Annotated in this window: 45 protein-coding genes, 7 tRNA genes, 2 pseudogenes and 2 riboswitches; of the genes and pseudogenes, 45 read left to right on the top strand and 9 right to left on the bottom strand. The window is 27.6% G+C overall.

From position 1 onward, the window contains the following. Positions 1–547 precede the first annotated feature (547 nt). From CSGHG_RS07375 to mreB, 7 genes are all read left to right on the top strand, one after another. On the top strand, positions 548–877 hold the full coding sequence (locus CSGHG_RS07375; RefSeq protein ID WP_010293784.1) for a hypothetical protein: 330 nt from the start codon (positions 548–550) through the stop codon (positions 875–877). Next, positions 874–1236 (top strand): hypothetical protein, encoded by a 363-nt coding sequence (locus tag CSGHG_RS07370; protein WP_010293783.1) that lies wholly within the window; start codon positions 874–876, stop codon positions 1234–1236. Before CSGHG_RS07375 ends, CSGHG_RS07370 begins: the two co-directional genes overlap by 4 nt. 26 nt (positions 1237–1262) lie before the next feature. Next, complete coding sequence (gene murA / locus CSGHG_RS07365) at positions 1263–2531, top strand: UDP-N-acetylglucosamine 1-carboxyvinyltransferase (protein WP_010293782.1); 1269 nt, start codon at positions 1263–1265, stop codon at positions 2529–2531. A gap of 219 nt (positions 2532–2750) precedes the next feature. Next, positions 2751–3857 (top strand): stage II sporulation protein D, encoded by a 1107-nt coding sequence (gene spoIID / locus CSGHG_RS07360; RefSeq protein ID WP_010293781.1) that lies wholly within the window; start codon positions 2751–2753, stop codon positions 3855–3857. 259 nt (positions 3858–4116) lie between these two features. Then, positions 4117–4842 carry a M23 family metallopeptidase gene (locus CSGHG_RS07355; protein WP_010293780.1) on the top strand — a complete coding sequence of 242 codons (726 nt, stop codon included), beginning with the start codon at positions 4117–4119 and terminating at the stop codon, positions 4840–4842. A 113-nt stretch (positions 4843–4955) separates the two neighbouring features. Further along, on the top strand, positions 4956–5210 hold the full coding sequence (gene spoIIID / locus CSGHG_RS07350; protein WP_010293777.1) for a sporulation transcriptional regulator SpoIIID: 255 nt from the start codon (positions 4956–4958) through the stop codon (positions 5208–5210). Between the two features lie 93 nt (positions 5211–5303). Next, complete coding sequence (gene mreB, locus CSGHG_RS07345; RefSeq protein WP_010293776.1) at positions 5304–6332, top strand: rod shape-determining protein; 1029 nt, start codon at positions 5304–5306, stop codon at positions 6330–6332. Positions 6333–6398: 66 nt separating this feature from the next. Here the strand turns inward: mreB and yyaC are convergent, their stop codons facing one another. Beyond that, positions 6399–6938 (bottom strand): spore protease YyaC, encoded by a 540-nt coding sequence (gene yyaC, locus CSGHG_RS07340; protein WP_010293775.1) that lies wholly within the window; start codon positions 6936–6938, stop codon positions 6399–6401. 358 nt (positions 6939–7296) lie between these two features. On the opposite strand from yyaC, the gene CSGHG_RS07335 reads away from it, so the two are divergent. The 14 genes and pseudogenes from CSGHG_RS07335 (at position 7297) to prfB (ending at position 19409) form a co-directional block, all read left to right on the top strand. After that, entirely contained in the window at positions 7297–7470 is a 174-nt protein-coding gene (locus CSGHG_RS07335) for a hypothetical protein (RefSeq protein ID WP_155844742.1), read from the top strand. Positions 7471–7645: 175 nt separating this feature from the next. Further along, entirely contained in the window at positions 7646–7897 is a 252-nt protein-coding gene (locus tag CSGHG_RS07330) for a hypothetical protein (RefSeq protein ID WP_010293773.1), read from the top strand. A gap of 166 nt (positions 7898–8063) precedes the next feature. After that, a tRNA-Thr gene (locus tag CSGHG_RS07325) sits at positions 8064–8138 on the top strand. 5 nt (positions 8139–8143) lie between these two features. Then, positions 8144–8228, top strand: a tRNA-Tyr gene (locus CSGHG_RS07320). An 8-nt stretch (positions 8229–8236) separates the two neighbouring features. Then, positions 8237–8312: transfer RNA gene (locus tag CSGHG_RS07315), tRNA-Val, on the top strand. Positions 8313–8335: 23 nt separating this feature from the next. Continuing rightward, a tRNA-Thr gene (locus CSGHG_RS07310) sits at positions 8336–8410 on the top strand. Positions 8411–8415: 5 nt separating this feature from the next. Further along, positions 8416–8500 (top strand) — tRNA-Tyr (locus tag CSGHG_RS07305). Positions 8501–8638: 138 nt separating this feature from the next. Next, positions 8639–8740, top strand: a riboswitch (SAM riboswitch). A gap of 158 nt (positions 8741–8898) precedes the next feature. Then, positions 8899–10074: a methionine adenosyltransferase gene (gene metK / locus CSGHG_RS07300; RefSeq protein ID WP_010293772.1), complete on the top strand. Its 1176-nt coding sequence runs from the start codon at positions 8899–8901 to the stop codon at positions 10072–10074. A gap of 156 nt (positions 10075–10230) precedes the next feature. After that, positions 10231–12444 (top strand): SF1B family DNA helicase RecD2, encoded by a 2214-nt coding sequence (gene recD2, locus CSGHG_RS07295; protein ID WP_010293770.1) that lies wholly within the window; start codon positions 10231–10233, stop codon positions 12442–12444. Positions 12445–12464: 20 nt separating this feature from the next. After that, complete coding sequence (locus CSGHG_RS07290) at positions 12465–13466, top strand: hypothetical protein (protein ID WP_010293767.1); 1002 nt, start codon at positions 12465–12467, stop codon at positions 13464–13466. After that, positions 13430–14107 carry a ComF family protein gene (locus tag CSGHG_RS07285; protein ID WP_010293765.1) on the top strand — a complete coding sequence of 226 codons (678 nt, stop codon included), beginning with the start codon at positions 13430–13432 and terminating at the stop codon, positions 14105–14107. The genes CSGHG_RS07290 and CSGHG_RS07285 overlap by 37 nt, the downstream gene beginning before the upstream one ends. Positions 14108–14667: 560 nt before the next feature. Further along, entirely contained in the window at positions 14668–15192 is a 525-nt protein-coding gene (hpf, locus tag CSGHG_RS07280; RefSeq protein WP_010293764.1) for a ribosome hibernation-promoting factor, HPF/YfiA family, read from the top strand. A gap of 297 nt (positions 15193–15489) precedes the next feature. Then, positions 15490–17993, top strand: a pseudogene (secA, locus tag CSGHG_RS20175) (preprotein translocase subunit SecA). 314 nt (positions 17994–18307) lie between these two features. After that, positions 18308–19409, top strand: a protein-coding gene (gene prfB / locus CSGHG_RS07265; RefSeq protein ID WP_187117215.1) for a peptide chain release factor 2 whose coding sequence is annotated in 2 segments (ribosomal slippage) — positions 18308–18385 and positions 18387–19409 — 1101 coding nt in all. Because the reading frame shifts where the segments join, the coding sequence is not laid out codon by codon here. A gap of 18 nt (positions 19410–19427) precedes the next feature. On the opposite strand, the gene CSGHG_RS07260 is transcribed toward prfB, so the two are convergent. Next, a complete protein-coding gene (locus tag CSGHG_RS07260; protein WP_010293761.1) occupies positions 19428–20771 on the bottom strand; it encodes a M28 family metallopeptidase in 1344 nt (447 codons plus the stop codon). A gap of 224 nt (positions 20772–20995) precedes the next feature. Between CSGHG_RS07260 and CSGHG_RS07255 the strand changes: the two genes are divergently transcribed. From CSGHG_RS07255 to CSGHG_RS07240, 4 genes are all read left to right on the top strand, one after another. Beyond that, positions 20996–23158, top strand: a complete 2163-nt coding sequence (locus tag CSGHG_RS07255) for a Tex family protein (RefSeq protein ID WP_010293760.1) — start codon at positions 20996–20998, stop codon at positions 23156–23158. A 391-nt stretch (positions 23159–23549) separates the two neighbouring features. Next, positions 23550–23717: a hypothetical protein gene (locus CSGHG_RS23120; RefSeq protein WP_155844741.1), complete on the top strand. Its 168-nt coding sequence runs from the start codon at positions 23550–23552 to the stop codon at positions 23715–23717. Between the two features lie 53 nt (positions 23718–23770). After that, the gene (locus tag CSGHG_RS07245) at positions 23771–24079 is read left to right on the top strand and encodes a hypothetical protein (protein ID WP_010293758.1); all 309 of its coding nucleotides are present in this window, start codon (positions 23771–23773) and stop codon (positions 24077–24079) included. A gap of 63 nt (positions 24080–24142) precedes the next feature. Next, positions 24143–24257: riboswitch (FMN riboswitch) on the top strand. A 101-nt stretch (positions 24258–24358) separates the two neighbouring features. Beyond that, on the top strand, positions 24359–24937 hold the full coding sequence (locus tag CSGHG_RS07240; protein WP_010293757.1) for an ECF transporter S component: 579 nt from the start codon (positions 24359–24361) through the stop codon (positions 24935–24937). A gap of 62 nt (positions 24938–24999) precedes the next feature. On the opposite strand, the gene rimI is transcribed toward CSGHG_RS07240, so the two are convergent. The 3 genes from rimI to tsaE are packed head-to-tail and all read right to left on the bottom strand — an operon-like array spanning position 25000 to position 26604. Beyond that, positions 25000–25446: a ribosomal protein S18-alanine N-acetyltransferase gene (gene rimI, locus CSGHG_RS07235; RefSeq protein ID WP_010293756.1), complete on the bottom strand. Its 447-nt coding sequence runs from the start codon at positions 25444–25446 to the stop codon at positions 25000–25002. Further along, entirely contained in the window at positions 25439–26146 is a 708-nt protein-coding gene (tsaB, locus tag CSGHG_RS07230; protein WP_010293754.1) for a tRNA (adenosine(37)-N6)-threonylcarbamoyltransferase complex dimerization subunit type 1 TsaB, read from the bottom strand. Before tsaB ends, rimI begins: the two co-directional genes overlap by 8 nt. Then, on the bottom strand, positions 26143–26604 hold the full coding sequence (gene tsaE, locus CSGHG_RS07225; RefSeq protein WP_010293753.1) for a tRNA (adenosine(37)-N6)-threonylcarbamoyltransferase complex ATPase subunit type 1 TsaE: 462 nt from the start codon (positions 26602–26604) through the stop codon (positions 26143–26145). Before tsaE ends, tsaB begins: the two co-directional genes overlap by 4 nt. A gap of 738 nt (positions 26605–27342) precedes the next feature. Here tsaE and CSGHG_RS07220 point away from each other — a divergent pair. Together CSGHG_RS07220 and CSGHG_RS07215 are read left to right on the top strand one after the other, a co-directional pair. After that, on the top strand, positions 27343–27963 hold the full coding sequence (locus CSGHG_RS07220) for a CBS domain-containing protein (protein WP_010293752.1): 621 nt from the start codon (positions 27343–27345) through the stop codon (positions 27961–27963). Between the two features lie 94 nt (positions 27964–28057). Continuing rightward, positions 28058–28133: transfer RNA gene (locus CSGHG_RS07215), tRNA-Trp, on the top strand. Positions 28134–28241: 108 nt separating this feature from the next. Here the strand turns inward: CSGHG_RS07215 and CSGHG_RS07210 are convergent. Beyond that, positions 28242–29162 (bottom strand): alpha/beta hydrolase, encoded by a 921-nt coding sequence (locus tag CSGHG_RS07210; protein WP_010293751.1) that lies wholly within the window; start codon positions 29160–29162, stop codon positions 28242–28244. Between the two features lie 450 nt (positions 29163–29612). On the opposite strand from CSGHG_RS07210, the gene CSGHG_RS07205 reads away from it, so the two are divergent. Continuing rightward, a complete protein-coding gene (locus CSGHG_RS07205) occupies positions 29613–30221 on the top strand; it encodes a GNAT family N-acetyltransferase (protein WP_010293750.1) in 609 nt (202 codons plus the stop codon). A 250-nt stretch (positions 30222–30471) separates the two neighbouring features. On the opposite strand, the gene CSGHG_RS07200 is transcribed toward CSGHG_RS07205, so the two are convergent. Further along, on the bottom strand, positions 30472–31671 hold the full coding sequence (locus CSGHG_RS07200; RefSeq protein WP_010293749.1) for an AI-2E family transporter: 1200 nt from the start codon (positions 31669–31671) through the stop codon (positions 30472–30474). A gap of 312 nt (positions 31672–31983) precedes the next feature. Between CSGHG_RS07200 and CSGHG_RS07195 the strand changes: the two genes are divergently transcribed. The 8 genes and pseudogenes from CSGHG_RS07195 (at position 31984) to CSGHG_RS07155 (ending at position 41063) form a co-directional block, all read left to right on the top strand. Further along, positions 31984–32059, top strand: a tRNA-Trp gene (locus CSGHG_RS07195). A 139-nt stretch (positions 32060–32198) separates the two neighbouring features. Continuing rightward, entirely contained in the window at positions 32199–33005 is an 807-nt protein-coding gene (locus CSGHG_RS07190) for a DUF5700 domain-containing putative Zn-dependent protease (protein WP_010293747.1), read from the top strand. A 940-nt stretch (positions 33006–33945) separates the two neighbouring features. Next, positions 33946–35028, top strand: a complete 1083-nt coding sequence (locus CSGHG_RS07180) for an ABC transporter ATP-binding protein (protein WP_010293746.1) — start codon at positions 33946–33948, stop codon at positions 35026–35028. After that, positions 35028–35924 (top strand): ABC transporter permease, encoded by an 897-nt coding sequence (locus tag CSGHG_RS07175; protein ID WP_010293745.1) that lies wholly within the window; start codon positions 35028–35030, stop codon positions 35922–35924. The genes CSGHG_RS07180 and CSGHG_RS07175 overlap by 1 nt, the downstream gene beginning before the upstream one ends. Next, a complete protein-coding gene (locus tag CSGHG_RS07170; RefSeq protein ID WP_010293744.1) occupies positions 35925–37766 on the top strand; it encodes an extracellular solute-binding protein in 1842 nt (613 codons plus the stop codon). 389 nt (positions 37767–38155) lie between these two features. After that, positions 38156–39124 carry an NAD(P)/FAD-dependent oxidoreductase gene (locus CSGHG_RS20170; RefSeq protein ID WP_010293743.1) on the top strand — a complete coding sequence of 323 codons (969 nt, stop codon included), beginning with the start codon at positions 38156–38158 and terminating at the stop codon, positions 39122–39124. A gap of 237 nt (positions 39125–39361) precedes the next feature. Next, a pseudogene (gene queG, locus CSGHG_RS20165) lies at positions 39362–40359 on the top strand (tRNA epoxyqueuosine(34) reductase QueG). Beyond that, complete coding sequence (locus CSGHG_RS07155) at positions 40359–41063, top strand: lysophospholipid acyltransferase family protein (RefSeq protein ID WP_010293742.1); 705 nt, start codon at positions 40359–40361, stop codon at positions 41061–41063. Before queG ends, CSGHG_RS07155 begins: the two are co-directional and overlap by 1 nt. A gap of 372 nt (positions 41064–41435) precedes the next feature. Here CSGHG_RS07155 and CSGHG_RS07150 read toward each other — a convergent pair whose 3' ends face one another. Further along, positions 41436–42077, bottom strand: coding sequence for a 4Fe-4S binding protein (locus tag CSGHG_RS07150; protein WP_010293738.1), 642 nt, complete (start codon positions 42075–42077; stop codon positions 41436–41438). Positions 42078–42699: 622 nt separating this feature from the next. On the opposite strand from CSGHG_RS07150, the gene CSGHG_RS07145 reads away from it, so the two are divergent. The 3 genes from CSGHG_RS07145 to CSGHG_RS20160 all read left to right on the top strand — a co-directional run bounded on the left by CSGHG_RS07145 (position 42700) and on the right by CSGHG_RS20160 (position 45356). Further along, positions 42700–43890, top strand: a complete 1191-nt coding sequence (locus CSGHG_RS07145) for a glycine C-acetyltransferase (RefSeq protein WP_010293737.1) — start codon at positions 42700–42702, stop codon at positions 43888–43890. Positions 43891–43940: 50 nt separating this feature from the next. Continuing rightward, positions 43941–44891 carry an L-threonine 3-dehydrogenase gene (locus CSGHG_RS07140; protein WP_010293736.1) on the top strand — a complete coding sequence of 317 codons (951 nt, stop codon included), beginning with the start codon at positions 43941–43943 and terminating at the stop codon, positions 44889–44891. A 66-nt stretch (positions 44892–44957) separates the two neighbouring features. Further along, a complete protein-coding gene (locus CSGHG_RS20160; protein WP_010293734.1) occupies positions 44958–45356 on the top strand; it encodes a hypothetical protein in 399 nt (132 codons plus the stop codon). Between the two features lie 280 nt (positions 45357–45636). Here CSGHG_RS20160 and CSGHG_RS20155 read toward each other — a convergent pair whose 3' ends face one another. After that, complete coding sequence (locus CSGHG_RS20155) at positions 45637–45969, bottom strand: tetratricopeptide repeat protein (RefSeq protein ID WP_155844740.1); 333 nt, start codon at positions 45967–45969, stop codon at positions 45637–45639. A 415-nt stretch (positions 45970–46384) separates the two neighbouring features. Between CSGHG_RS20155 and kdpF the strand changes: the two genes are divergently transcribed. From kdpF to CSGHG_RS07100, 6 genes are all read left to right on the top strand, one after another. Then, positions 46385–46462: a K(+)-transporting ATPase subunit F gene (kdpF, locus tag CSGHG_RS25055; RefSeq protein ID WP_081496272.1), complete on the top strand. Its 78-nt coding sequence runs from the start codon at positions 46385–46387 to the stop codon at positions 46460–46462. 21 nt (positions 46463–46483) lie between these two features. Beyond that, positions 46484–48160 (top strand): potassium-transporting ATPase subunit KdpA, encoded by a 1677-nt coding sequence (kdpA, locus tag CSGHG_RS07120; protein ID WP_010293732.1) that lies wholly within the window; start codon positions 46484–46486, stop codon positions 48158–48160. Positions 48161–48299: 139 nt separating this feature from the next. After that, on the top strand, positions 48300–50360 hold the full coding sequence (gene kdpB / locus CSGHG_RS07115; RefSeq protein ID WP_010293731.1) for a potassium-transporting ATPase subunit KdpB: 2061 nt from the start codon (positions 48300–48302) through the stop codon (positions 50358–50360). A gap of 247 nt (positions 50361–50607) precedes the next feature. Continuing rightward, positions 50608–51207 carry a potassium-transporting ATPase subunit KdpC gene (kdpC, locus tag CSGHG_RS07110; RefSeq protein WP_010293730.1) on the top strand — a complete coding sequence of 200 codons (600 nt, stop codon included), beginning with the start codon at positions 50608–50610 and terminating at the stop codon, positions 51205–51207. Positions 51208–51396: 189 nt separating this feature from the next. Beyond that, positions 51397–54087 (top strand): sensor histidine kinase, encoded by a 2691-nt coding sequence (locus CSGHG_RS07105; RefSeq protein ID WP_010293729.1) that lies wholly within the window; start codon positions 51397–51399, stop codon positions 54085–54087. Between the two features lie 29 nt (positions 54088–54116). Next, positions 54117–54815 carry a response regulator gene (locus CSGHG_RS07100; RefSeq protein ID WP_010293727.1) on the top strand — a complete coding sequence of 233 codons (699 nt, stop codon included), beginning with the start codon at positions 54117–54119 and terminating at the stop codon, positions 54813–54815. Positions 54816–55385: the final 570 nt, after the last annotated feature.

Here is a 55385-nt window from a genome sequence, read left to right as displayed (position 1 = left end):
TACTTTAAAAGAAGTAGCTCCATTTTCATCTATGTTTACATAAAAATAATGCTATCTTGATTAAAGATAGCATTATTTTTAGATGTATATATTGTAAAAAAACACTAATATGCACAAAAAGAGGAAAAAATATATATTAATAATATATATTCAAAATTTCTATAAATTTATAAAAAAATTAAATTATAACTTTAGTTATAATCTATATATTTATTTAGTTTATTGTATAATGTTTTAAAATTACGTTTTAGCTTATGTATTGTAGATTTTGAACACCCTTAATAGTGAATGTATGCTTAAAAATCACTAATTTCATAACTGTAATTAAAAATATAGGCAAGTTAAAATTAAAGCATGTTTCACTATATTAATTAGGATAACATAAAAGATTATAGATATAAGTGTATATAAGTTATAAACATGTAATCTATAATAACCAATTATGTTATCTTATTTCTAATTTAAAAAATTAATAACGTATATCTGTGACAAACCAGTGTATAAAGCAGTAATTATTGTCAATACTTTTAAAAGTGGAGGGGTAATTATGGAGAAATTTTTAAAAAAGCTTATATCACTTTTTATGATTTTTATATTGGTTTGTTTAAATTCAATAAGCTCAAAGGCTATAGAGAAAAGAGATATAATTGGTGAAGTTTTAAATATATCTAAAGCAGAAATTATTGAAGTTGGAGTTGAAACTATATTTAAAGAAAAAAAAGATATAAATAGTTATTGTGAAGAATTAAAGAAAAGTATAAGTTTTTATGGTTATGATAAAGAAAAAGTAATTGTTAAAAATTATAATAACTATATAGAAGTTAAAATTGATAATCTTAATGTAATTATAGAAAAATTGATTATAAAGATAATATGATAAAAATGACAGTTAGCCAAAAGACAAAATATAATAATTTAGATTTTCTAAAGAATTTAACAAAGACCACATTTAAAAATGAAAAACATATAAATCAGTATTTATATGTAAAATCTAATTTTAATGGTGAAGATTGCAATTTGCTAAATAAGCATATAGTAGATTTTTTAGATGAAAATGGGGCTACAGATTTAGAAACGGTGCCTTTAGAGAATGGATTTAGTACTATTTGCAATACTAAGATGTATAATTCAAAAGAAATCTTTAGAAAAGAAATTGATTTTCAGTTTGCTATTATGAAATACAGCAAAGAAAATTATTTAATAATAGGAACCCCAGAAATAACTGTAGCTTTTTAAAATAGCACTATTTATGGAGGAGTAACATGGAAAAGTTTATTATAAAAGGTGGCAAAAGATTAAATGGCGAAGTAGAGATTAGTTCAGCTAAAAATTCAGTATTACCAATACTTGCATCAACTATATTAAGTGATAGTGTTTGTATTTTTAATAATATTCCTAAATTAGAAGATGTTAATGTTCTTTATGAAGTCTTACAATCTTTAAATGCTAAAATAATTTTAAGGAAAGATAATAAAGTAGAAATAGATACTAGAAATTTAGAATTAGAAGAAGTTAGTAATGAGTTAGTAAGAAAAATGAGGGCATCATTTTTGATTATGGGTGCTATGCTTGCAAGGTTCGGATACTTTAAGATATCTTTGCCTGGAGGGTGTAATATAGGGTCAAGACCTATAGATTTACACTTGAAAGGATTAACTGCATTAGGAGCAGATATTATAACAGAACATGGATTTGTTGAAGCTAAAGCAGATAAACTTAAAGGTGCAAAAATATATTTAGATTTTCCGTCAGTAGGAGCTACTGAAAATATAATGATGGCTGCGTCACTAGCTGAAGGTGAAACTATAATTGAAAATGCAGCAGAAGAACCAGAAATAATAGATCTTGCAAATTTTTTAAAGAGTATGGGCGCAAAAATTTATGGAGAAGGCACAGATACCATAAGAATAGTGGGAGTAGATAAGCTTATTGGAACAGAATATACTCCTATTTTCGATAGGATAGAAGCGGGAACATTTATGATTGCAGCAGCAATAACTAAAAGTAAAATAAAATTAACTAATGTAAATGAAGAATATTTAAAACCAGTAATAGCAAAAATGAAGGAAATGGGAGTAAAGATAGAAGCAAGTAAAAATACTATTGTTATAGATGGAAGTGCAGATTTAAAACCAATAGATATAAAAACTATGCCATATCCTGGATTCCCTACAGATATGCAAGCTCAAATGATGAGTCTATTAAGCGTCGTTAAGGGCACTAGTATGATAACTGAGACTATTTTTGAAAATAGATTTATGCATGTAAGAGAACTGGTAAGGATGGGTGCAAATATAAAAATAGATGGACGATGTGCAGTTGTGGAAGGCGTAAAATCTTTAACAGGTGCAGAAGTTAAAGCAACAGACTTAAGGGCAGGAGCTTGCCTAATATTAGCAGGATTGTGTGCAAAGGGAAAAACCACAATAGCAGATATATACCATATAGATAGAGGGTATGTTGAAATTGAAAAGAAATTTCAAAAATTAGGTGCTGATATTAAAAGAATAAATATAGAAGAAGAAATTTAATTTTAAAAGATAGTTACTCAAGTTTTATGAGTGACTATTTTTGTTTTAAAAATTAATTTGAAGCTCTAAAAAATAACTATAAATAAGTTGAATTTTGAATTTATAAAAATATTTTAAAAAATATGTTATATTTGATAACTCTTCTTAATAAACTTTGAATAAAAAGAACAAATAGCCTATTATTTAAAGTTTTAACTTACGAAACGAGAGGAGGATAAAATGAGAAATTTTAAAAATAAAATTAAGTTGAATACTCATAGTGTAGGTATAAGTGAAAAAATGGCATCTCAGATAATATCAGTTTTAACATTTGTAGCACTAGGAGTTATGTTTTTACTTGGGTCTACTTATTTTATATTAGGGGGTAATATTAAAGAAAAAAATAATAATATTAGTTCTTTTGAAATTGGTAAACGAGATATAAAGAAGAATAAAGTGGCTGAAAAAAACTTAGTAGAGGATATAAAGATAGATAAAGTTAAGGTTTACTTAACAAAGCAAGATAAGGTGGTTGAACTACCTATAGAAGAATATGTTAAAGGCGTTATAAGTAGTGAAATGCCAATAAATTTTGAGATAGAAGCACTGAAAGCTCAAGCAGTAGCTGCTAGAACCTATACAGTAGCCCATACAAAAGCTATAGGCGGTGGATGTAGTAAAGGGAATGGATCAGATCTTTGTGATACAACTCATTGTCAGGTATATTTAAGCAAAGAAGAGAAAATCCAGATGTGGGGCGTTAAAGGTGAAAGCAATTGGAAAAAAGTAGAAGAGGCTGTAAATGCTACAAAGGGACAGGTGTTAGCTTATGAGGGAAAGCTTGCTAGCGGAGCATACTACTTTTCTACCAGTAGTGGCAAAACTGAAAATTCAGAAGATGTTTTTGTAAATGCACTACCATATTTAAGAAGTGTTGAAAGTAAAGGTGAAGAGAATGCACCAAGATATAAAAGTGTAGTCTCAATTTCCTATGCAGATTTTATTGAAAAAGCTAATAGTCAGTATAATGCAAATATGACATTGAATAATATAAAAGATCAAATAAAAATTTTAGAAAGAACTGATGGTGGAAGTATAAAGAGTATAAAATTAGGAACAGTAACTATTAGTGGACCTAAATTTAGAAGTCTTTATGGCTTAAATTCAGCTAATTTTGAAATAAACTATTTAGATAATGACATGGAAATAAGCTGTACAGGATTTGGTCATGGAGTAGGAATGAGTCAATGGGGAGCTAATAATATGGCTAGTGAAGGGAAATCCTATAAGGATATATTACAGCATTATTATACAGGAATAACTTTGGAACAAATAAATAAAAAATAATATAAAGGATAAGGCATTAAGAAAGAATTATTTCATAAGTATCTACTAGTATATAGTTTATATAATTAAAAAAAAGTCCTTGTTTAATAGATATATAAATTTAAGTTAGAATTTGAAAGTCCATAAGAACTCATGGTTACCATGAGTTCTTTATTTTTAAAAACATATAAGAAAAAAGTCGAAAAAAAACGAGAAAAAATAATAAGAAAAGTGAATTAACTTAAAAAGATAGGACAACAATACTAGTGGAGGTGTTTTTATGGATAAGAAAACAAAATTTAAACAATTTTTTAAAAAGGAAGGATTTTATGTAATTTTATTTGTTTGCCTATGTGCAGTAGCAACAGTAACAATATTAACAACATCTAAGGATAAAAAAGATGTGGCGCAATTACCAGCAATGGAGCAAAAGACAAATAAAGAAACAAAAGAGGACAAACAAACTAATGGAGCAACTGTAGAACCTAAAACTTATAATGATGCATTACAAGTAAAAAAAGATGAGCTTAAAGCAGTTCCAGAAGTACAAGTTCAAAAAAATGCAGAAAGTCAATCAGTTTCAAATGCAACAGATAGTGAATCAGTTAAACCAGTAGATGGAAGTTTAGCTCGTTCATACACAGAAGATCCTGTTTACATGTCTTCAACTAAGGATTATAGACCACACTTTGGTATAGATGTAAAAGTTGAAGAAGGTACACCTGTAGTTGCAATGATGAATGGTGTTATTAAAAATGTAGATACTTCATCAGAAGGAACATATGTTGAAATAGATCATCAAAATGGAATTGTAAGTAAATATTCTAATCTGCAAGAAAAAGTAGCTGTAAAAAAAGGAGATTCAGTAAAAGCTTCTCAAGAAATTGGTAAAGTTGGAAACACAACTACATTTGCATATGAAGAATATGGTTCTCACTTACATTTTGAAGTTTTAAAAGATGGTGAAAACATAGATCCTAGTAAATATGTAAATTATAAAAAATAGTTAGTATTATTAAAGCCATTTTCTGAATTATTCAGAGAATGGCTTATACATAAGTAATTTATGTGGAAATATAAGCATATTTATAAATATATAAGGATTAAGGAGGCAACACGTTGAAAGACTACATTGAAGAAAGAGTATTGCAAGTTGCAAGATATATAATTGAATCACAAGAAACTATAAGAAAAACAGCAACTGTATTTGGTGTAAGTAAAAGTACTATACACAAGGATATGACCGAAAGATTACCTAAAATCAATGCTCAAATTGCAGAAGAAGCTAAAAATGTATTGGATTTAAATAAGGCAGAAAGACACATCAGAGGTGGAAAAGCTACACAGATGAAATATAAAACAATTGAAGGATAAAGCCTTTCGTATTATAATTAGACAATATAAGAGTTATTTAGTTTAAAGCTAAACTTTTAGTTAAAATACGAAAGAGCAGGAGTGAATTAAAGTATGTTTTTTTTCGGTATGGGAACAGACATGGGTATAGATTTAGGAACAGCTACAGTCCTTGTTTATATGAAAGGAAAAGGCGTTATATTAAAAGAGCCTTCAGTTGTAGCAATTGAAAAAAATGCAAATAAGGTATTAGCAGTTGGAGAAGAAGCTAGAAAAATGATAGGAAGAACTCCAGGAAATATAGTTGCTATACGTCCTTTAAGAAATGGTGTTATTTCAGATTATGATGTTACAGAAAAAATGCTTGAACATTTCATAAAAAAAGCATGTGGAAATAAGAAAGCAGCACCAAGAGTTGTAGTATGTGTTCCATGTGAATCTACAGAAGTTGAGAGAAGAGCTGTTGAAGATGCAGCAAGAAATGCAGGAGCTAAAAAAGTCTATCTAATAGAGGAACCATTAGCAGCAGCTATAGGAGCAGGACTTGATATTTCTAAAGCTAGTGGAAATATGGTAATAGATATTGGTGGAGGAACTACAGATATAGCTGTTATATCTTTAGGTGGAATGGTAGTTAGAGAATCTATTAAAGTAGCAGGAGATAATTTTGATGATGCTATAATTAAATACATAAGAAAAAAACACAAATTAATGATAGGTGAGAGAACTGCTGAAGATTTAAAGATAAACATAGGATCAGCTTATAAAAAAGATGAAGAAATTGACATGGATATAAGAGGAAGAGATTTAATTACAGGTCTTCCTAAAAATATAACTGTTAATTCTACAGAAATGAGAGAAGCTTTAAGAGAAGCAGTAGCTTCAATTGCGGAGTGTACTCATGCTGTACTAGAAAAAACACCACCAGAATTAGCAGCAGATATTGCTGAAAAAGGCATAGTTATGACTGGTGGAGGAGCACTTTTAGATGGTCTAGATAAATTAGTACAAGACTATACAAAAGTACCAGTATATGTAGCTGAAAATTCTGTTTCATGTGTTGCAATAGGAACAGGAAAAGCATTAGAATTTATAGATAAAATGGGTGATTCCTTTGGAGGACAAGACCTATCTTTTTATTAATAATTTGATTGATAAAATGACACAGTTTTTTACTGTGTCATTTTATTATTTAAAATTATGGGAAATTTAAATAAAAGATGAGTTATCAAAAGCTAAGTAATATGAATGCAAAAGAGCCTTTGTTATAACCTTAGATAATTGCATAATTAGGTTTAATCTTATATTTCTATTTGTAAATAATTCCGTATCATCACTAGAATCTATAATTCCTATTAAAGACATATCTCCTACTGGTGGAAGTAATTTTCCAACACCTTTCCCAGGGTTTATGGAAAAGTCCCTTGCCTGTATTTCGCCTATACTTGAATGTGGTCCAAGACAAGCATCAATTCCTATTATTTTTGAATTAGGATGTTTAAGTTTAATTTCATTCAACTTATTTTCTAAGTTTAATGCATGTATAGGATCAGAAATTGTTCCATAAACAGGTAAAGGGAAAAAATTTTCTTTTAAACAGGTTCCAACTAGTGGACCTAAACAATCACCTATGCATCTATCTGTACCTATACATATAATAATAGTATCTTCATCTAAATAATCTTTAATAAAAGTAGCTAAGTTGTAATAAGCTAGGGGATTTTTATAATGGGTTTTAATTTTAGTCACTGATTGCACCTCCTAGAGAATTGTGATTCATTTTAAAGAAATTTAAGTATCAACTTAAAATTGATTTATACAAAATAAAATTTAATTATTATCTTCTATAATATTTGTATAAATGTAAAAATATGAAAAATGCGCTTAATAATATATATGCAAAAAAAACAGAATGTGATTATAAACATTTAGAAAAAAATAAAAATATTTTTTATGTAAGTACACATTTGAATATGAGTCTTTGGATTTGTTAATAATTAAGTATATATAAAATTTTTTATGTTCATAATATTAAATGGGAGTGATAATTATAAAAAAAATATATTCATGTATAATAATTTTATGTACTATAATTTATAGTTGTACTATGTTGAAGGTCTATAGAAATCATGAGGATTTAGTTGTAAAAAATGAAATTAATATAGAGTATGAAAAAATTAAAAAAAATGATGAAATTGCAAAGGAAAATCAAAACAAAAGTTATTCAGATCCTTTGATTTTCAATAAGAAAAAAATAAAGAGAATACTAAAGAAGCTTTAAAAGAGAATATTGTTGAAAATAATGAGGAAAATATTAGTACTTATGATGAGGCAAGAAAGTATAAAAATAAAAAATACTTTTATGATGACATGAAAGAATTTGAGAATAATGTTGATGTTACAGTAGAAGAATTTGATTCTTACAATAAAAATAAAAAAAAATAGGTAAAGAGCTAGTGAGGGCAGAAGCAAAGGAAGTTCTAAAACAAGTATCGTTATCAGAAAAGAAAAAACTAATAACCTTTGCATATAAAGTACCTAAAAAAGAATTTAATAATATAGTTAAATATTTAAATTATGAAAATAAAGATTTAGGTGTAAAAAAAATTATATCTGTATTAGAAAAATATTTAACAGAAGAAGAAATTAAAGAAGCTAAAGAAATTGCCCAACCTTTTATAAACAAAGAAATAACTAAAGAATTTTAAAAATGATTTTAATTTAACAAAGTAAACTGATAAGAAAAAGAGAGATAAACTTAGAAAGTGAGAACAAATTTAAAATAATTACTTATAAAGGCTAAATTTGGATTTGAAAAAAATACTACAAGATTATAAAATAAACCTTGTCGAAGTTACCGACTAAAAATAACACGCTAGCATGGCTCAACGGTAGAGCAGCTGATTTGTAATCAGCAGGTTGTAGGTTCGATTCCTATTGCTAGCTCCATAAGTGGAGGAGTTCCCGAGTGGCCAAAGGGGGCAGACTGTAAATCTGTTACGTTTCGTTTCGATGGTTCGAATCCGTCCTCCTCCACCATATAACACGGTCGCATAGCTCAGCTGGGAGAGCATCTGCCTTACAAGCAGAGGGTCACAGGTTCGAACCCTGTTGTGACCACCATTAAACTTAAAATATAATAATACGCTGGCATGGCTCAACGGTAGAGCAGCTGACTTGTAATCAGCAGGTTGTAGGTTCGATTCCTATTGCCAGCTCCATAAATGGAGGAGTTCCCGAGTGGCCAAAGGGGGCAGACTGTAAATCTGTTACGTTTCGTTTCGATGGTTCGAATCCGTCCTCCTCCACCATACACTTTAGATTTTCTAAAGTGTTTTTATTTTAAAATAAATTAAATTATTAAATATATTTACCATATAAATCAAATAATATATTGTTGACAGTGATGTATTTTAATGATAATATTGTATCATAAAATTATATAATTACTCTTATCCAGAGAGGTGGAGGGAAAGGGCCCTATGAAACCCGGCAACCGGTGCGTAGCACAATGGTGCCAATTCCTGCAGAAATATTCTGCAAGATAAGAGAGTGCGAGTACGAAATTTCGACCTCTTCTTATCAAAGAAGAGGTTTTTTATTGCATAAAAATAGTAGTTACAAGGATTTTGTAATAATAAATATACCTTGTATTATTTTTAAGGCCACTCTCTTCGATTAGAACGGAAATTTGAAAGGAGATTTGAAAATGAGAAGATTATTTACATCAGAATCAGTAACAGAAGGGCATCCAGATAAAATTTGTGATCAAATATCTGATGCAGTATTAGATAGTATATTAGCAAAAGACTCTCATGCAAGAGTAGCTTGTGAAACAGCAGTAACTACAGGAATGGTATTAGTTATGGGTGAAATAAGCACAAATTGCTATATAGATATTCCTAAAGTAGTAAGAGAAACAATAAAAGAAATAGGTTATACAAGAGCAAAATATGGATTTGATTATAAAACTTGTTCAGTATTAACATCAATAGATGAGCAATCACCTGACATTGCACAAGGTGTAGATGAAGCTATTGAAAAAAGAGGACAAGAAATGGATGAAGTAGAAGCAGTTGGAGCTGGAGATCAAGGTATGATGTTTGGATTTGCAAGTAAAGAAACTCCAGAATATATGCCACTTCCAATAGCTATGTCTCATAGACTTTCAAGAAGATTAACAGAAGTTAGAAAAAATGGAACATTAGAATACTTAAGACCAGATGGAAAAACTCAAGTTACAGTTGAATATGAAGATGAAACTCCAGTAAGAATAGATACAATAGTAATATCTACACAACACTGTGAAACTGTAACACAAGAACAAATAAGAGAAGATTTAATGAAACATGTTGTAAAAGCTGTTGTTCCAGCAGAATTATTAGACGAAAATACTAAATACTATATAAATCCAACAGGTAAGTTTGTTATAGGTGGACCACAAGGAGATTCTGGTTTAACAGGAAGAAAAATAATAGTAGATACTTATGGTGGATATGGAAGACACGGTGGTGGAGCATTTTCAGGAAAAGATGCAACTAAAGTTGACCGTTCAGGAGCTTATGCGGCTAGATGGGTTGCTAAAAACTTAGTAGCAGCTGGTGTTGCTGACAAAATAGAAATAGAACTTGCATATGCTATAGGAGTTGCTAATCCAGTATCTATAGAAGCTGATACATTTGGAACAGAAAAAATTTCTAATGCAAAAATAATAGAAATAATTAAAAAGGTATTTGACTTAAGACCAGGTGCTATAATAAAACAATTAGACTTAAGAAGACCAATATACAAACAAACAGCAGCATATGGTCATTTTGGAAGAAATGATTTAAATCTTCCATGGGAACAATTAGATAAAGTAGAAGAAATAAAAAAATACTTATAATATAAAAGACACACCCAAAGGTGTGTCTTTTATATTTAGTATGAATAAATATCATGTTTGTTTGAAAGCCTAAACATTTGTCAAGTATATTAATAAATGAGAATAGTATGGCTCTATGATATAATATTCAAAAGAACAATTTTAGGAGAGATTTTTATGTCAGATATAACAGGGATACTAGAGGATATTATTTTTAAAAATGAAGAAAATGGATATACAATAGCTCATCTAAAAGATGGAAAAAAAAGACATACAATAGTTGGTGTAATACCTTACATTAAAGAAGGCGGTCAATATAAAGTTACAGGGGATTGGGTTACACATGAAAAATTTGGTGAGCAAATGAAAGTTATATCTATAGAAGAAATTTTACCAACTAGTAAACTAGGAATAGAAAAATATTTATCAAGTGGGATTATTTCAGGGGTAGGACCTGTTACTGCAAAAAAAATAGTAGATCATTTTGGAGAAAAGACGTTAGAAATATTAGATACAGATATAGATAGATTAAAAGAAATTAATGGTATAGGAAAAAAGAAAATAAAATTAATAATGAAATCATATTCGGCACAAATAGAGATTAGAAATATAATGATATTTTTTCAAACTTATGGAATGACTGCTAATCAGTGCATGAAAATTTATAAACGATTTGGAGGCAGTTCTGTAGCTATTGTAAAAGATAATCCATACATATTAACAGAAGAAATAAATGGAATTGGGTTTAAAACGGCAGATAGGATAGCTATGAGTTTAGGTGTGGAAAAAAATTCAATATTTAGAGTAAAAAGTGGAATAAAATATATAATAAATGAATTTTGTTTATTAGGTAACACATATATGCCATTAGAAAAACTTATAAAAAGAGCTATAGATGTTTTACAAGTAGATGAAGAAAATATTGATTTAGCTATAAGAGAAAATATAATTGAAGGTAAAATTAAAGTAGAAAATATAGATGGTGTTCAGTGTGTATTTACTATTCAATATGCTTATGCTGAAATGGGAGTTACAAAGAAACTTGTTCAATTATGCACTACTAAATATGATGAATTAGAGATTAATTATGATGAGGAAATAGAAAACTTTGAAAAAGAGCAGAATATACAGTTAGCTAAATGTCAAAGAGAAGCAATAGAAGGAGCTATGACTAATGGAATAGAGGTTATAACAGGAGGCCCAGGAACAGGGAAAACCACTATAATAAACTGTATAGTAAGTATATTTGAAAAAGCTGGAATGAAGGTTAATATGGCAGCACCAACAGGAAGAGCGGCTAAAAGGATGAGTGAAACTACTTTAAGAGAGGCTAAAACTATACATAGACTTTTAGAGATGGGCGCATCGGAGGAAGAAGAAGAAAGTGAATTATTAACCGACAGAAAGTTAGAGTGTGATGTTTTAATAGTTGATGAAGCATCTATGATAGATATAAATTTAATGAATAGCATGATGAACGCTATATTTACAGGTACAAGGTTAATACTAGTTGGTGATGTTGATCAGTTACCATCTGTAGGACCAGGAAACGTTTTAAGAGATATAATTGAAAGTGGTGTTGTTAAAACAGTAAGGTTAAATGAAATATTTAGACAAGGTAAAGAAAGTATGATAACTGTTAATGCCCATTTAATAAATGATGGTAAGATGCCTATACTAAATTCAAAAGGTAGTGATTTTTACTTTATACAATGTATAGATAGTAAAAATATATTAGAACAAATAATATCTTTAATAAGTATAAGGTTGCCTAAATTTAACACTAACTGGGATAAAATGAAGGATATACAAATATTATCTCCTATGAAAAAAAGTATAGCAGGAGTTGATAATCTAAATAAAGAGTTGCAATTAATCTTAAATCCACCAAGTGCTAATAAACCAGAAAAGGAACTCAAAGAAATGGTTTTTAGAATTGGAGATAAGGTTATGCAGACAAAAAATAATTACAGTTTAAAATGGACTAAAAAAGAAAAGGTTTTTGATGCGGAATGTACAGGGCTTGGAGTATTTAATGGTGATGTTGGATATGTTTATGATATAAATGAAAATAACAATCTAACAGTTATTTTTGAAGATGACAAAGTTGTTGAATATGATGATATGTATTTAGATGAATTGACATTAGCCTATGCTATAACAATCCACAAAAGTCAGGGAAGTGAGTTTCCAGTAGTTATAATGCCAATGTTTATGGGTCCTCCAATGCTTATGAATAGAAATCTTTTATATACTGGAGTTACTAGAGCAAAACAACTAGTCGTTTTAGTTGGAGATAAAAAAACAGTATCTTTTATGAAAGATAATGATAGAACTTTTGAGAGATACTCAGGCTTGAAGTGGAGAATAAGTGAAATATTTGGAGTTTAGTAAGGAGATTTATTTGAAATATGATTAAAGGAAAAGAATACGTTATTAAAGAAGTTTTAAAATATGTAAAAAATAATACCGATATAATAAATGTAATTTCTTATTTTTATAATACAGCCACTATATTTTTAGATGCAATAAATTATTGCATAAGTAATAATAAATCTGTTTTATATATTGTAAATGAAGAAAAAGAAAATATAGAACTCATAAGTTACCTAGAGAATAATGACTATGTATATTTAGATGAAAAAACTGATGAGGATAGTTCTAAGGTGAATTTTTGTGATTATAATAGGGCATTGTATTTAGATAAAAAATATGATTTGGTAATATTTGATGAGCTTGGATATATGCCTTTTCAATCTAAAAAAAATATAAAAAATATATTATCAAAAGCAGTTAAAAGTAGAGGAACAATAATATCATACTCTATTGAACCTATATTTGATAGAGCTTTATCTATATATTTTCCTTTAAATAAATATAATACTCCTCTTATAGAGCCTAGGGTAATTACTACAAAAATAGATATGGAAGAGGACTTGCCACTAGTAGCTTATGAATACATAAGTTGGACAATTGCCACAGAAAAAAAGACAATAATATATGTTCCTAGCAATGATAAAGTTATAAGTGTGTACTTATATATGGATAAATTAAGAGAAAAGCTAACAAAGGATGTATTTTATTTTATAAAAGAGAAGAAGGATAAAAGCTCTATAAAAGCATTTTTAAAAAGTAAAACAGGTATATTAATAACCGATGATTATGATGAATTTCATAATGAAAAACTTACTGATATAAACATAATGGTATTTTTTGCAGATGATAAAAAATTTAATTATAAGAACTTAGTTTATTTGGTTAGTAAAATTGAAAGAGCTAAATCGCTAATGAGAAAAGAAATAATTTTTATTTGTAAAGATGAAAATGAAGATATAGAAAAGGCTAAATCAATAATGAGAAATTTAAATAAGAAAGGTTGGGAAGAGGGATTTATAAGGCTTCAAAATATATAATTAATTGTATATTAGATATTATATATCCTGATAATAATGCATGTGTTATCTGTAAAGATTGTGCATTATCACATAATTTATGTACTAGGTGTAAAAGGGATATAGAGATTATAGATAAACCATTTTATATATATCATAATGGTGAAAAATATAAGTGTTATTCTATAGCAGAACATAAATTAGTAATGAGAGACATTGTTATGAAGCTCAAATATGAAAGTAATTTTACTTGCGGAGAAATATTAGCAAATTATATGAAAAAGTTAATTATACAAAAAAATATAAAAATAGATGTTATAACTTTTGTACCAATTAGTAAAAAAACTTATAATAAAAGAGGGTATAACCAAGCGAAAGTTATTGCGAAAAAATTATCAGAAAAACTTGATATACCTTGTAAACAACTGATAAAAAAAGTTAAAGAAACAAAAGATCAGATAGGTTTAACATCTTGGGAGAGATGGAGAAATGTAGAAGGATGCTTTAAATCAGTTAAAAGCAGTAATAGTAACTTTGAAAATGTTTTACTAATAGATGATGTAGTGACAACAGGAGCAACATTAATAAATTGTAGTAAGGCTTTAAAAGAAAATGGAGTAAAAAAAGTATTTATCTTGACTGGAACGAAAAGTGTAGTATAATATAAAAAGTAAGTTGGGTTTGTGGTTGAAAATCGATGCCAGTCGCAGGCAAAACGATCCACGTAAGTTAAACAAAGTTTTAATGATCATGGTGCGGCTTAGAAGTAAGTCCTGCCGCTATAAAGCGAGAGAGTTAGTAGTGAGAAGTTAACTCTGGGTAGCGAAATCTCCAGCAGGCGAGTGTGGGGGCAAAGACCAGGTCAGCCAATTTATGCAAATAAAGCTAATTGTAACGTAAGTTGCAATTAGCTTTTCTTTGTTTGTTAATAAAAAAATGTATATATAACCAAATAAACAATTAATTTGATAAATTTCATAAATATAAAATAACTCAATTACTCTAATTATATCATAACAACAAGAAAATAGCATATACTAAACAATATAGTAAAGACAAAAAATAATGTGGGAAAAAGTGAATGATTATAATGGTGTCTAAATTTTCAAAAAAATTCATTTGATAAATTAAAAAAATAATATTAAAATATAAATACAAAATAAATTTAATAAATTTAATAAATAAGCATAATGCTTTTGGCTCGAGAAAGGGGTTGTAGTATATGAATGTTAAATCAATGGGAAAAAACATAGAACTTACAAGTGCTTTAAGAGATGTAGTAGATAAGAAATTATCTAAATTAGATAAATATTTCTCTGAAGAAGTAAATGCAAATGCAACCTTAAGTGTTGAAAAGAATAGATGTAAGATAGAAGTTACTATACCGTTCAATGGAGTAAGGCTAAGAGCAGAGGAAAAGCATGAAGATATGTATGCTGCTATAGATTTAGTTTTAGATAAATTGGAAAGTCAAATAAGAAAGCAAAAAACTAAATTACAAAAGAGAAAACAAAATGTGGATTTAAATTTTAATAATATTGATGACTACAAATATGAGGATGAGGAACCTAAAATAGTAAAAACTAAGAAATTTGCAATAAAGCCAATGTCAACAGAAGAAGCTATTTTACAAATGGAACTTTTAGGTCATGACTTCTTTGTATTTACTAACAGTCACACATCAATGGCAAATGTTTTATATAAAAGAAAAGATGGTAATTACGGTTTAATAGAGCAAGAATTTTAATTAATTTAAATATAAAAATGATGCGATTTTTCGCATCATTTTTTTTATGAGAATCATTAACTATAAATACATTTCAAAGAGTGAAAATATCAGTGCTTAAGTTGAATGAATAAAAAATAAGTGGTATAATTTTAAAGTGAAATTTTATACTTATTTTTTAAACAAAGGTGAAATTGAGAAACAATATAATGCGTAAATTTAGAAAGAAAAATTCCAATGATATATAAAAAGATAGTAGTAAATATTTAATTACCTACAGGTACAAAATTTAATGGATGAAAGAGTGAGGAAAAAGGTATGAAACTTTTTAATAAAATTTTTGGATCTTACAGTGAGAGGGAAATAAAACGTATAATGCCAATCGTAAAAAAATAAATGATTTGGAACCAACAATTTCAGCATTGTCAGATGAAGAACTAAAACATAAAACAGAAGAATTTAAGATGAGATTAAAAGATGGGGAAACATTAGACGACTTATTACCAGAGGCTGGTGCAGTTGTAAGAGAAGCATCTAAAAGAGTTCTTGGACTTAGACATTATGATGTTCAATTAATAGGTGGAATTGTACTTCATCAAGGTAGAATTTCAGAGATGAGAACAGGAGAAGGTAAGACATTAGTAGCTACATTACCATCTTACTTAAATGCTTTAACAGGAAAAGGAGTTCATGTAATTACAGTTAATGATTACCTAGCAAAAAGAGATAGAGATGAAATGGGTAAGGTTCATGAATTCTTAGGATTAACAGTAGGTGTTATAATACATGGCCAAAGTCAGACTGAAAAACAAGAACAATATGGTGCAGATATAACTTATGGTACAAACAATGAATTTGGATTTGATTACCTAAGAGATAACATGGTTATATACAAAGAAGAAAAAGTTCAAAGAGGATTAAACTATGTTATAGTGGATGAGGTTGACTCAATATTAATAGATGAGGCTAGAACACCACTTATTATATCTGGTGAAGGAGAGAAATCAACTGAATTTTATAAAGTTGCAGACTTCTTTGTAAAATCACTAAAAGAAGAAGAAGATTATGAAAGAGATGAAAAAGCTAACTCTGTTATTTTAACTGATGAAGGTGTGGAAAAAGCAGAGAAGTACTTCCATTTAGAAAACTATGCAGACCAAGATAATATGGCAATTCAACATCACGTTGTTCAAGCGTTAAAAGCTAACTATATGATGAAAAATGAGAAAGATTATATAGTTAAAGATGGAGAAGTTGTAATAGTTGACAGTTTTACAGGAAGACTTATGGAAGGTAGAAGATATAGTGATGGACTTCACCAAGCTATAGAAGCTAAAGAAGGAGTAAAAGTAGAAAAAGAATCAAAAACTTTAGCTACAATAACATTCCAAAACTACTTTAGAATGTATAAAAAATTAGCTGGTATGACAGGTACTGCATTAACAGAAGAAGGCGAATTTAGAGAAATTTATGGTTTAGACGTTATAGTAATACCAACAAATAAACCAATTAAAAGAATAGATAGACCAGACTCAGTTTATAAAACTGTCCTTGGAAAATATAAAGCAATAGTAGAAGATATAGCAGAAACTAACAAAAAAGGTCAGCCTGTGCTTGTTGGTACTGTAAGTATCGAAAATTCAGAAGTATTATCACATATGCTTAAGAAAAAAGGTGTAAAACATCAAGTATTAAATGCTAAATATCATGAAAAGGAAGCAGAAATAGTTGCTCAAGCAGGTCAAAGTGGAATGGTTACAATAGCAACAAATATGGCTGGTCGTGGTACTGATATAAAATTAGGTGAAGGCGTAATAGAACTTGGTGGATTAAAAATAATTGGTACAGAAAGACATGAATCTAGACGTATAGATAACCAATTAAGAGGTCGTGCTGGTCGTCAAGGTGACCCAGGTGAATCAAGATTCTATATCTCATTAGAAGATGATTTAATGAGAATATTTGGATCAGAAAGATTAGCATCAGTAGTTGAGAAATTAGGATTAACAGATGAGGATGCAATAGAAAGTAAAATGGTTAGTAATGCAATAGAAAGTGCTCAAAAGAAAGTTGAAGGAAATAACTTTGATATAAGAAAAAATGTTGTTAAATATGACGATGTTATGAACAAACAAAGAGAAATTATATACTCTCAAAGAGAGCGTGTTTTAACAGGTGAAGATTTAAAAGAACAAATACAATCTATGATTGAGGATGTAATAACTCAAGCTGTAAATTCTCATATAAGTGGAGTAGAAGATACTTTTGATGAGGAACTTAAAACTCTTATAAGCTATATGGAAGAACTGTTTGTTGAAAAAGGACAATTTACTTTTGAACAATTAGAAAAAGAATCTAATGATGAAATAATTAAGGCTTATTTAGAGTACGCAACTAAAATATATACAGAGAAAGAAGAAACTTTTGGCAATGAGCAAATGAGAGAGATAGAAAGAGTTATTCTTTTAAAAGTTGTTGACTCTAAATGGATGGATCATATAGATAATATGGAACATCTAAAACAAGGTATAGGTTTAAGAGCGTATAAACAACAGGATCCAGCACAAGCATATCAAATGGAAGGTAGTGATATGTTTGATGAAATGATCGAAGTTATAAAAGTAGAAACTGTTAAATATCTATTCCATGTAAGAATTGAAAAAGCTCCAGAAAGAGAAAAGGTGGCTAAAGAAACAGCAACAAATGCTGATGAATCATTAGCAAAACAACCTGTAAGAAAAAAAGTAGAACCTCAAAGAAATGATCCATGTCCATGTGGATCAGGAGCAAAATATAAAAATTGTTGTGGTAGAGGAAAATAAAATAATTTTAAAATTAAGGCATGGTAAGAGAAGGTAATTAATCAGAAATAGATTTTAAGTTGTTCTTTTAACATGCCTTAGGCATATAAAAAATAATAGATTAAATATGGTAGAAATATAGGGAAACAAGCTAGAACTTAAATTTATACATCAACTGTTAACTATTCACTATTAACTCTTAACTAAAATAATCTGTTATTTATTAATAAAATATTAATTTGAGTTTTATTATTTGATATAAGTTTAAAATTTAATTTAAAACCCTATATTTAATTATGCCTTATACCAATAAATTGATGAAAGAAGTGAAAAAGTTGTTATTACATTTAGAAGAAATATCAAATGAAATAAATGTTTTAAAAAAAGATTTACAAGAATTGAGTGTTTCACTTTGACCTTGCTAATTTAAAATTAAAACTTAGTGAATTAGAAATGAAAATGCAGGAGCCAACATTTTGGGATGATGTAAATAAGGCTCAAGAAATTACTCAACAATCTAAAAATATAAATGATAAAATAGAAAAATTCAAATCACTTAATTTAAGAGTAGAGGATTTAGAAATTTTAACAGAGTTGAGTTTAGAGGAAGAAAATGATGAATCTTATAAAGAGATAAAAAAAGAATTAAAAGAGCTTAGAGTTATAATTGATGATTTAAAAGTAGAAACTCTTTTAAACGGAGAATACGATAGAAATAATGCTATAGTAACCCTTCATACTGGTGCTGGAGGAAATGATGCACAAGATTGGACTGAAATGCTTTATAGGATGTATACAAGATATTGTGAGAGTAAAGGCTTTAAAATAGAAGTGATAGATTATATACCAGCAGATGAAGCTGGGATAAAAGGTGTAACATTAAAAGTAACTGGTGAATATGCCTATGGTTATTTAAAAGCAGAAAAAGGAGTTCATAGATTAGTAAGAATATCTCCTTTTAATGCAAATGGCAAAAGACAAACATCTTTTGCTGGCTGTGAAGTATTACCAGAACTTACAGAAAGTCAAGATATAGATATAAAATCTGATGACTTGAAAATTGATACATTTAGGGCTAGTGGCGCTGGTGGTCAGCATGTAAATAAAACAGAATCGGCTATAAGAATAACTCATATACCAACTGGCATAGTTGTTCAATGCCAAAGTGAGAGAAGTCAGCATACCAATAAGGACTATGCTCTTAAAATGTTAAAATCAAAATTAGTTGATTTAAAAGAACAGGCACATAAAGAAAAAATAGAGGATTTAGCTGGTGAAATAAAAGATAATGGTTGGGGCAGTCAGATAAGATCCTACGTATTTCATCCATATAGTCTAGTTAAAGACCATAGAACAGGAACGGAAACTGCCAATGTGGATTCTGTTATGGATGGTAATATAGAAGAATTTATTACAGAGTATTTAAAAACTTTATAATTAAAAAAAGTATGCAAATTAGCATACTTTTTTATTTTTATTTTTTAAAACAAAAATAGTAATTAAAGTAGTAGAAGTACACAAAGATGATATGAAAATTATAGTATTATATTTAATAAAAGGATTACTAAAATAATTACCACAAAGTTCTTTTGAAATAACAGAAAAGGCTCTGTCAATAGCTTTTTTATTAATAAACTCTACTTTATCATTTGGTGTATGAATCCTAGATAAATCATTATCTATAAATGTTACTGCACTAACATCATTTTTCCTAAAAATCATATGATCACTAGAATCTTCAAAGATATAATTGAAATACACATTTTTATCTTCAAGAATTTGAGACAAACCATGGATTAAGGTAGTATCTTTAGTATCTTCTTTACCACCCATTACACATAAAGGGATACCATCAAAACTTCCAATCATATCAAAATTATATACAGTACTATTTTTTAATTGATTTTTATTGTTATTAAAAAAGTAAGTAGAACCTACACATCCAAACTCTTCTCCATTAAAAGCTGCGAAAATAATATCTCTAGAAGGTGTTCCCAAAGATTTTATGTAATTGGCAAGCTCTAATACAAAAGAAGAACCAGAAGCATTGTCTAAAGCTCCATAATATACATTTCCAATAGAATCTGTTCCAACATGGTCAAAATGACAAGAAATTACTATAGGATCTATAGAAGAATTTTTTCCTTTAATACAACCAAGAACATTATTTACAGTGGTATCTGAATTAGAAAATGGAATTTTAGCGTTAACAATACTACCATTCTCAATAGCTGTAATTAATTTGTTTAAACCGTCTTTAGTCATATAAATGGATAGACCATAATTAAAATTACTTAAAAAAGAACTTCTAAAAGAAAAGGATTCATCATTTATAGCATAAAAGAGAACATAATCCTCTTTATGTTTAACAAGTAAATAGGAATCAGTCTTTTGAGCTACATCTGATGATGAAAAGGTAATATCATTTATTCTAAAATTAGTTCCATCATCTTTATAATCTACACCATAATTAAAACTTTCTATTATATTTTTACTATTAGAATCTATAATGTTTAGTTCAGGATTAAAATTTAATTTTTTAGGATATTGAATAGAAAAACTTTCAGTATAAGAATCTTTATAAGGTAGTAGACCTAAATTTTTAAAATTATCTAATATATAGGTTTCTGCTAATTTATTTTCTGTAGTTCCACAAAGTCGTCCTTTTAATGTGTCACTTGCAAGATAATTTATATGCTCTACAACTCGCTTAGAAGAAAAATTATTTATCTTAAAATAGAATGTAATTGATAATGCTGTTATAAATATTGATATAACAGTCAAACTTATAAGTAACATATTTTTTTGTTTTTAAAAATCACTGACATAACAATCTCCTTAAAAATATAAAATTATTTAATTTGCAAAGGATTTTATGGTAGAATTATTATGGAAACTTAAGGAAACAATTTCATAATAAAATAATATGCGTTAAAAATGTAAATATGATATGGAATAACAAGTTGAAAAGTTAAATTAAACATAAAATTTAATTTGTAATCTACTATTTATAGGAGGATAAAATGGATAATATAAAAAATAGATTAATGAAAGAATTTGCACTTTCAAAGGAACAAGTAAATAATGTAATTGAAATGTTAGATGAAGGAAATACAGTGCCTTTTATAGCTAGATATAGAAAAGAAAGAACTGGTGGAATTGATGATATAGTTTTAAGAAATTTTTCTGAGAGATTAACTTATCTTAGAAACCTTGAAGATAGAAAAACAGATGTTATAAGACTTATAGATGAACAAGGAAAACTTACAGAAGAAATTAAGACATCTCTTGAAAAAGCTACAACTTTAACAGAAATAGAAGACATATATAGACCTTATAAACCTAAAAAAAGAACAAGGGCAACAATAGCGGTAGAGAAAGGATTAACACCACTAGCAGAAGTACTATTTGATGGAAGTTTCAATAGTGATATAAATGAATATGCATCACAGTTCTTAAATGAAGAAAAAGGAGTAAAATCTATTGACGAAGCATTCCAAGGTGCAATGGATATTATAAGTGAAAAAATATCTGATGAAGCAGAATACAGAAAGTATATAAGAACATTAGTTTTCAAAGAAGGTTATATAGAAACTAAAGGTGAGTCAAAAGAACCTACACCATACGAGATGTATTATGATTATAAGGAAGAGGTTAAGAAAATACCATCTCATAGAATTTTAGCTATAAATAGAGGCGAAAAAGAAAAAATTCTTTCAGTTAAAATTACTTGCGATGTAGATAAAATAATTGCTTATTTGAAAAATAAAACATTGAAGGGAAATAGCAGAACAGATTCGTATATAGAAAAATCTGTAGAAGATAGTTTAAAAAGATTAATTTATCCATCAATAGAAAGAGAAATAAGAGGAGATTTAACAGATAAAGGAGAAGTAGGTGCTATTGATATATTTAAAGCAAACCTAAAGGCATTGTTAATGATATCACCTATAAAAGGTAAAACTGTAATGGGGTTTGACCCAGGGTTTAGAACTGGTTGCAAAATTGCCATATTAGACGAAACAGGAAAGTTTTTAGAAAATACAGCAGTTTTTGCTACAGCAGGTAGCAAAGAAAAGGTTAAAGAATCTATAAATACATTAAAGAACTTATGCATAAAACATGATGTAGATGTTATTTCTTTAGGTAATGGAACAGCTAGTAGAGAATCAGAAGAAGTTTTAGCAGAAGTAATAAAGGCTGTTAAATCAGAAATAGGAAAAGATATATATTATGTTGTAGTTTCAGAAGCAGGAGCTTCGGTTTACTCAGCATCCAAGCTTGCAACAGAAGAATATCCAGATTTAGATGTAACTGTTAGAGGTGCTATATCTATAGGAAGAAGATTACAAGACCCTTTAGCTGAACTTGTTAAAATAGATCCTAAATCAATAGGGGTAGGCCAATATCAACATGATGTTACTCCTAAAAAGTTGGATGAGTCATTAAAAGGAGTAGTAGAAGATTGTGTAAATAATGTAGGAGTAGATTTAAATGTAGCTACACCATCATTATTATCATATATATCAGGAATTAATGGAACTATAGCTAAAAATATAGTTTTATATAGAGAGGAAAATGGTAAATTTACAACTAGAAAAGAACTCTTAAAAGTAAAAAGGTTAGGAGCTAAAGCTTTTGAACAATGTGCAGGGTTTTTAAGGGTTATGGAAAGCAATGAACCATTAGACAATACTTCAGTCCACCCTGAAAGTTATAATGCATGTAAAAAACTTTTAGATATATTAAATTACTCTAAGGAAGATATAAAAAAAGGTAATTTATTAGATATAGACTCTAAAGTAAAAGACTTAGGTGAAGTTAAATTAGCAGAGGAAATAGGAGTTGGAGTTCCAACATTACAAGATATAATAAAAGAAATAAAGAAACCAGGAAGAGATCCAAGAGAAGAACTACCAAAACCTATATTTAAAAGTGGTATAGTAGAAATGAGCGATTTAAAACCAGGAATGCTTTTAATGGGAACAGTTAGGAATGTATCAGATTTTGGTGCTTTTGTAGATATAGGTGTTCATCAAGATGGATTAGTTCATATAAGTCAATTAAGTGATAAGTTTGTAAAGCATCCATTAGATGTTGTAAAAGTAGGAGACATTGTAGAAGTTAGTATTTTGGAAGTAGATGAGAAAAGAAAAAGAATTTCACTTTCTATGAAAAAAAGCTAATTTCAAATTTAAAGATAGGCATATAAATATGTCTATTTTTATTTTATTTATAAGAAATTTTAATTGATTAAGGTATAAATTAATTTATATCTTTCAATAATTATATGAAAATTATAAATATAATTAAAAATAAAATATATGCAACAAAATAAAACATTGATTAATATTGAGGGAAGTAGGGTAAAATAAAGAAGAATGTCTAAAAATGATATAAAATGCAGAAATAAAACAGAATTTAATTATTGATTTTTGCATTAAATAGCTGTATTTTTATAATGTTTTAAAAAAATATTAGATTTTATAAATTAAGTTTAAAAAATAATTTATTAGTAAAAAACAAATAAATTTTAGATTTATACAGTTATTATATTTTTATTGGGAGAGAGATAATATGGAAAAGTACTTATTTGCTGGAATTTGCCATAATATAATCATATGTAAGCCAGATTTAGAAATACATAATATAGACTTAAACAAAATACAAATGGATTTAGATAAAAAAGTTGATTTAGCTTTTTATGAAAAAAAGAATCCAGTAAAGTCATATTATATACATTAAAAGAAGATATTTTACTTGAAGGGTTTAAAGACTTTATTGAATCTCAGTTAAAGATGTACAATTTAAATGATGATGAGAATAAAGAAATATTATTAAAACTGCAATCAGCAGAAGATGCTAATGACATAGTAAATATGGCTAAAAACAATGAATGCAGAGAAATAAGTTATGAAAGTGCTTTAGAACATTTATATTTAGAAGGTGGCAGGGATATTAGAATATGCTATGAGTGTATAGCATTTTTAAAAGAAGCATTTAGCACTGAAGTAAATAAAAATTTTCCTGAGTATATAGAAAATCTTATAAAAAAATCTGCACGATACAATCAAATATCTGGAACTATTAGAGTTTTTGTTGAGTAAACAACATTATATTGTTTTTTTTGAAAAATTAATATATAATTAATTTAAAGAAATAAACAATTTAATACTCTTCAGGGCGGGGCGCAATTCCCCACCGGCGGTAAAGCCCGCGAGCCTTATGGCATGATTCGGTTAAATTCCGAAGCCGACAGTACAGTCTGGATGAAAGAAGATTAATATATGCGTTACTATAAGTATGGTTATGTCGCCCTAACATTTATGTTAGGGTTTTTTATGCTATATTAATTCCTAGAAGTGTATAGTAGGAGGTATTTTAATATGAATAACCAAAAAAGATTGAACAAAATGATTAAAATTTCATTACTATCTGCTATCGCATTTATACTTATGTATGTGGAAATTCCGGTGATACCTGCATTCCCATGGTTAAGAATGGATTTAAGTGATGTTCCAGCGCTTATGGGTGCGTTTGCTTTTGGTCCTTTAATTGGAGTAATAATAGAATTATTTAAAAATATTTTAATAATATTGTTTAAAGGAACAGCAACAGGTTTAGTTGGTGAATTAGCAAACTTTTTAGTAGGAATTTCATTAGTATTACCAGCATCAATTGTTTATCACCGAAAGAAAAGCAAAAAAACTGCTATTATAGGAATGATATTAGGATTTTTATCTATAGAAGTAGTTGCTATACTAGTAAATATGTATATATTATTACCGGCTTTTGGAATGCATATGGCAGGAAAAGAATTAATTAATTATATAGTATTTGGATTAATACCTTTTAATGGAGTAAAAGCAATAATAGTTTCATTTACAACATTTTTATTATATAAAAGGTTATCTGTTACATTGTTTAAGGTAGAACCAATGCTTGGAGGACCTAAAAAAGTTTAATTATAGATATAAAAGCAGATTGAAAATCTAATCAATCTGCTTTTTATAATATTATAAAATTATTATATATCATATTTCCACATTATATAGCCGTCTTCTTTAGGATTATCATAATAATTTTTCCTAATTCCTTCAACTTTAAAGCCATATCCTTCATATAATTTTTGTGCGGCAATATTTGAAGCACGGACTTCTAAAGTCATAGAATTGGCTCCAGCATTTTTACATTTTTCTAAAAGTGCATCCATAATAATATGGCTATAACCTAAACCTCTATAGTTAGGATGAATAGCTATATTAGTTATATGGGCTTCATCAAAAATAACCCATGCACCTGCAAAACCTATATGTTTATCCTGTAGTTTTAAAACTACATAATTAGCATAGGTGTTAGAAAGTTCTTTTTTTATAGATTCTAAACTCCAAGGGCTATGAAAACTTAATTTAGAAATTTCTTCTATACCAAAAATATTATTTTCATTAATATTTTCAACTGATAAATTATCCATTGTTTTTCATGCGCTCCTCATATTCACGTTCAGCTTGAGAAAGTCTTAAATAAAGCGGTGCTGAAGTATATATATCATCGGTTATTCCTTTATTAAGAAGGTTTAATCCTACCTCACCTAAAGAAGAAGCTTTTGCAACATTTAAATGACATGGTGCAATATAACAATTTGAAATAGAACTTAATAATTGATTTTGATATTTAAAAGTTCCATCACCTATAAAATAAACTTTTTTATTTTTCTCTTTAATCTTTTGTATAAGATCTTCTATAGATAAAATCATTGGCTCTGTCAAAGCCTTTAGATTATTATTTTCAAAATTATAAAGAGCAGTATATACGTTGCCACGTAACGCATCCATTATAGGACATATAAGTCCATCAGCAAAATATAAATTATTTGCAAGTCCATCTAAAGTTGAAACAGATACAAAAGGTTTATTTAAAGCTTGTGCTAATCCTTTTATTGTAGACATTCCAACTCTAAGACCAGTAAATGATCCAGGTCCTTTAGAAACAACAAATCCATCAACATCATTTAATGTTAAATTTGTGTTTTTAAAAAGTTGATCAATCATCGGCATAAGAATTGATGAATGCTGTTTCTTATTATTAATATTAATTTCACCAATTATTGCATCATTTTTTAGTAATGCTGCTGTAGCGCATTCTGTTGCACAATCTAAGCTAAGAATTATCATAGTGTTAACTCCTTTATATAATCATATCTTTTACCTTGATATCTAATAGTTACTTTTCTAAATGAAGATCCTAATTGAGGTACTTTTTCAAGTAATATAGTTAAGTTGTCTTGAGGAATTAATTCTTCAATGTAGTTAGCCCATTCTATAACACTAACGCCATCTCCAAATATATACTCATCAAAGCCAATAGCAGCTATTTCATCAGGATCGTTTACTCTATAAACATCGAAATGATAAAATTTTAATCTTCCATCGTCATATTCGTTAACAATGTTAAAGGTGGGACTAGTTATACTTTCATTTATTTCAAGACCTAGGGCAATTCCTTTAGTTAAATGAGTCTTTCCAGTTCCTAAATCACCAATAAGGCAAATAATGTCCCCACTATTGCAAAGCTTGCCAATTTGAATACCGAGTTTTTGAGTTTCTTCTACAGTATTAACGATAAATTCCATTACGTTCACCTCATATAATATTTTAGCCCAAAAATAATAAAAAGAAAAGAAAATACACAAACTCTTAATTTTTTGTTATTTTTACAATATATAAAATTTGTATATATTATATTTATAAAGTAATAAAGTAAAAATGTTACAGAATAAGTTTATTTAAATATATATTTTAGTAAAGATTTTAGGCTGATTAACATAAGCTAAATAGAGCGATAAATTTAAAACAACAATAAACACTTAATATTTATATAATTTAGAAAATAATGTATAATTAAATAATATATAATATTTTGGATAAAATATAAAAAATAATACTAGAAATATGAAGGTACTATTAAAAAGTGTTATTAATATAAATTTAAACTATAAGGTAGTATTTTATACAATAATTAATGAAAGAATATTAAGAAAATATAATTGATTACGAAAATTACCATAACTATCCATTATACATGGTTTCAACTAACTTAAAAATAAAAAATATGTTTAGTATTATTAGGATTATAGTGAGTAATAATTACCATAACTCTTAACTAAAATAATTAGAAAATTTGCATTCTTATAGTGAAACAAGCTCGCATTCAAATTTATTTTTGAAATGAAAAAGCTTTTGTCTAAACATACTGTTACACTTAAGCTATTTACGAGTGAGTATTCACTTTAGGGGTATTCAAAACCTATAAAATAAGATTTTGAAGCCTTATAAAAACTAAAAATAAAATAGTGATAGGGAGGAAAAAAATGTTTGTAAGTAACTTGATGTTAACCAGAGATAAGTTAATAACGGCTTTACCTAAAATGACTATAGGTGAAGCGTTGGAACTTATGGAAAAACACGGATTTCTATCAATTCCAGTAGCAGAAGGGGATAAATTTCTAGGTGTCATATCAAAAGAGAAAATCTATACTTATTATTATGAAAAAAGTGTAGAAAGAGAATGTCTTTTATCAGATTTTTTAGTGGAAAATGTAATGAGAACTGATGTTCCAGTTATAAAACCATTGGAACAAGTTGAAGAAGCAGCATATTTTTTAGAAACAAAAAATGTTTCTTTTTTAGCGGTAGTAGACAATAGAGAAGTATTTAAAGGCATAGTAACTCATTATGGAATATTTCATCAATTCACAGAATTGTTTGGTTTAAATAAGGGTAATCGTTTAGCTGTAATAGCTCATGACATTCCAGGTCAAATATCAAAATTATCTAAAATAATAACAGAAAACAAAGGTGACATAATGAGTTTTGTAGTAGTTGACCCTAAGAGCAAAACAGAAGTTAAAGAAATTGTAGTAAGACTAAAAACAGATAATTTTGATGAGATATTATCAAAGGTTAAGTCAGCTGGGTTTAAAATTTTATAGTTTAAACAAAATCATACCTAAATTTTAGGTATGATTTTATTTTGAAAGTATATTGACAAAACAATAAATATTATGCTAAAATATTTATTGTTATAGGGGTATAGCTCAATTGGTAGAGTAGCGGTCTCCAAAACCGTTGGTTCCGGGTTCAAGTCCTCGTGCCCCTGCCATGAAATCAGTAGCAAAGCTACTGATTTTTTTTATGGAGAAAAATAAATAAAATTTAACTATAAAACATTAGTCACTTACTTCATTTTAAAAATTTTAAAGTTATAATTCTATAAGATAGCATTTAAAAATTTTAGTACATCCGAATGAACATCATCTTTATTTATTTCATTTAAAAGCTCATGTCTTGCACCAGGATATAAAATCATATCTACAGAATTTATCCCATGATTTATTAAACTCTTTTGTAATTTTTCAACACCCTTTCCCATAAGCCCAACAGGATCATCACTTCCACTTATAAGTAATATAGGTAAAGATTTAGGAATCATAGATAAATTATCACTTTTATGATTATGTTTTAATCCCTTTAATAAGTAATAAAAATATGAGTTGGAATGTATGGCTCCACATAAAGGGTCATCTATATATTTATCAACTTCTTCTTTATTTCTAGTAAGCCAATCAAAATTTGTTCTTATAGGTTTAAATTTATTATTAAAATTACCAAAACTTAACTTATCCATAAATTTAGCAGGGGTTTTCTCACCATGTTTTTTCATTTGATGTTTAGCTAATTTTTCTGCAAAAGAAAATAATAGTTTTTGATTCCCATTACTTCCACACAAGATTAAGCCATTCAATTCTTTTCCGAAAATCTCAGAATATCTAAGAGATAAAAAAGAACCCATACTATGGCCAAAAAGAAATATAGGAAGATTAGGATTTTCTTTTTTTATTAAATTAGTTACATCCTTTAAATTATCTACCATTAACTGAAAAGCATCACCTTTCCCCATATAACCTAAACTATTAGGACTAGTTTTACCATGGCCACGATGGTCATTTGCATAAACAATAAATCCATTATCATTTAAAAACTTAGCAAAATTATTATATCTAAGTCCATGTTCTGCCATACCATGAGAAATTTGAACTATTCCTTTAGGAGAAGAAACATCACAGTCCCATTTATAAATATGAATATTTTTATCTTTTTTATCCTTTATAAAAAATGTACTTAAAGTCATAATATCAATCCTTTCTATAGTTTTAATACTAATAATTTTATGATCAATTATATTAGAATAAACCAATTATCTCAATAGATAGATATATATACAACTAGTTAATTAAATTTTTATATTAATAAAATTTTTAAGTGTATAAATTAAAGCTATAACGTGCACCCTATATAATATACCAAAATATATTAAATTTAATAATCATAGGTAAATAAAAAGTATATTAAAACTAATTATATAGTATAAAACTACACATAATATAATAAAGTTTACAAAAAGTTAGTTTAAAAAATCAGAAAATTTGATATAATATAAATATAGAAAAAATTATACAAAATTTATGATGTAAGCGTTTTTTTGTAGTACATAAATAAAGTTTATAACATATAATACATAAAGTTTACCGCTGATTAGAATACAGAATTAATCATTTAGTATAGGCGAGGGGGAAGTGTTATGCCTGACAATTTGATAGACTATAAGGACTTTAGAGAAAGGTGTTTTTCAATATTTCCAACTATGGAAACTGAAAGATTTCTATTGCTAAAATGTGATAAGGCCTATGAAAAAGATTATGAGAGTTTATTATCAGATGATGAAGTTATGAAATACTCAGGAACTGAAATTTTTGATTTAAAAAAACAAATAAAATTATATTTGGAGCATTTAATAAATGATTATAACAATAAAAAAGGTATACATTGGGTAATCATTGATAAACTTCATTATAAATTTATAGGAGAAATAGGAATATATAATTTAGATTTGTATTCTAATAGATGTGAAATAGGATATACCATATTAAAAAAATACTGGAGAAACAAGATAGCTACTGAATGTATAAAAAGGGTTTTAAAATTTGCATTTAAAGAACTATATATGCATAAAGTTGTAGCAATCATAGATATTAACAATGATCCATCTATTAAATTAGTAGAATCATTAGGCTTTAAAGAAGAAGGAATGCTTAAAGAACATTATTATAACTACAAAGAAAAAAGTTATATAAATGTTGAACTTTGGGCTATGATAAGAAAAGAAGAACTTTATAGCAAAGTAATGTAATAAAAAAGAGATTTAAAAATAATTTATTTTTAAATCTCTTTTTTATTTAGTATAAACAATAAAGAAAATTTAATTTCTACAGCTATAGGTTTATACATTGTAAAAAAATTTAAAAAGTAAAATAATAGACTTTATATACAATGAGATTATAAAGAATACACAGAAGTTTTTAAAAAATCTATAAAATAAAATTTCAAGCTTATACAAAAATAACAGATTAAAATATATATCTTAATCTGTTATCTTTAAATTAATTACTAGAATTGTCATCTTTTCTATTTGAAGAAGATTTAATGCTAGAACTTTTTTTAACTTTTATATGACTAATATCAACTTTATAATTATCAATGGCGTCAACTAACTTAGGGTTTTTACTGGTATATTTATTTAAATATCGTTCATAATAAATTTTTAAAGCTCCGGCTATAGGAATAGCTATAAGCATACCTATCATTCCATAAAGCTTTCCACCAACACTAAGTGCAAGTAAACAAGCTACAGGGTTTATACCAATACTATTAGATGACATTTTAGGTCCAAGCCAATTTCCATCAATTTGTTGTAACACAAACAGCCAAATTAAAACTATTAAAGCAGTCATTGGATTGAAGAATATGTTTAGTACTACACCAAACACTATACCAACAAAAGGTCCAAAGTAAGGTACCATATTAGTTATACCAAATACCACTGAAATTAAAACTATATATTGAGATTTTATAAATATAAGACCTATAAAACAAGCTATTCCAACTATAGTAGATTCTACTGCTCTGACCCATAAATAAGTACCTAACATATAATTCACAGCGTGGAAAAATTCTAAAAGTTTTTTGCCTAATCTTTCTCTAAAAATTATAAACAACCATTTTCTTGAAGACTTAACAAATGTTTCTTTATAAAATAAATAATAAACAGCTATAATCAATGCAAATACCCAATTAACTATAGATAAAGTAACAGTTACTAATGATGCTAAAGCTGTATTAAAGAAAGTTGTAGACCAATTACCAAGGTTTTCTAATATATTAATTTTATTTGCAATTTCCATTGTGAGTTCACTATTTATAGCATTATTAAACCATTTTTCTGAAACTCTAACCATCTCAGGTATAGAGTTAATAAGAGTTGTAATATTAGAAACTATTCCTGGAATTAGGTAAATTGCACAAAGTACTAAAACAAGGGTTACAAGAATCAAAGTAGAAAGTAAACTTAGTCCTCGTGATAAATTAAGTTTATTCTCAAAGACTTTCATTATAGGATTAAGCACATAAGCAATTATTGCAGCCAATATAAATGGCCAAAGTATGCCTAATAATAAATCATATAAGTTAAACAATATATAATAATTATCTATAATTTTAACGCCTATGTATGCACATAAAATAAGCAATAATATATAAAGATTAGCATTAAATTTTTCTTTTAAATCTTTAAATTTGTTCAAAATCAACCCACCTTTAAATTTTTTCGAATATTAAAAACTTTAATTATAATTAAAGTTGATTACAATTATATCATCAATGTAATTAAAGTTGAAATTATAAGAAATATTAATTTGAATTAAATGTACATATAGCTACTTAAAACTATTTTGTATGTAAAACTTAATATTTATACCAATTTATATTTAAATTTATATTTCTTATCTAAAACTATAATAATACAAAAGGGAGTTTTATTCTATACAAAAATAAATTTACTTAATATTGACATAATCTATACAAAATGTTAATATAACAAATGTGCTAATTAATATAGGGGTATAGCTCAATTGGTAGAGTAGCGGTCTCCAAAACCGTTGGTTCCGGGTTCAAGTCCTCGTGCCCCTGCCATAAAAATCAGTAGTTTTTACTACTGATTTTTTTTATTTACTAAAAATTAAAATTAATAGTAAAAGTAGATTAAATTCTTATAAATTAGATATGTTATAATACTGGTAGTAAATTTTATTCACAAATATGGGGGGGTTATATGAAAATTAGCATAAGGTACAAAACAATTCCTAAAATGATTGACATATGTAAAAAACATAAGGCTTCGAAATTAGATAGAGTAGAGTTAGAAAATTTATTAGAGCATGAAGATTATAAGGTAGAATTTGATAGGTATAATAATATAGGTGGACCTCGTGGTGGATTTACAAAAGAAGAATATATAGATTTTTTTATGAATTTTTTTAAATTAAATTTTAAAGAAATTAAAAATGAAAGATTAAAATTAAGATATGAAGATTTAAAATACTTTTTTGATAACTTAGATTTTTATGAATCACAGTTAGAAAAAATATATGATTTGGATGAGAAATATGTTTTAGAAGCATTAGAGTATACATTTAAAGGTTTACCAGAAAGCGTAAAATTTGAAAGTTTAGATTTTATTTTTTCTGTAGGATTAGGTAATTCTGGTGGATGGTTTTATAACAATTGTTCTCATTTTGATATAATTCAATATTTAAAAAATTTTGATTTAGAAAATATTAAACATATTATTGCTCATGAAATACATCATGTTGGATTTAATATGTTTGTTGATAAATTAGGAATAGAAGAAAATTTACCAAATGAAGAAATATTATTTTTATTTTTAGCTTTTGAAGGATTAGCTGTTAAATATTGTAATAATGGAGAGGAAATTTTAACAAAGGGAATTTATGGAAATGAAACTAAAAATATTGGTTTAGATAAAGTTACATGGAATTATTTAAATAGTAATTTTAATAGTATTTTTGATGAATTTAAAAGCCAGTTAGATAAAATTAAAAAAATGAAATTGATATAAATGAATGTATTTCACAATATTGGTTTTCACTGTATACGTCAGAGCAAAACAAATTAGAATTACCTAAACTTAAACATTCAAGAAATTATTCATTAGGAAATGATTTATGGGGAGTAATACATGATGTATATGGAAAAGATAAAGTGTTTGAAGTTATACAAAATCTTAGTAAGTTTCCAGAAGTTTTAAATTCTGCTTTAATAGAAATTGGTAAAGGTAATTTAAAAATATAATTATGTTTGTTATACAAAAAATAATTGCAAATTTAATATATTAAAATCAGTAGTTTTTACTACTGATTTTTTATGCAAAAAAAATATAACAAAAAGAAAATAAATGTAGAATTTTATTTTCGCTTTTGCTATAATCAAAAGTAATGATTTTTATTAATATTTAATGGCATTTAAATGTTATATGGTTTATTTAAATTCTACGTACAGATTTAGACATAGAATTTAAATTGTAGACTAAAAGGAGTCAGATAAAACAATATTTATTTTAAAAATCAAAAATGTCTTAAAACTAAATATATTACATATGCTATATATAACTAAGACTATGGATTTTAAATAAATTTAAGTTTAAATTTTACAAGTAAATTTTAATTTTACAAGTAAGTTTTATTTTTTATAATAGGTATATTTACTAATATGGAAAAATTGTTGCAAAACAATAAACCAATTATTAAAAATAGATACGAGAAGGGGTTAATTATGTTAGGTTAACACTTTAGAATTTATTCTAAATTTATAAATTAGTTCATAATCAATTTATATTAGCTAATGCTGAATAAGTTATGAGTACTAATATCCCCTGCAATAAAAATGCAAGGGATTTTTATTTTGTTAAGAATTAGGTATATTAAGGAAAAAGTGTTATTTCCGGTATATTCCTTAAAAAATATATAAATGAAAAATATTAGAAAGCAGGGGTGATTTTCTTGATTGATGTAATGGTTCAATTAAAAGGAATAAGCAAAGGATTTTTAGAAAGCGATTTTTTGGCAGTGGATAATATCTCCTTAAATATAAGAAAGGGTGAATTTCTAACTGTTCTAGGACCTAGTGGCTGTGGCAAAACTACTACACTAAGAATGATAGCAGGATTTGAAAATCCTACAAAAGGTGAGATTTTTATAGACGGAGAGGAAATTTCAAAAGTACCACCATATAAGAGATGTGTAAATACAGTTTTTCAAAGTTATGCACTATTTCCACATATGAACATTTATGAAAATATAGCATTTGGACTAAGAGTTAAAAATGTAAAAGATAGTGAAGTGAAAGAAAAAGTGCATGAAATGCTGAAAATGGTTCAACTTGAAGGCTTTGAAAAAAGGATGCCTAGCGAACTTTCAGGAGGTCAAAAACAAAGGGTTGCAATAGCAAGAGCGGTAATAAATAATCCGAAAGTATTACTTTTAGATGAACCTTTAGGAGCTTTAGATTTAAAGTTAAGAAAACAAATGCAGCTTGAATTAAAACAGCTTCAAAGAAAACTTGGAATAACATTTATATATGTTACTCATGACCAAGAAGAAGCGCTAACAATGTCAGATAGGATAGTAGTAATGAACAATGGTGTTATAGAACATGTGGGAACACCTTCAGAAATTTATGAAAAACCTAGAACAAAATTTGTGGCAAACTTCATTGGTGAAACGAATTTATTTGAGGGAACTGTGTTAGAAAGAGGCGAAGAATTATATCTTGTAGATAACAAATTTGGAGAAGATATTCTCATAGGACACACTGAGAATTCTATTACAGAGGAAATTTGTTTAGCTATTAGACCAGAAAGAATAAAACTTTCTAACAATATAGATAATGGAATGGTCGGAATAAAAGTAAAAGTAAAAGAAAGAATTTATAATGGTTCTGTAATAAAAACTGTTGTTACAACTGAAAATGGAACAGAGTTTATTGTAGCAGAGCCTATAAGTCAAGTTTATTCATTAGAAGAGCAGAATAAACCACATATATTTGCTATATGGAATCCTAAACATGCAGTGGTGGTTCAATAATGTTAAAGAAAACAAAGGAAGTTAATAAGCTTCACAAAAATAGAAATAAACTAAAATCACTATTAGCTACAGTAGGACCCGTAACTTTGTGGTTAGTGACTTTTTTTGTTGTGCCACTTACAATTGTATTTTTGTTTAGTTTTCTATCAAGAGGTGAATACGGAGAAGTTCAATTACCTTTAACAATAGAAAATTATAAAAGACTGTTATCGCCAATATATTTACAAATACTTTGGAAAACAGTTTTAATAGGAATTTTAACAACTGTTGGATGTTTAATTATAGGGTATCCATTTGCATATTTTATTGGAAGAGCGAAAAAAAAGTATAGGTCTATATTATTACTTTTAGTAATATTACCATTTTGGACAAATTCATTAGTTCGTACTTATGCATGGATAATACTTTTAAGGACAGAAGGGGTAATAAATACATTATTACTAAGGATTGGAATGATATCATCACCAATCCAAATGTTATATACTGACGGAGCTGTACTTTTAGGTATGGTATATATTATGTTACCTTTTATGATACTTCCTATATATACATCAATTGAAAAATTAGATATGAGTTATATAGAAGCAGCTAGTGATTTAGGAGCATCACCAGTTAAAACTTTTAAAGATGTAACATTACCGCTTACAAAACCAGGAATAATAGCTGGATGTATGCTAGTGTTTATACCAACTTTAGGATATTTCTTTATTTCTGACTTGATGGGTGGAAGTAAAACAATGTTAATATCTAATTTGATAAAAAATCAGTTTTTAACATCTAGAGATTGGCCTTTTGGAGCAGCTATAGCAGTAGTATTAATATTACTTATGTTAATAGCAATAGGACTATATTTTAAAGCAACAAAAGGTAAAAATGCCTCTAAGGAGGTTTTATAAATGAAAAACAAAATAAGTATAATATCAAAAATATATACTACATTAATATATATGTTCTTATACTTACCAATTGTAGTACTTATAGTATTTTCTTTTAATAGCTCAAAATTAAATGCTACATGGACAGGTTTTACACTAGACTGGTATAAGAAGTTAATTACAAATGATCAGATATTAATGGCACTAAAGAACAGTTTAATAATAGGATTCATAAGTACTTTTTTTGCTGTTATAATAGGGACTTTAGCTGCTATTGGAATGTATAGATATAAGTTTAAGGGCAAAAAGGCTATAGAGGGACTTTTATATGTTCCTGTAGTTATTCCTGAAATAGTAATGGGAATATCAATGCTTGTATTTTTCTCTATGTTAAATTTAGAAGCAGGATTAACAACACTAATATTATCTCATATAACATTTTGTATCGGATACGTAGTAGTTGTTGTAAGAGCAAGATTAGAAGGATTTGATAATTCTATAGAAGAAGCAGCATTAGACTTAGGTGCTACGCCTTGGCAAACATTAACTAAAGTAACTTTACCTATAATATCACCAGGAATAATAGCAGGAGGATTACTTGCATTTACACTTTCTTTAGATGATGTAATAATAAGTTTCTTTGCAGCAGGTCCTGAAAGTAATACATTACCATTAAAAATATTTTCTATGGTTAAATTTGGTGTAACACCAGAAATAAATGCATTATCTACTGTAATGATGGTATTTACATTAACTATAGTTATAGTTGCTGAAGGTATTAGAAGAAATGTATTAAAGAATAAAAAAATAAAGAAAGTTATAACATTTATTGCTATAGTACTAGTAATTTTTGGAGCTGGTTTTACAATGTTTTCAGGTAAAACAGTTACGCCAAAAGAAACTTTAAACATATTTACCTGGTCAGAATTTTTGCCTGAGTCTGTAGTAGAAGAGTTTGAAAGAGAATATAATGTAAACGTAAATTACATGACATTTTCATCAAATGAAGAAATGCTTGCAAAGCTTATGGGTGGAAATGTTCCATACGATTTAATAATAACAAGTGATTATGCAATTGAGGTTATGATAAAACAAAATTTAGTACAAGAATTAGACAAAAGTAATATACCTAATATGTCTAATATAGATAACAATGTATTGAATTTAGATTTTGATCCAGGCAATAAATATAGTTTTCCATATATGTGGGGTGGAAATTATATAGTTGTGGACAGAAGCAAAATAGATAAAGATATTACATCTTTTGAAGATATGTGGGATTCACAGTTTAAAAATTCTATGGTAGTTTTAGATGATCCAAGGGTTATGATAGGAGTGGCACTTCAAAAAAATGGCTACTCTATAAACACTAAAAATCCACAAGAATTAGAAAAGGCGAAACAAGACTTAGTAAAATTAATGCCAAATATAAAGGCTTTTGATAGTGAATCACCAAAAACACTATTAATAAATGGAGAAGCCTCAATAGGATATGTTTGGGGAACAGAAGCATATCTTGCTAAGTTAGAAAATCCTAATTTAGAAACAATACTTACAAAAGAAGGTGTTGTTCCACAATATGATAACTTTGTAGTTCCTAAAACAGCAAAAAATAAAGCATTGGCTGAAAAGTTTATAAATTATATATACGATCCACAAGTAAGTTTACAAGTTTCAGAAGAGTTTCCATATGCAAATCCTAATAAAGAAGCTCAAAAACTTATGTCAAAAGAAAAGCTTGAAGATATAGCTGTCTATCCACCAAGAGAGGCAGTAGAAAAAAATGAGTTAATAAAAGATGTAGGTGAATCAACTAAACTTTATGATGAAATATGGACGCAAATAAAAAATAGTAAAAAATAAAAATATATTTTGTTTAACACTTTATTTTATAAGAATTAGTAGCTTTCAAATTATGAATTTGAAGCTACTATTTTTTAAGTTTTCTTTAATAATCATTAATATAAACATATTTATTAAATTTTCTATATTAGAATTTTAAAAATTTAAGTTGTTAAATATTAAATCCTTTAACCTATTAAGTGGAAGAGATTAAATATATATATTATAATTAATGTATATATTTAATCTTAAGTTTGAAATTCTATAGGGAAACAAGCTCCAAGTTTGGGAATGGATAACTATCAATTCTTCAATAATATAGTTTTATTTATATGAAAATATTTTATTTAATAAGGTATAAATTATAACTGTATAGTAACTTAGTTATTTATAATTATAGAGGTGATTTTGTGAGGGAATACGATTTAATAGTAGTAGGTGGTGGCATTAGTGGAATAACTGCTGCATTAACTGCAAAAGAAAATGGTGTAGAGAATATTTTAATTCTAGATAGAGAATTTGAACTTGGGGGAATTTTAAATTGTTGTGTTCATAGTGGATTTAAAAATAAATATTCTGATGAGGTATTAACAGCTCCAGAATATATATATTTATTACAAACAAAGATAGAAGAATATAATATAGATTATAAAACATTAACAAATGTTATAGAGATAGATAAAAGTGATAAGATTATAGCTATAAGTCCAGAAGGAATATTAAATTTTAAAAGCAAAGCAATTATATTAGCAATGGGTTGTAGAGAACGTCCATTAGGATATAAAAATATACTAAGTCATAGATGTGCAGGAATAATTGGTGCAGTTTCAACATTGAAATTAATTAATAATAAAGGAATACTTCCAGGAAAAAATGTTATTATATTAGGTTCAGAAGATACAGCTATATTTGCAGCAAGAAGCTTGATTTTAGAAGGTGCAAATGTAAAAGGTATAATAGAAACAACTAATAAAATAAAAGCAGTTAGTAAAGAAGCTAAAACTTTTATAAAAGATTTTAATATAAACATAATGACAAATACAAGAGTAACGAAAGTTATTGGTAAAGGACGAGTAGAAAGCGTTCAAATAACTAAACTTAACGATAATAAAAAACCAATAAAAGACACAGAAAAATTAGTGGATTGTGATACATTAATATTATCTATATATATGAAGCCAGAATCTTTAATAGCAGAGAAAATTGGAATTAAAACTAAAGAATTTGGCGAAATAATAGTAGATAAAAGTATGCAAACTTCTGCAAAAGGAATTTTTGCTTGTGGCACTGTAACAACAGGATATGAAACAATGGATAAAGTAATAAAAAATAGTGAAAAAACAGCACATGCTGCTTTAGAATATTTAAATAGTTTATAGATTATATAGGGAAACAAGCTCCAATTTAAGTTTATTCAACAATCTTAAAATATTTTTACACAAGATGTAGTGTTGAATTCTAAGTGATTCGGAGCATGTCTCACTATTTTGGGTATCCAAGTTTTGGAATGGATAATTTTAAAAGTCAACTTGGAACCATATATAAGTTTAAAATGGAACTTAAACTCTTAATTATTCACTATTAACTTTTAACTAAATTAAGGATAGGTTAATTTTATGAATGATAAAATAAAAAAAGATTTAAAAAAATATATAAACTCTATAGGAATAGAACTAGTAGGTATAACAGACTGTAGAGTTTTTAATGAACTAAAAGAATACTATACTTATAGAAAAAACAATGGTTTTTATGTGGAATTTGAAGAAGAAGATATAGAAAAAAAGATAAATCCATTTAGTCTTATGGAAAATGGTAAGAGTATAATATCTATTGCTGTTCCCTATTGCTATAAAGAAAGTGAAGGAAGTAAATATTTTTCTAAATATACACAGGGTAAAGATTATCATGAAGTAGTTAAAAGTTATCTACAATTGATATGTGATTATCTAAAGAGTATGGGGATAGATTCTAAAGGGTTTGTGGATAATAATCCATTACCAGAAAGATATATAGCATATCTTTCTGGCTTGGGTTTTGTAGGGAAAAACAATACATTTATAACTGAAAAATATGGGTCCTATGTATTTTTAGGAGAAGTTATAATAAATTTAAAGTTAGAACCAGACACACCTATAAGTAAAGATTGTGGAAGGTGTGAATTATGTTTAAAAGCATGTCCAACTAAAACATTAGAAAAAAATAAAATAGATAATAATTTTAATAAATGTTTATCATACATAACTCAAAAAAACATTTATCAAAGGATGAATTAAGATATATTGAAGGAAAAATTTTTGGTTGTGATATTTGTCAAAATGTATGTCCTTACAACAAAGAAATACAATATTCTAATATAGATGAATTTAAACCCTTTGATTTTTTTAAGAATGATAGTTTATTAGATATTATAAATTTAAATAATAGTGATTTTAAAAATAAATATAAGAATTGTAGCTGTGGATGGAGAGGAAAAAATACATTAATACGAAATGCAATGGTTACATATAAAAGTATAAAAAATAAAGACATAGATAACATATATAAAACTATAAACTCCCCATACATAAAGGATTATTATGATAAAATATTTAAAAATGAGAAAGGTGAAAAATAATGAGTATAAAAAGCCAAATGACTATTGTAGGCAAATTACCAAAACCATTAAGAAGTAAGGTAATAAGAAAAAAAGTAAATGAGTATATAGATAAATATGCCAACTTAAAAGTAGAAGGTAAAGAAAACTTAAAAGGCGTAGAAGGTCCTATAATATTTATATCTAATCATTTAAGTAATTCAGATGGTATATTTATAAATAATGAATTAGAAGAGTATAAACCTGTTTTTGTAGCAGGTGAAAAACTAAGTCATAATAAATTTACAAGCTTAATTTTAGAATTAATAGAGTGCGTTATGATAAAGCCTAATTCTGCGGATAAGGATGCGATAGCAGCTGTAATAAATAAATTAAAATCAGGAAGAAATATAATGATTTTCCCAGAAGGAACAAGAAGTAGAGATGGTAAAATGATAGAAGCTAAAAAAGGTATAATACTAATAGCTAAATTAACTAAAGCAACAATAGTTCCAATAGGGCTTACAGATACAGAAAAGTTTTTACCTATAAATCCAGAAGGCTCAATGGAAGAAGAAAAAATTTGCAGTGCTAATGTAACAATGAAAATAGGAAAACCATTCAAATTACCAGCTAAAACTAAAGAGGAAACACGAGAAGAATATCATACTCGAGCTATGTGGGAAATAATGACTTCTATATCAAAATTATTACCAGAAGAATATAGAGGGTATTACTCATTATAGTTAAAAATTAAAATTAAAAATTAATAATTTAAGATGAAACTTAAGTCCAGTTTCTTTTAATTTAATAATATGATTTGCTTTGCAAATTTATATAAAATAGAAAAAGTTCCGTTAGAATTATTAGGAATATAGTGAGTAGTAATTATATTATAACTATATAAAAAAACATAGCTAAATTTTATTTTAGCTATGTTTTTTATTAAGCTGTATATTATAGGGTTCCAAGTTTACTCTTTAAATTATCTATTTCAAAATTTGGATACCCCAAATAGTGGGACATGCTCCGAATTATTTAAAATTCAACACTATATTTTGTATGAAAATATTTTAAAGTTATTAAATAAATTTAAATTGGAGCTTGTCTCTCTATAACTATAAGTTAGTATCTAAATTTATACTTTTTTTAGGGCAAGCATATACACATTCATTACAGTGTATACATTCTGTATTTGTTATATGTGAATTCTTATATTCCTTTGCTGATATGCCCATTGGACATTTTTTAGCACAAAGGTTACATCCTACACAAGAACTATCTACCTTAAGGGCTACATTTTTTCCACGTACTTTAGCAACTAAAGAAGATAAAGTTCCCATTGGACAGAAGTTGCACCAAGTTCTGTGAGAATAAAACATACTTAAAATTATTCCAACAATACTTGTTATAACAATAATTCTATAGAAAACCATGCCGATACCAGCTGGATTCCCCCAGTTTTGTTTAACGCCCATTGAAAACATTCCTATAAGGAAAAATACCATGAAAGTTCTAAGTATAGTACTTTTAAAAAATTTAGGTACTTCTTTTTTAGGTGAAACTTTTTTCATAATGTTATCATAGAAGTTACCACGTGGACAAAAGTTCCCGCACCAAAATCTACCTTTGCCTAGTAAAGCTAAAATAACTGGAGCTATCATACAAATTACTGCAATGCTAGCTAATGCCATATTAAACAATGAAAGTACTAAAAATGCTAAAAATATAATGTAACCATATTTTTTATAAAAATTCATTCAATCTACCCCTTCTTATGTGTTATTTTAAATCCTAAAATTATTATTATGTTTTAAAAAAAATATATATTCTATGTGTGAGTTCTATATCATTATATCTATATATTACGATATAGTCAATGATAAAAGTAAGATATTTTATTGGTAAATAATTCTTAATTGATTTATTTGAATTTAGAATAAATTTATTAAGAGGTAATGAATTTTAAATATTTTATGAGAATATAAAATTAAATATAAAAAAAATATAAAATAAATGGTTTAAAAGAAAAAATAATTTAAAAATTAAAACTATTCAAAAAATAAAGAAGGAGTTCCTAAAAAAATGTAGAAAATCATAAATGATTAATAATAAATATTAGCTTGTCTATTTGAATTATTAATTAATAAATATATAATATGAAAATAAAATTTATAGATTTAATTTATACAGAAAGTATACGAAAATTCAAAGGATTTTTTACCTATATATTTTGTTTTCAATACGTGTATTTAGAAATATTAATTAACTAAGAGTTTTTTATGAAATATAAACTCAAAAATTAAAACATGCATTTAATTTATAAATTAATAATATAAATTAAAACTAAATTTAAAAAAGTTAAGTATTGGAGGGTTAAAAATGGGAAGTAAAGCGTTATCAAGTTTTTTAAAAACAAATTTACAAGACTTAAAAAGTAAAGGTTTATATAATGAAATAAATGTAATAAATGGATCTAATGGACCTATTATCAATATAGGAGGAAAGGAATTAATAAATCTTTCTTCTAATAACTACTTAGGTCTTGCAACAGACCCTAGAATGATTAATGCCACAATAAAAGCAACTGAAAAATATGGTGCAGGTGCAGGTGCAGTTAGAACTATAAATGGAACATTAGATATACATGTTGAACTAGAAGAAAAATTAGCTAAATTTAAACATACAGAAGCAGCTATAGCATTTCAATCAGGATTTAATTGCAACATGGCTGCTATATCAGCAGTTATGAATAAAAAAGATGCTATACTTTCTGATGCCTTAAATCATGCATCAATAATAGATGGATGTAGATTATCAGGTGCAAAAATCATAAGAGTAAATCATTCAGATATGGTTGATTTAAGAGAAAAAGCAAAGGAAGCAAAAGAGTCAGGACTTTATGAAAAAATAATGGTTATAACAGATGGTGTATTTTCTATGGATGGTGACATAGCAAAACTTCCTGAAATAGTTGAAATAGCAGAAGAATTTGATTTGATAACTTATGTTGATGATGCTCATGGCTCAGGGGTTCTAGGTGAAGGTGCAGGAACAGTTAAGCACTTTGGATTATCAGATAAGATAGATTTCCAAATAGGAACATTATCTAAAGCAATAGGTGTTGTAGGTGGTTATGTAGCAGGATCTAAAGATTTAATCGATTGGTTAAAGGTTAGAGGAAGACCATTTTTATTCTCAACATCACTTACTCCAGGAGCATCAGGAGCTTGTATAGAAGCTATAAATATATTAACTGAAAGCACAGAACTTAATGATAAACTATGGGAAAATGGAAACTATTTAAAGAAAGGTCTAAAGGGACTTGGATTTAATATAGGAAATAGTGAAACACCAATAACACCTTGTATAATAGGTGAAGCTGATAAAGCTCAAGAATTTAGTAAAAAATTATACGAGGAAGGTGTATATGCAAAATCAATAGTATTCCCAACAGTACCATTAGGAACAGCAAGAGTAAGAAATATGCCAACAGCAGCACATACAAAGGAAATGCTTGATAAAGCAATTGCTATATACGAAAAAGTAGGAAAAGAAATGGGAATAATTTAAGTTAAGAAGAAAATAAAAGATATACTAACAAAAAATAGGGGGCACAAATTATGAAGAAAATTTTGGTCACAGGATGTTTAGGTCAAATAGGAACAGAACTTGTAACAGAGTTAAGAAAGAGATATGGAAAAGATAATGTAGTTGCAAGTGATATTAGAAAACCTGAAGGCAATGCTATTGTAGAAGGTGGAATATTTGAAATAATAGATGTACTTGATAAAGAAAAAATGCTTCAAGTTGCTAAAAAATATGAGGTTGATACTATAGTTCATTTAGCAGCATTACTTTCAGCAGTTGCAGAAGCAAAACCTCAACTTGCATGGAATATAAATATGGGTGGACTTGTAAATGCGTTAGAAGTAGCTAGGGAATTAAATTGTAAGTTCTTTACACCAAGTTCTATAGGTGCCTTTGGACCAGATACACCAAAAGATAGTACTCCACAAGACACAATACAAAGACCAAAAACTATGTATGGAGTAACTAAAGTTTCAGGCGAATTGTTATGTGATTATTACCATACTAAATTTGGTGTAGATACTAGAGGAGTAAGGTTCCCAGGATTAATATCTTATGTAGCTCCTCCAGGAGGCGGTACAACAGATTACGCTGTAGACATTTATTATGAAGCATTAAAAAATGGTAAATATACTTCATATATAGATAAAGGAACTTATATGGATATGATGTATATGCCAGATGCAATAAATGCAATAATAACTCTTATGGAAGCAGATTCTTCAAAATTAAAGCATAGAAATGCATTCAATATAACAGCTATGAGTTTTGAACCAAGTGAAATAGCAGCAGAGATAAAAAAACACATACCTGAATTTGAAATAGAATTTAAGCCAGATCCGATAAGACAAGCAATAGCAAATTCTTGGCCAAATTCAATAGATTGTACTTGTGCTAAAGAAGAATGGGGATTCAAGGCAGAATATGATTTAGCTAAAATGACAAAAGATATGCTAGAAAAACTGAAAGAAAAAGAAGTCTAATAAATTGTCATATTGATTTTAAGATTAGAATAATATATATTAATCAAGCAATACGAGGGAATTTTAATGGGCTATAATGATTTTCAAGGAATGGATCCACAAACATTTATAGTTATTGCAGAAATGATAGGTAATTTCATAGGTGGAGATACTCCATTTAATGTTCAAAATGCAATAGGAAATTGGTTAATGTTAATCGGCCAGGCAATAGTAACATACAATGCTCAGCAACAATATTTTGAAGGTGGACCGGGAAGGTGTTTTGATTGCAATAACTTTAATATAAATAATCCTGATGTTAATCAAGAGAATAATAATGTTAATCAAAATAATAATAATGTTAATCAGAGTGATAATGGAAAAAATTATGATGAAGAACTTATTATGATTACTAAAAAAATAAATGAATTAACATTAGAGATAACAAAATTAAAGAAAGAAATTGAATTGATAAAAAAAGATTAATCAATAAATTCCTATTTAAATTATTATAGCTTTGTAATATAGTAAATAAGCTTTTAAAAGAATTTATAAAATTGATTATTATAATTAAATAAAAATATAATCTTAAAAAGATAAAGAGGGAACTTAAAGTTCCCTCTTTTCTTTGGTATCTGATGAGATTTTCTTTAGTTTCTTACTGAAATAATCTTTTGTAAAAATAAGATTTTCAAATCGTTTCAATATTTATTATGGATAAAAAACATAAAAATATACATTATATTTTATAATTTAATAAATAAATTTAAACTCCAACTTGAAGTTGCATGGTTTCTCCAAAATCAATTTTTTCTAAATCAAATACATAATAAAAAGATGTTATTCGTTTTAAGTTATTATCTGAAGCTTTAAAAGTTGGCTCTAAAGAATAGGCTGCCCTATAATGATTATTAGCAAGCTCGAGATTACCATTGATTTCTTCGATAATACCAAGTAAATTATGTGGCTTAGCTGAAGTATCATCTTCAGACATGGCTAGGTGTATATATTCAGTTGCTTTAAGAAAATTTTCATTTTTAATTTCAATAATAGCTTTTTTAATTAAATCATCAAATCTCATATAGTTCTCACCTTTCAAAACATATTTATCATATTTAAATTAATGAATAATAAAAGTTTATCCTGTAATAAGTAAATTTTAGCAACTTTAACATGAAGATAGGATTAAGAAATTACCAATTAGTATAAAGAAAGTATAAATATTTAATCTGAATTTTAGTTAATTTATAATCTTTATACAATCTTTATATAGCATAAGAAATCTTAATGCTAATTTTATATAGGCAGTGCTAATATAAAATCCATAGAGAAATTTACATACTGAAAAAAGCTAATATAGTTTTTATCATGTTAACAAAAATTAGTGGAGGAATTAGAAAATGATGGATTTGGTTTTTAGTGCTAGCCTGTTATTAGCATTTTGTTCAATAAGTTTTTTTACAACTTGGTGTAAAAAACAAATTAATAGAAAGTACAAATAAGGAGGAACTTTTATGTGGATTTTAATAATAACATTAGTTCTGTTATTTATATATTTGTTTTACGCACTTTTTAATCCAGAAAAATTTTAAAATCTATTAGGGGGGAGACTTATGGATTGGATTCAAATATTTTTGATTTTATTAGTATTTATTTTATTGATAATACCAATGGGAAAATATCTATATAAAGTAATTACTGGTGAAAAGGCTTTTGGAGATAGGATTTTTAATAAAATAGATAATTTAATTTATAAAATATGTGGAATAGATAAAGATGAAGATATGAATTGGAAACAGTACATCTTGACACTTATAGTAGTAAATGGAGTTATGGTTCTTATTGGATATATCATATTAAGAACTCAAAAATTTCATATCTTAAATCCTAACAATGTAGGAGCAATGAAAGAAGATTTAGCTTTTAACACTATAATAAGTTTTATGACCAATACTAATCTTCAAGATTATGCAGGAGAGTCAGCTCTTTCACACTTTAGTCAAATGGCAGTTATTATTTTCATGATGTTTACATCAGCAGCTACAGGATTTGCGGCAGTCGTAGCATTTATGAAAGGTATAACAGGAAAAGCAATGGGTAGTTTTTATGTAAGCTTTGTAAGAGTTATAACAAGGGTGTTATTACCATTATCAATAATAATAGGGCTTGTTTTGGTTTCACAAGGAGTGCCACAAACTTTAAAAGGTATAGAAACAGTAACAACAATAGAGGGTAAAATGCAGGATATAACATTAGGGCCAGTAGCAGCATTAGAATCTATAAAACATCTTGGAACAAATGGTGGTGGTTTTTTTGCATCTAACTCAGCACATCCTTTTGAGAATCCTACAATTATAAGTAATACAATAGAAATGTTATCGATGATGCTTATACCCGGAGCATTAATATATACTTTTGGATTAATGCTAAAAAACAAAAAACAAGGATTTGCAATATTTTTAGCAATGTCAATAATATTCATTTTAGGATTAGTAATCTGTTATAAATCAGAAATGGCAGGTAATCCAGCATTATCCCAAATAGGTTTAAATCAGTCTATGGGGAATATGGAAGGGAAAGAGGTAAGATTTGGTGTAGGTCAATCTACTTTGTTCACTACAATAACAACATCTTTTACAACCGGTAGTGTAAATAATATGCATGATTCATTAATGCCATTAAGTGGTGCAGTAGCACTTATGAATATGATGCTTAATGTTGTTTTTGGTGGTGAAGGCGTTGGATTTATGAATGTAATTATGTACGCAATACTTGCAGTATTTTTATGTGGACTTATGGTTGGAAGAACACCAGAGTTTTTATCAAAAAAAATAGAGGGAAAAGAAATTAAATTAATAGCATTAGCTATAATGATACATCCATTTTTAATATTAATTTCTTCAGCTTTAGCATTTATAACATCAAGTGGAGTTTCAGCCATATCGAATCCATCATTTCATGGATTAACACAGGTAATTTATCAGTTTGCATCTTCTGCAGCTAATAATGGTTCTGGGTTTGAAGGATTAGTTGATAATACACCATTTTGGAATGTCATAGCAGGAGTAGTAATGTTTTATGGAAGGTATTTATCTATGGCAATACTACTTGCAGTATCAGGTTCTTTGTTAGCTAAAAAACCGGTAAATGTGAGTTTAGGAACTTTAAGAACAGATGGAGTTGCTTTTTCTATAACATTAGTGTTTATCATACTGATAATAGGAGCACTTACATTTTTGCCAGCATTAGCATTAGGACCAATAACTGAACATTTAAATCTTTGGTATTAATGTTGAAATGTAATTTTGGGACCTATATAGGAAAACAAGTTAATATCTAAGTTTATTCGTTAAGTTTTCTCACATGATAAATGAATAACTTTAGAATTTAGTTTACAACTCTATATAAGTTATGAAAGGACTTGTAATTATGGATAGTAAAGAGAAAAAATCTAAATTTATAACAAAGGATATTTTTAAAAGCTCTATAATTCAAGCTTTTAAGAAATTAAATCCTAAATATATGATGAAAAATCCAGTTATGTTTGTAGTAGAAATAGGATTTGTTATATCAGTATTATTAACAGCTTTTCCAAATTTATTTGGAGATAGTGGAAATAATCTTAGAATGTACAATGGTATAGTTTCAGTGATTTTATTAATAACAGTTCTTTTTGCAAATTTTGCAGAATCTGTAGCGGAAGGTCGTGGAAAAGCACAAGCGCAAGCATTGAAGAAAACTCGTAAAGATACTACAGCAAAGCTGTTAGATGATAAGGGCACAGTGAAAGTTATAAGTGCTTGCGACTTAAAAAAAGGAGATATAGTATTAGTTGAAAATGGAGATATAATTCCAAGTGATGGAGAAATTATAAAAGGGGTTGCATCCGTTGATGAATCAGCTATAACAGGAGAGTCGGCTCCTGTTATAAAAGAAAGTGGTGGAGATTTTTCATCAGTAACAGGTGGAACAAAGGTTGTTAGTGATTGGCTAAAAATAAAAATAACAACATCTTCAGGAGAATCTTTTTTAGATAAAATGATTGCATTAGTAGAAGGCGCATCAAGACAAAAAACTCCTAATGAAATAGCACTTAATACTGTACTAGTAAGTCTTACTTTAATTTTTTTAGTTGTAATTGTAACACTGTATCCTATAGCTAATTATTTAGGAGTTAAACTTCCTATTGCAACACTAATAGCATTAACAGTATGTTTAATACCAACTACAATAGGTGGGCTTTTATCCGCTATAGGTATAGCTGGAATGGATAGAGTTACAAAGTTTAATGTTATAGCAATGTCAGGGAAAGCAGTGGAAGCTTGTGGCGATGTAGATACTATGATATTGGATAAAACAGGTACTATAACTTTTGGAAATAGACTAGCAGCAGATTTTATACCAATAGAAGGTGTAAATAGAAATGAATTAATAAAATATGCGGTAATATGTTCTTTGAAAGATGATACTCCAGAAGGAAAATCAATAGTATCTTTAGGAAATAAATTAGGAATTAAAATTGATGAAAATTTATATAAAAACGTTCAATTTATAGAATTTACAGCTCAAACAAGAATGAGTGGAGTAGATTTAGAAAATGGAATAACTATTAGAAAAGGTGCATTTGAAGCTATAAAAGAAAGGGTAAGTGAATTTGGGGAAACTGTACCAAAAGAAGTAGAGCATATAGTAAATAGAGTTGCAAAGCTAGGGGGAACTCCTTTAGTCGTTGTAGTAGATGAAAAAATTTACGGAGTTATTTATCTTAAAGATACAGTAAAACCTGGTCTAGTAGAAAAATTTGAAAGGCTTAGAGAGATAGGAATAAAAACTGTAATGTGCACAGGGGATAATCCATTAACAGCAGCTACTATAGCAAAAGAAGCTGGAATAGACGGGTTTATTGCAGAGTGCAAACCAGAAGATAAGATAAATGCAATAAAAAAAGAACAAGAAGAAGGAAAAATAGTAGCAATGACTGGTGACGGAACAAATGATGCACCAGCATTAGCTCAAGCAGACGTAGGACTTGCAATGAATAGTGGAACAATAGCGGCAAAAGAAGCAGCTAACATGGTTGATTTAGATTCAGATCCAACTAAAATACTTGAAGTTGTAGAAATAGGTAAGCAACTCTTAATAACTCGTGGAGCATTAACAACTTTTAGTATTGCTAATGATGTTGCAAAGTATTTTGCTATAATACCAGCAATTTTTACAATAGCTATACCTAAAATGCAAATATTAAATGTTATGAAGCTATCAACACCAAACAGTGCTATATTATCAGCATTAATATTTAATGCGATAATAATTCCAATTCTTATTCCAGTTGCAATGAAAGGTGTAAAGTATAAGCCAATGAAAGCAGAGGCTATGTTATTAAAAAATATGTTGATATTTGGATTAGGTGGAATAATTGTTCCGTTTTTAGGAATAAAAATTATAGACTTAATGATATCTCCAATAATAACAATTTTAAGTTTATAAGTATTATAGAGAAACAAGCTCCAATTTAAATTTATTCAATAACCTTTAAATATTTTTATACAAAATGAAGTGTTGAATTGTAAGTGATTCGGAGCAGGTCTCACTATTTTAGATATCCAAGTTTTGGAGCGAATAACTTTAAGAGTCAACTTGGAACACTATAACAATTATTTATAGGTAATTTAAAATAGAGAGAATTTTATAGTGATTAATGTATAAATTGTTTAAGGAAGGTGGAATATTTAAAATGAAAGTATTAAAAAAAGCAGTTCTTTTAAGTGTAGTTTTATTAATATTATGTGGATTTATTTATCCGCTGTTACTAACAGGAATAAGCCAACTGGCTTTTAATAAAAAAGCTAATGGAAGTATAATAAAAATAGGAGAAGAAGCAGTAGGGTCAGAATTAATAGGACAGGACTTTACAGATTCTAAATTTTTTAAAGGAAGAATATCCAGTGTAAATTATAATACCTATTCCTCAGATACAGATTATAAGGGACCATCTTCAGGATCAGAAAATTTAGGTGCATCAAATAAACTTTTAACAAAAAGAGTTGAAGAGGATATAGAAAAATTTTTAAAAGAAAACCCAACAGTTAAAAAGGAAGATATCCCTACAGATTTGTTAACGAGTTCAGCATCAGGGTTAGATCCTAATATAACTGTTAAGTCAGCAGAAATCCAAATACCACGTATTTCAAAGGTATCAGGTATAAGTGAAGAAAATCTAAAAAGAATAGTTGAAAAGTCAACAGATAAAAAATTATTAGGAATATTTGGAGAAGAAAAAGTAAATATTCTTAAAGCTAATATAGCAATACAATCAGAACTTAATAAAAAATAGTTTTTGTATATATTAATTAATTAAAAAGAAACTGGAAAACCAGTTTCTTTTTATGTAAAAAATAGTTAATATTATGATTATAATTTAAAGTTTTAGCTTATTTCATTAAAATAAAGGAATATATATATATTAAGTTTTTAATTATAAATATATAAACTAAATTTATAAGGATTGGATGTGAGTTTTAAAATGGATTACGAAAGACCAAATCCAGAGTACCTTTTAAATCAAATAGAAAAAGAAGAAGAGACTTCTAATAGAGGAAAATTAAAAATATTTTTTGGATATGCAGCAGGTGTAGGCAAGACATATTCTATGTTAAGGGAAGCTCATGACTTAAAGGCATTAGGAAAAGATATAGTTATTGGATATATTGAACCTCATGCAAGACCAGAAACTATGAGTCTTATATATGGACTTGAAAATATAAAACCTAAAATAATTAATTATAAAGGAGTAAAAATAAGAGAGTTCAATTTAGATGAAGCGCTACTTAGAAAACCAGAGATAATTTTAGTAGATGAACTTGCCCATACTAATGCAATTGGAGAAAGACATAAAAAAAGATGGCAGGATATAGATGAGTTATTAGACGCAGGAATAGATGTATATACTACATTAAATGTTCAACATATTGAGAGTTTAAATGATGTAGTTGAAGATATAACAAATGTTTTTGTTAGAGAAACAATACCAGATAAAGTGTTTGATGATGCAGATAAAGTAGAGCTAATTGATATAGAGCCAGATGAACTTTTAAATAGATTTTCTGATGGAAAAATTTATAGCAAGGAACAAACTCAAAAGGCTTTTAATAACTTTTTTAAAAAGAGTAATCTTTTTGCATTAAGAGAAATTGCGTTAAGAAGGACCGCAGATAGAGTAAATTATGAGGTTGAAAGTGTAAGACTTTCAAAAGGTCAAATTACAGTACTTGCTACAGTAGAACAAATACTTGCGTGTATTAGTCCTTCACCATCTTCATCTAAAATAATAAGAAGTGCAGCAAGAATGGCTGAGGCTCATCATTGCAAATGGATAGCTATATATGTAGAAAATACAGAATGTGAAAACTTTAGTAAGGAAGAAAAAAAATCTTTAAAAGATAATTTTAACTTAGTAGAAGAATTAGGAGGCGAAATTGTAACTGTTTATGGTGAAGATGTTGTAGAACAAATAATTGAATATGCTAAGTTTAGAAATATAACTAAAATAATAGTTGGTAAAAATCATGTAAAATCAAAAAGTATATTCAAGTTTTTTAAAAAAGATATTTCCCAAAAAATAATAGATTACAATGATTGTATTGACTTATATATAATTCCAAGTTCAAATGAAAAAAAGAATATAAAAAAAGTAAAAGAAAATTCTAAAATAGACTCACAAGATTTAATAAAAGAAGTTTTAAAAGCTAGCTGTATTATGACTATTGCAACAATAATTACTTTGTTTTTTGACTATGCAGGTCTTTCAGAAGCCAATTCTATTATGGTATTTACATTAGGCGTTATATTAATATATATTGTAACTACTGGGCATTTAATAGGAATAATATCTTCAGTAATAGCAGTTATGCTCTTTAATTACTTACTTACTCAGCCACGATTATCGCTACATTTTTATGATAAAAATTATTTAATCACTTTTCCTATTATGTTGATAGTTGCATTTATAATAGGAATGTTAACTAATAAAATACAAAAACAAGCAATTAACTCAGTGGCAAGAGAAAAAAGAACCCAAATTTTATATAGAGTAAGTAAAAAATTATTGAGTGCTAGAGGAACAGCAGATGCTGTATCAATAGGTATAAAATATATATCACGACTTACTAATAGAACTGTTGTATGCTATTTAGTAAATGAAGATACACTTTCAACACCTTTTATATATAAGATTGATGGAAAAGATGGTAATAGTGAAATATTAACAAGAAATGAAGAAGCAGTTGCATATTGGACTCTTCTAAATGATAAAGAATCTGGTTCAGGAACTAATACCTTTTATGGTGCAAAAGGATACTATATACCAGTAAAAGGACATAATAAAGTCTTAGGAGTTATAGGTGTTTCTTGTAGTGAAGGGACATTAGATCCAGAAGAAAAATTTATAGTTGGAACTGTAACTAGTGAAATAGCAATAGCAATAGAGCGTGAGATATTTTTAAAAGAGCAGGAAAACTCAAAGATGGAAATTGAAAGAGAACGATTAAGAAGTAACTTATTAAGAGCTATATCACACGATTTAAGAAGTCCCTTAGCTGGAATAAAAGGTTCCATTGGTACTATAATTGAAAATGGAAAAGATATTTCAGAAGAAACTAAAGGTACACTTCTTCAAGGGGTTTATGAAGATACACAATGGTTAATAAGATTAGTTGAAAATTTACTTAGTATGACAAGGGTAGATGAAGGGAAAATGCAAATTAAAAAAGAAGTGGAATTAGTTGAAGAGGTAATATATGAAGCTATTCAAAGAAGTTCCAAGTACTTTAAAGATAATAAAATTGAAGTTAAGCTTCCTGAAAATATAATATTATTACCTATGGATAGAAACTTAATTCAACAGGTTCTAATAAACCTTATAGATAATGCTGTAAAATTTTCAAAGAAAGACGGTATAATAAATATTAATTTATATGAAAAAGAACAGTATGTGTTTTTTGAAGTAATAGATAATGGTGCAGGAATATCAGAAGATATATTACCATATATTTTTGATAGGTTCTTTACTGATGGGAAAAAGGCTTCTGATTCAAGACGAGGTGTTGGATTAGGACTTGTTATTTGTAAATCTATAGTAGAGGCTCATGGTGGTACAATAAAAGCAATTAATAAAAAAGAAGGTGGAGCTATATTTAAATTTAGTTTACCTAAATAGAAAATAAGTTAATAAAGGGTGGTGTTGATATGGATAATAAACCTTATATACTTGTAATTGAAGATGATAAGCCAATAAGAAATTTTATTACTGCATCTTTGGAAGTTCAAGGATATAAGTATATTGAAACTGATAAGGGATTTGAAGGAATAGCTCTTTCTATGTCACATAATCCAGATCTAATAATACTAGACTTAGGACTGCCAGATATTGATGGACTAGAAGTTATAGAAAAGATAAGGGAATGGACAAAAACCCCTATAATAATTGTTTCAGCGAGAGATAATGAAAGACAAAAGGTAGAAGCATTAGATAGAGGTGCTGATGACTATTTGACAAAGCCCTTTGGAATAAGTGAGTTATTAGCAAGAATAAGAGTATCACTAAGGCACAAACAAACTATGGAAGATAAGAAAGAGGTTATGAAGAGTTTCAAAGTGAAAGACTTAAATGTAGATTTTGAAAAAAGAAAAGTTACAATAGAAGGAAAAGAAATCCATCTAACACCAATAGAATATAAATTGATTTCACTATTATGTAAACATGCAGGAAAAGTTTTAACTCACAATTTCATAATTCATGAGGTTTGGGGCGGAAGTATTGGGAATGAAACACAAACCCTTAGGGTATTCATGGCAAGTTTAAGAAGAAAAATAGAAAAAAATACAATGAATCCAGAATATATTCATACAGAAGTAGGGGTAGGATATAGGCTGGTAGATGATTAAAAATAGTAAGTGGTTGAAACTGGAGTTTAGTTAGTTAAGAGTCCCTATTGTGATGGAGGCAGAACTTTGAGTGATTGCTTGCTTAGTTGAGGTAGAGAGTTTGGAAAAATTGACAATGGACAAAGGACAATTGACAATGATGGAGGAAACTGGGCTGCCAGTTTCTTTCAACTTAAGGGAGTAAAAATTGAGTTTTAGAGACAAAACAAACTAAAACTATATTCAAAATGTACAACCGTAACAAATGGGATAGGCACGAATGGTTTATCTATATAAAAATAAAAATCAGCTCTTTGGATTTAATTACCATAAATAAAAAAGGTTAGCCAGTCCCCAGGTAGCTACTATGTAGCGTAGTTGTTCGGGACTGGCTTTGATGTTTTAGATAGAAGTATAAAATTATGAGAGCATCAAGTGGTAGCGAAGAAAATAAATTTACCGTGCCTGTCCCATTTGTTATGGAGCCAACACCGTAATTTATTACTTATTTAGATTTTGTTAGCAAAACTAGATTTAAAAATACAGTTAGCATTACTGAGAGCATAGCGAATAGTAATAACCACGGACGGC

The sequence above is a fragment of the Clostridium senegalense JC122 genome (genome assembly GCF_000285575.1).
GTDB lineage: Bacteria > Bacillota > Clostridia > Clostridiales > Clostridiaceae > Clostridium_J > Clostridium_J senegalense.
The sequence above is the reverse complement of the archived record's forward strand: the minus strand, read 5'-3'. Positions and strand labels throughout refer to the sequence as shown.

Bases quoted from the DNA above. Each gene is read 5' to 3' on its own strand.
- CSGHG_RS07375 (WP_010293784.1), top strand. From the start codon at position 548: ATGGAGAAATTTTTAAAAAAGCTTATATCACTTTTTATGATTTTTATA.
- CSGHG_RS07370 (WP_010293783.1), top strand. From the start codon at position 874: ATGATAAAAATGACAGTTAGCCAAAAGACAAAATATAATAATTTAGAT.
- murA (WP_010293782.1), top strand. From the start codon at position 1,263: ATGGAAAAGTTTATTATAAAAGGTGGCAAAAGATTAAATGGCGAAGTA.
- spoIID (WP_010293781.1), top strand. From the start codon at position 2,751: ATGAGAAATTTTAAAAATAAAATTAAGTTGAATACTCATAGTGTAGGT.
- CSGHG_RS07355 (WP_010293780.1), top strand. From the start codon at position 4,117: ATGGATAAGAAAACAAAATTTAAACAATTTTTTAAAAAGGAAGGATTT.
- mreB (WP_010293776.1), top strand. From the start codon at position 5,304: ATGTTTTTTTTCGGTATGGGAACAGACATGGGTATAGATTTAGGAACA.
- CSGHG_RS07335 (WP_155844742.1), top strand. From the start codon at position 7,297: ATGTTGAAGGTCTATAGAAATCATGAGGATTTAGTTGTAAAAAATGAA.
- metK (WP_010293772.1), top strand. From the start codon at position 8,899: ATGAGAAGATTATTTACATCAGAATCAGTAACAGAAGGGCATCCAGAT.
- recD2 (WP_010293770.1), top strand. From the start codon at position 10,231: ATGTCAGATATAACAGGGATACTAGAGGATATTATTTTTAAAAATGAA.
- CSGHG_RS07290 (WP_010293767.1), top strand. From the start codon at position 12,465: ATGATTAAAGGAAAAGAATACGTTATTAAAGAAGTTTTAAAATATGTA.
- hpf (WP_010293764.1), top strand. From the start codon at position 14,668: ATGAATGTTAAATCAATGGGAAAAAACATAGAACTTACAAGTGCTTTA.
- CSGHG_RS07260 (WP_010293761.1), bottom strand. From the start codon at position 20,771: ATGTTACTTATAAGTTTGACTGTTATATCAATATTTATAACAGCATTA.
- CSGHG_RS07255 (WP_010293760.1), top strand. From the start codon at position 20,996: ATGGATAATATAAAAAATAGATTAATGAAAGAATTTGCACTTTCAAAG.
- CSGHG_RS23120 (WP_155844741.1), top strand. From the start codon at position 23,550: ATGGAAAAGTACTTATTTGCTGGAATTTGCCATAATATAATCATATGT.
- CSGHG_RS07245 (WP_010293758.1), top strand. From the start codon at position 23,771: ATGTACAATTTAAATGATGATGAGAATAAAGAAATATTATTAAAACTG.
- CSGHG_RS07240 (WP_010293757.1), top strand. From the start codon at position 24,359: ATGAATAACCAAAAAAGATTGAACAAAATGATTAAAATTTCATTACTA.
- rimI (WP_010293756.1), bottom strand. From the start codon at position 25,446: ATGGATAATTTATCAGTTGAAAATATTAATGAAAATAATATTTTTGGT.
- tsaB (WP_010293754.1), bottom strand. From the start codon at position 26,146: ATGATAATTCTTAGCTTAGATTGTGCAACAGAATGCGCTACAGCAGCA.
- tsaE (WP_010293753.1), bottom strand. From the start codon at position 26,604: ATGGAATTTATCGTTAATACTGTAGAAGAAACTCAAAAACTCGGTATT.
- CSGHG_RS07220 (WP_010293752.1), top strand. From the start codon at position 27,343: ATGTTTGTAAGTAACTTGATGTTAACCAGAGATAAGTTAATAACGGCT.
- CSGHG_RS07210 (WP_010293751.1), bottom strand. From the start codon at position 29,162: ATGACTTTAAGTACATTTTTTATAAAGGATAAAAAAGATAAAAATATT.
- CSGHG_RS07205 (WP_010293750.1), top strand. From the start codon at position 29,613: ATGCCTGACAATTTGATAGACTATAAGGACTTTAGAGAAAGGTGTTTT.
- CSGHG_RS07190 (WP_010293747.1), top strand. From the start codon at position 32,199: ATGAAAATTAGCATAAGGTACAAAACAATTCCTAAAATGATTGACATA.
- CSGHG_RS07175 (WP_010293745.1), top strand. From the start codon at position 35,028: ATGTTAAAGAAAACAAAGGAAGTTAATAAGCTTCACAAAAATAGAAAT.
- CSGHG_RS07170 (WP_010293744.1), top strand. From the start codon at position 35,925: ATGAAAAACAAAATAAGTATAATATCAAAAATATATACTACATTAATA.
- CSGHG_RS07155 (WP_010293742.1), top strand. From the start codon at position 40,359: ATGAGTATAAAAAGCCAAATGACTATTGTAGGCAAATTACCAAAACCA.
- CSGHG_RS07150 (WP_010293738.1), bottom strand. From the start codon at position 42,077: ATGAATTTTTATAAAAAATATGGTTACATTATATTTTTAGCATTTTTA.
- CSGHG_RS07145 (WP_010293737.1), top strand. From the start codon at position 42,700: ATGGGAAGTAAAGCGTTATCAAGTTTTTTAAAAACAAATTTACAAGAC.
- CSGHG_RS07140 (WP_010293736.1), top strand. From the start codon at position 43,941: ATGAAGAAAATTTTGGTCACAGGATGTTTAGGTCAAATAGGAACAGAA.
- CSGHG_RS20160 (WP_010293734.1), top strand. From the start codon at position 44,958: ATGGGCTATAATGATTTTCAAGGAATGGATCCACAAACATTTATAGTT.
- kdpF (WP_081496272.1), top strand. From the start codon at position 46,385: ATGTGGATTTTAATAATAACATTAGTTCTGTTATTTATATATTTGTTT.
- kdpA (WP_010293732.1), top strand. From the start codon at position 46,484: ATGGATTGGATTCAAATATTTTTGATTTTATTAGTATTTATTTTATTG.
- kdpB (WP_010293731.1), top strand. From the start codon at position 48,300: ATGGATAGTAAAGAGAAAAAATCTAAATTTATAACAAAGGATATTTTT.
- kdpC (WP_010293730.1), top strand. From the start codon at position 50,608: ATGAAAGTATTAAAAAAAGCAGTTCTTTTAAGTGTAGTTTTATTAATA.
- CSGHG_RS07105 (WP_010293729.1), top strand. From the start codon at position 51,397: ATGGATTACGAAAGACCAAATCCAGAGTACCTTTTAAATCAAATAGAA.
- CSGHG_RS07100 (WP_010293727.1), top strand. From the start codon at position 54,117: ATGGATAATAAACCTTATATACTTGTAATTGAAGATGATAAGCCAATA.